This is a genomic window from Allobosea sp. CCNWLY174 (genome assembly GCF_037120455.1).
GTDB lineage: Bacteria > Pseudomonadota > Alphaproteobacteria > Rhizobiales > Beijerinckiaceae > Allobosea > Allobosea lupini.
Map to the genome: position 1 here is coordinate 108296 of NZ_JBBBBQ010000001.1, position 55532 is coordinate 163827.

At 67.0% G+C, this 55532-nt stretch carries 55 protein-coding genes (2 of these 55 running past the window's edge); 30 read left to right on the forward strand and 25 right to left on the reverse strand.

All coding sequences use genetic code 11. From position 1 onward, the window contains the following. Together V7S63_RS00590 and V7S63_RS00595 are read right to left on the reverse strand one after the other, a co-directional pair. A protein-coding gene (locus V7S63_RS00590) for an HpcH/HpaI aldolase/citrate lyase family protein (RefSeq protein ID WP_336528840.1) crosses the window boundary here: on the reverse strand, window positions 1-213 show its 5' portion. Its footprint begins 666 nt before the window's first position; 213 of the gene's 879 nt are visible here — the first part of the coding sequence; its start codon is at window positions 211-213; its stop codon lies beyond the left edge, outside the window. Continuing rightward, on the reverse strand, window positions 213-704 hold the full coding sequence (locus V7S63_RS00595) for a MaoC family dehydratase (protein WP_336528841.1): 492 nt from the start codon (window positions 702-704) through the stop codon (window positions 213-215). The genes V7S63_RS00590 and V7S63_RS00595 overlap by 1 nt, the downstream gene beginning before the upstream one ends. A gap of 137 nt (window positions 705-841) precedes the next feature. Here V7S63_RS00595 and V7S63_RS00600 point away from each other — a divergent pair, with 137 nt between their 5' ends. From V7S63_RS00600 to V7S63_RS00610, 3 genes are all read left to right on the forward strand, one after another. Continuing rightward, complete coding sequence (locus V7S63_RS00600; RefSeq protein WP_336528842.1) at window positions 842-1978, forward strand: transglycosylase SLT domain-containing protein; 1137 nt, start codon at window positions 842-844, stop codon at window positions 1976-1978. After that, complete coding sequence (locus V7S63_RS00605; RefSeq protein WP_336528843.1) at window positions 1975-3186, forward strand: DUF2336 domain-containing protein; 1212 nt, start codon at window positions 1975-1977, stop codon at window positions 3184-3186. Before V7S63_RS00600 ends, V7S63_RS00605 begins: the two co-directional genes overlap by 4 nt. Window positions 3187-3306: 120 nt before the next feature. Beyond that, window positions 3307-4893: an ABC transporter substrate-binding protein gene (locus tag V7S63_RS00610; RefSeq protein WP_336528844.1), complete on the forward strand. Its 1587-nt coding sequence runs from the start codon at window positions 3307-3309 to the stop codon at window positions 4891-4893. Here V7S63_RS00610 and V7S63_RS00615 read toward each other — a convergent pair. Further along, window positions 4880-5143 carry a hypothetical protein gene (locus V7S63_RS00615; protein ID WP_143079618.1) on the reverse strand — a complete coding sequence of 88 codons (264 nt, stop codon included), beginning with the start codon at window positions 5141-5143 and terminating at the stop codon, window positions 4880-4882. The two genes, V7S63_RS00610 and V7S63_RS00615, sit on opposite strands and share 14 nt — an antisense overlap. A 180-nt stretch (window positions 5144-5323) precedes the next feature. Here V7S63_RS00615 and V7S63_RS00620 point away from each other — a divergent pair, with 180 nt between their 5' ends. Then, window positions 5324-6439 carry a M20 family metallopeptidase gene (locus V7S63_RS00620; protein WP_336528845.1) on the forward strand — a complete coding sequence of 372 codons (1116 nt, stop codon included), beginning with the start codon at window positions 5324-5326 and terminating at the stop codon, window positions 6437-6439. Between the two features lie 207 nt (window positions 6440-6646). Next, window positions 6647-7825, forward strand: a complete 1179-nt coding sequence (locus tag V7S63_RS00625; RefSeq protein WP_336528846.1) for an E22 family MetX-like putative esterase — start codon at window positions 6647-6649, stop codon at window positions 7823-7825. Window positions 7826-7838: 13 nt separating this feature from the next. On the opposite strand, the gene V7S63_RS00630 is transcribed toward V7S63_RS00625, so the two are convergent. Next, window positions 7839-8792, reverse strand: coding sequence for a GlxA family transcriptional regulator (locus V7S63_RS00630; RefSeq protein WP_336528847.1), 954 nt, complete (start codon window positions 8790-8792; stop codon window positions 7839-7841). A gap of 84 nt (window positions 8793-8876) precedes the next feature. Here V7S63_RS00630 and V7S63_RS00635 point away from each other — a divergent pair, with 84 nt between their 5' ends. Together V7S63_RS00635 and V7S63_RS00640 are read left to right on the forward strand one after the other, a co-directional pair. Beyond that, window positions 8877-9542 carry a DJ-1/PfpI family protein gene (locus tag V7S63_RS00635; protein WP_336528848.1) on the forward strand — a complete coding sequence of 222 codons (666 nt, stop codon included), beginning with the start codon at window positions 8877-8879 and terminating at the stop codon, window positions 9540-9542. A gap of 23 nt (window positions 9543-9565) precedes the next feature. Beyond that, complete coding sequence (locus V7S63_RS00640) at window positions 9566-9913, forward strand: gamma-glutamylcyclotransferase family protein (RefSeq protein WP_336528849.1); 348 nt, start codon at window positions 9566-9568, stop codon at window positions 9911-9913. A 24-nt stretch (window positions 9914-9937) separates the two neighbouring features. Here V7S63_RS00640 and V7S63_RS00645 read toward each other — a convergent pair whose 3' ends face one another. Then, window positions 9938-10510 carry a hypothetical protein gene (locus tag V7S63_RS00645; RefSeq protein ID WP_336528850.1) on the reverse strand — a complete coding sequence of 191 codons (573 nt, stop codon included), beginning with the start codon at window positions 10508-10510 and terminating at the stop codon, window positions 9938-9940. A gap of 2 nt (window positions 10511-10512) precedes the next feature. Further along, complete coding sequence (locus V7S63_RS00650; RefSeq protein WP_336528851.1) at window positions 10513-10938, reverse strand: hypothetical protein; 426 nt, start codon at window positions 10936-10938, stop codon at window positions 10513-10515. A 186-nt stretch (window positions 10939-11124) separates the two neighbouring features. Between V7S63_RS00650 and V7S63_RS00655 the strand changes: the two genes are divergently transcribed. Together V7S63_RS00655 and V7S63_RS00660 are read left to right on the forward strand one after the other, a co-directional pair. Beyond that, on the forward strand, window positions 11125-11514 hold the full coding sequence (locus tag V7S63_RS00655) for a hypothetical protein (RefSeq protein WP_336528852.1): 390 nt from the start codon (window positions 11125-11127) through the stop codon (window positions 11512-11514). 104 nt (window positions 11515-11618) lie between these two features. Further along, a complete protein-coding gene (locus V7S63_RS00660) occupies window positions 11619-13004 on the forward strand; it encodes a PepSY-associated TM helix domain-containing protein (RefSeq protein ID WP_336528853.1) in 1386 nt (461 codons plus the stop codon). A gap of 23 nt (window positions 13005-13027) precedes the next feature. On the opposite strand, the gene V7S63_RS00665 is transcribed toward V7S63_RS00660, so the two are convergent. Beyond that, the gene (locus V7S63_RS00665; protein WP_336528854.1) at window positions 13028-13660 is read right to left on the reverse strand and encodes a MarC family protein; all 633 of its coding nucleotides are present in this window, start codon (window positions 13658-13660) and stop codon (window positions 13028-13030) included. A 315-nt stretch (window positions 13661-13975) separates the two neighbouring features. Between V7S63_RS00665 and gyrA the strand changes: the two genes are divergently transcribed. Then, entirely contained in the window at window positions 13976-16765 is a 2790-nt protein-coding gene (gene gyrA / locus V7S63_RS00670) for a DNA gyrase subunit A (protein ID WP_336528855.1), read from the forward strand. A 182-nt stretch (window positions 16766-16947) separates the two neighbouring features. Here gyrA and V7S63_RS00675 read toward each other — a convergent pair whose 3' ends face one another. From V7S63_RS00675 to V7S63_RS00685, 3 genes are all read right to left on the reverse strand, one after another. Beyond that, window positions 16948-18699, reverse strand: coding sequence for an AsmA family protein (locus V7S63_RS00675; RefSeq protein WP_336528856.1), 1752 nt, complete (start codon window positions 18697-18699; stop codon window positions 16948-16950). A gap of 173 nt (window positions 18700-18872) precedes the next feature. Then, on the reverse strand, window positions 18873-20567 hold the full coding sequence (locus tag V7S63_RS00680; protein ID WP_336528857.1) for an ABC transporter permease: 1695 nt from the start codon (window positions 20565-20567) through the stop codon (window positions 18873-18875). Further along, the gene (locus V7S63_RS00685) at window positions 20564-21577 is read right to left on the reverse strand and encodes an extracellular solute-binding protein (RefSeq protein WP_091828571.1); all 1014 of its coding nucleotides are present in this window, start codon (window positions 21575-21577) and stop codon (window positions 20564-20566) included. The genes V7S63_RS00680 and V7S63_RS00685 overlap by 4 nt, the downstream gene beginning before the upstream one ends. Before the next feature lie 658 nt (window positions 21578-22235). On the opposite strand from V7S63_RS00685, the gene ilvD reads away from it, so the two are divergent. The 3 genes from ilvD (at window position 22236) to V7S63_RS00700 (ending at window position 25333) form a co-directional block, all read left to right on the forward strand. Then, entirely contained in the window at window positions 22236-23966 is a 1731-nt protein-coding gene (gene ilvD / locus V7S63_RS00690; protein ID WP_100960704.1) for a dihydroxy-acid dehydratase, read from the forward strand. 148 nt (window positions 23967-24114) lie between these two features. Further along, the gene (locus V7S63_RS00695) at window positions 24115-24900 is read left to right on the forward strand and encodes a tetratricopeptide repeat protein (RefSeq protein ID WP_425285405.1); all 786 of its coding nucleotides are present in this window, start codon (window positions 24115-24117) and stop codon (window positions 24898-24900) included. A 64-nt stretch (window positions 24901-24964) separates the two neighbouring features. Continuing rightward, window positions 24965-25333, forward strand: coding sequence for a hypothetical protein (locus V7S63_RS00700; RefSeq protein WP_336528858.1), 369 nt, complete (start codon window positions 24965-24967; stop codon window positions 25331-25333). Window positions 25334-25419: 86 nt separating this feature from the next. Here V7S63_RS00700 and xth read toward each other — a convergent pair whose 3' ends face one another. Both xth and V7S63_RS00710 read right to left on the reverse strand, forming a co-directional pair. Continuing rightward, the gene (gene xth, locus V7S63_RS00705; protein WP_336528859.1) at window positions 25420-26199 is read right to left on the reverse strand and encodes an exodeoxyribonuclease III; all 780 of its coding nucleotides are present in this window, start codon (window positions 26197-26199) and stop codon (window positions 25420-25422) included. A 129-nt stretch (window positions 26200-26328) separates the two neighbouring features. Further along, window positions 26329-26769 (reverse strand): BA14K family protein, encoded by a 441-nt coding sequence (locus V7S63_RS00710; protein WP_091828580.1) that lies wholly within the window; start codon window positions 26767-26769, stop codon window positions 26329-26331. A gap of 211 nt (window positions 26770-26980) precedes the next feature. Between V7S63_RS00710 and V7S63_RS00715 the strand changes: the two genes are divergently transcribed. After that, window positions 26981-27550 (forward strand): TIGR00645 family protein, encoded by a 570-nt coding sequence (locus V7S63_RS00715; protein WP_091828581.1) that lies wholly within the window; start codon window positions 26981-26983, stop codon window positions 27548-27550. A 207-nt stretch (window positions 27551-27757) separates the two neighbouring features. On the opposite strand, the gene V7S63_RS00720 is transcribed toward V7S63_RS00715, so the two are convergent. The 4 genes from V7S63_RS00720 to V7S63_RS00735 form a co-directional block, all read right to left on the reverse strand. Beyond that, on the reverse strand, window positions 27758-29263 hold the full coding sequence (locus V7S63_RS00720; protein WP_091828583.1) for a helicase HerA domain-containing protein: 1506 nt from the start codon (window positions 29261-29263) through the stop codon (window positions 27758-27760). Window positions 29264-29391: 128 nt separating this feature from the next. Next, window positions 29392-29754 carry an Atu4866 domain-containing protein gene (locus tag V7S63_RS00725; protein WP_442896391.1) on the reverse strand — a complete coding sequence of 121 codons (363 nt, stop codon included), beginning with the start codon at window positions 29752-29754 and terminating at the stop codon, window positions 29392-29394. A gap of 11 nt (window positions 29755-29765) precedes the next feature. Beyond that, window positions 29766-30227, reverse strand: a complete 462-nt coding sequence (locus tag V7S63_RS00730) for a carboxymuconolactone decarboxylase family protein (protein WP_442896392.1) — start codon at window positions 30225-30227, stop codon at window positions 29766-29768. Between the two features lie 10 nt (window positions 30228-30237). Then, complete coding sequence (locus V7S63_RS00735) at window positions 30238-30960, reverse strand: SDR family oxidoreductase (protein WP_336528860.1); 723 nt, start codon at window positions 30958-30960, stop codon at window positions 30238-30240. A gap of 119 nt (window positions 30961-31079) precedes the next feature. Between V7S63_RS00735 and V7S63_RS00740 the strand changes: the two genes are divergently transcribed. Both V7S63_RS00740 and V7S63_RS00745 read left to right on the forward strand, forming a co-directional pair. After that, window positions 31080-31994: a LysR substrate-binding domain-containing protein gene (locus V7S63_RS00740; RefSeq protein WP_336528861.1), complete on the forward strand. Its 915-nt coding sequence runs from the start codon at window positions 31080-31082 to the stop codon at window positions 31992-31994. Window positions 31995-32153: 159 nt separating this feature from the next. Beyond that, entirely contained in the window at window positions 32154-32867 is a 714-nt protein-coding gene (locus V7S63_RS00745; protein WP_336528862.1) for a DNA helicase, read from the forward strand. Window positions 32868-32931: 64 nt separating this feature from the next. Here the strand turns inward: V7S63_RS00745 and V7S63_RS00750 are convergent, their stop codons facing one another. Further along, on the reverse strand, window positions 32932-33213 hold the full coding sequence (locus V7S63_RS00750; protein ID WP_100960683.1) for a YARHG domain-containing protein: 282 nt from the start codon (window positions 33211-33213) through the stop codon (window positions 32932-32934). 334 nt (window positions 33214-33547) lie between these two features. Here V7S63_RS00750 and V7S63_RS00755 point away from each other — a divergent pair, with 334 nt between their 5' ends. From V7S63_RS00755 to aat, 4 genes are all read left to right on the forward strand, one after another. Next, a complete protein-coding gene (locus V7S63_RS00755) occupies window positions 33548-34330 on the forward strand; it encodes a DsbA family protein (protein ID WP_336528863.1) in 783 nt (260 codons plus the stop codon). A gap of 248 nt (window positions 34331-34578) precedes the next feature. Then, window positions 34579-35043, forward strand: a complete 465-nt coding sequence (gene accB / locus V7S63_RS00760) for an acetyl-CoA carboxylase biotin carboxyl carrier protein (protein WP_091828598.1) — start codon at window positions 34579-34581, stop codon at window positions 35041-35043. 29 nt (window positions 35044-35072) lie between these two features. Then, window positions 35073-36437 carry an acetyl-CoA carboxylase biotin carboxylase subunit gene (accC, locus tag V7S63_RS00765; RefSeq protein WP_091828600.1) on the forward strand — a complete coding sequence of 455 codons (1365 nt, stop codon included), beginning with the start codon at window positions 35073-35075 and terminating at the stop codon, window positions 36435-36437. Between the two features lie 162 nt (window positions 36438-36599). After that, window positions 36600-37277 carry a leucyl/phenylalanyl-tRNA--protein transferase gene (gene aat / locus V7S63_RS00770; RefSeq protein WP_091828601.1) on the forward strand — a complete coding sequence of 226 codons (678 nt, stop codon included), beginning with the start codon at window positions 36600-36602 and terminating at the stop codon, window positions 37275-37277. 7 nt (window positions 37278-37284) lie between these two features. Here the strand turns inward: aat and V7S63_RS00775 are convergent, their stop codons facing one another. Continuing rightward, the gene (locus V7S63_RS00775) at window positions 37285-37665 is read right to left on the reverse strand and encodes a VOC family protein (RefSeq protein ID WP_336528864.1); all 381 of its coding nucleotides are present in this window, start codon (window positions 37663-37665) and stop codon (window positions 37285-37287) included. Window positions 37666-37667: 2 nt separating this feature from the next. After that, window positions 37668-38276 carry a DUF2155 domain-containing protein gene (locus V7S63_RS00780; protein ID WP_336528865.1) on the reverse strand — a complete coding sequence of 203 codons (609 nt, stop codon included), beginning with the start codon at window positions 38274-38276 and terminating at the stop codon, window positions 37668-37670. A gap of 257 nt (window positions 38277-38533) precedes the next feature. Between V7S63_RS00780 and V7S63_RS00785 the strand changes: the two genes are divergently transcribed. Then, window positions 38534-39880, forward strand: coding sequence for an Nramp family divalent metal transporter (locus V7S63_RS00785; protein ID WP_091828606.1), 1347 nt, complete (start codon window positions 38534-38536; stop codon window positions 39878-39880). A 1-nt stretch (window position 39881) separates the two neighbouring features. On the opposite strand, the gene V7S63_RS00790 is transcribed toward V7S63_RS00785, so the two are convergent. Beyond that, window positions 39882-40466: a CGNR zinc finger domain-containing protein gene (locus V7S63_RS00790; protein ID WP_336528866.1), complete on the reverse strand. Its 585-nt coding sequence runs from the start codon at window positions 40464-40466 to the stop codon at window positions 39882-39884. A 166-nt stretch (window positions 40467-40632) separates the two neighbouring features. Here V7S63_RS00790 and V7S63_RS00795 point away from each other — a divergent pair, with 166 nt between their 5' ends. Then, window positions 40633-41526, forward strand: coding sequence for an alpha/beta fold hydrolase (locus V7S63_RS00795; RefSeq protein ID WP_336528867.1), 894 nt, complete (start codon window positions 40633-40635; stop codon window positions 41524-41526). Here the strand turns inward: V7S63_RS00795 and V7S63_RS00800 are convergent. Both V7S63_RS00800 and V7S63_RS00805 read right to left on the reverse strand, forming a co-directional pair. Next, window positions 41501-42736 (reverse strand): MFS transporter, encoded by a 1236-nt coding sequence (locus V7S63_RS00800; RefSeq protein ID WP_336528868.1) that lies wholly within the window; start codon window positions 42734-42736, stop codon window positions 41501-41503. The two genes, V7S63_RS00795 and V7S63_RS00800, sit on opposite strands and share 26 nt — an antisense overlap. Before the next feature lie 127 nt (window positions 42737-42863). Beyond that, window positions 42864-43274: an NADH:ubiquinone oxidoreductase subunit NDUFA12 gene (locus V7S63_RS00805; protein WP_091828610.1), complete on the reverse strand. Its 411-nt coding sequence runs from the start codon at window positions 43272-43274 to the stop codon at window positions 42864-42866. Between the two features lie 897 nt (window positions 43275-44171). Here V7S63_RS00805 and V7S63_RS00810 point away from each other — a divergent pair. Next, window positions 44172-47897 carry a vitamin B12-dependent ribonucleotide reductase gene (locus V7S63_RS00810; protein ID WP_336528869.1) on the forward strand — a complete coding sequence of 1242 codons (3726 nt, stop codon included), beginning with the start codon at window positions 44172-44174 and terminating at the stop codon, window positions 47895-47897. Between the two features lie 75 nt (window positions 47898-47972). On the opposite strand, the gene V7S63_RS00815 is transcribed toward V7S63_RS00810, so the two are convergent. Together V7S63_RS00815 and V7S63_RS00820 are read right to left on the reverse strand one after the other, a co-directional pair. Beyond that, entirely contained in the window at window positions 47973-48284 is a 312-nt protein-coding gene (locus tag V7S63_RS00815; RefSeq protein ID WP_158673336.1) for a CcdB family protein, read from the reverse strand. A gap of 4 nt (window positions 48285-48288) precedes the next feature. Further along, complete coding sequence (locus V7S63_RS00820; protein ID WP_199777385.1) at window positions 48289-48519, reverse strand: type II toxin-antitoxin system CcdA family antitoxin; 231 nt, start codon at window positions 48517-48519, stop codon at window positions 48289-48291. A 210-nt stretch (window positions 48520-48729) separates the two neighbouring features. On the opposite strand from V7S63_RS00820, the gene V7S63_RS00825 reads away from it, so the two are divergent. Together V7S63_RS00825 and V7S63_RS00830 are read left to right on the forward strand one after the other, a co-directional pair. Next, window positions 48730-50223 (forward strand): amidohydrolase family protein, encoded by a 1494-nt coding sequence (locus V7S63_RS00825; protein WP_336528870.1) that lies wholly within the window; start codon window positions 48730-48732, stop codon window positions 50221-50223. Between the two features lie 4 nt (window positions 50224-50227). Then, a complete protein-coding gene (locus V7S63_RS00830; RefSeq protein WP_336528871.1) occupies window positions 50228-51154 on the forward strand; it encodes a CobW family GTP-binding protein in 927 nt (308 codons plus the stop codon). Between the two features lie 33 nt (window positions 51155-51187). Here the strand turns inward: V7S63_RS00830 and tenA are convergent, their stop codons facing one another. Then, window positions 51188-51856 (reverse strand): thiaminase II, encoded by a 669-nt coding sequence (tenA, locus tag V7S63_RS00835; RefSeq protein ID WP_336528872.1) that lies wholly within the window; start codon window positions 51854-51856, stop codon window positions 51188-51190. 163 nt (window positions 51857-52019) lie between these two features. Here tenA and V7S63_RS00840 point away from each other — a divergent pair, with 163 nt between their 5' ends. The 5 genes from V7S63_RS00840 to V7S63_RS00860 all read left to right on the forward strand — a co-directional run. After that, entirely contained in the window at window positions 52020-52409 is a 390-nt protein-coding gene (locus V7S63_RS00840; RefSeq protein WP_336528873.1) for a DUF6152 family protein, read from the forward strand. Window positions 52410-52415: 6 nt separating this feature from the next. Then, window positions 52416-52883: a DUF2214 domain-containing protein gene (locus tag V7S63_RS00845; RefSeq protein ID WP_336528874.1), complete on the forward strand. Its 468-nt coding sequence runs from the start codon at window positions 52416-52418 to the stop codon at window positions 52881-52883. A gap of 283 nt (window positions 52884-53166) precedes the next feature. Beyond that, window positions 53167-54321: a GGDEF domain-containing protein gene (locus tag V7S63_RS00850; protein WP_336528875.1), complete on the forward strand. Its 1155-nt coding sequence runs from the start codon at window positions 53167-53169 to the stop codon at window positions 54319-54321. 58 nt (window positions 54322-54379) lie between these two features. Further along, window positions 54380-55342 (forward strand): Gfo/Idh/MocA family protein, encoded by a 963-nt coding sequence (locus V7S63_RS00855; RefSeq protein WP_336528876.1) that lies wholly within the window; start codon window positions 54380-54382, stop codon window positions 55340-55342. Between the two features lie 61 nt (window positions 55343-55403). Continuing rightward, on the forward strand, window positions 55404-55532 hold the 5' end (the start) of the coding sequence (locus V7S63_RS00860) for an ImmA/IrrE family metallo-endopeptidase (RefSeq protein ID WP_336528877.1). 438 nt of this gene lie beyond the right edge of the window; the window shows 129 of its 567 coding nt (coding positions 1-129); it begins with the start codon at window positions 55404-55406; its stop codon lies beyond the right edge, outside the window.

Here is a 55532-nt window from a genome sequence, read left to right on the forward strand (position 1 = left end):
CGTCGTGAGTGCGTTGACGCGCACGATCAGGCGGGGGCGCTTGGCCCGGCCATTCACCTCCTTGAGGACATCGCGGGCGAGTTCGCGCGCAGCCGGCTTGGCATCGAGCGCGACGGAATCCTCGAGGTCGAGGATCAGCGCGTCGGCGCCGCTGTCCAGGCCCTTCTGCAGTTTCTTCTGGTTGTCGGCGGGGACGAAGAGGAGCGAGCGCATCAGGCCTGTCCTCCGACGGGGCGCTTCTTCATGAAGGCCTGCCGGCGGCACTGCGCCACCAATGTGCCGTCCTGCTTGTAGGCGCGGTGGTGGAAGTCGACGATCCCGGCGTCCGGCCGCGACTTCGATTCGCGCTTGGCGACGATCTGCGTGACGCAGTTCACCGTGTCGCCCTCGAAGAGCGGGGCCGGGAAGGTGACGTCGGTCATGCCGAGATTGCCGATGGTGGTGCCGACCGTCGTGTCGTTGACCGAGATGCCGATCATCAGGCCGAGCGTGAACAGCGAGTTCATCAGAGGCTTGCCCCATTCGGTTTCGGTCGCGCAGAAATGCGCGTCGATGTGCAGGGGCTGCGGATTCAGCGTCATATTGGAGAACAGCATGTTGTCCATCTGGGTGACCGTGCGGGTCAGCCGATGCTCGATCGAGACGCCGATCTCGAAATCCTCGAAATAGAGCCCACCCCGCTTATGCCGCGCCGCTTCCGCCATCGTCTTGCTCCTGTGGCTCTTTTTCGGTTTCGGGCCGGGGTCGGCAAACGGCCGTTTTAACGGTTCGCTTACCATAATCGGTCCAGTCTCTGCGGGTGCTCCGGTCCGCCTGGAACGGCAGCGGCCCGAGTGACCCAATGTTCCTTTTCAGCACGCCGAGCGCCCGCGAGACAACGCCCGCCAATCCTGTGGTCAGCGCGATCAAGCAGGGCGCAGACAAGACCGGCGTCGGCTTCGACTATCTCCTCAAGACCGCGCAACGCGAATCCTCGCTGGAGCCGGATGCGAAAGCGCGCACCTCGAGCGCGACCGGCCTGTTCCAGTTCATAGAGCAGACCTGGCTGTCGATCATGCGTCAGGAAGGGCCGAAGCAGGGCATGGCGAATTATGCCGGCGCGATCAGCGAGGACGGCAGCGGCCGCTTGACCGTGTCGGATCCGGCGCTGCGCGAGAAGATCCTGCAGTTGCGAACCGATCCGCAGGTCGCAACCGTGATGGCCGGAGCGCTGACGCAGAAGAATGCCGAGCAGCTCGGCCAGGCGCTCGGGCGCCAACCGCAGGCCGGCGAGCTCTACATGGCGCATGTTCTGGGTGCGCGTGGCGCCACCGACCTGATCCGCACGGCCGGGAATGACCCGACGCGTGCCGCAGCTCGCGATTTCCCGGAGGCGGCCGCGGCGAATCGCTCGATCTTCTACGATAAGGCCGGCCGGGCCCGCAGCGCCCAGGAGGTCTACGGATTGCTCGCCGCCAGCCATGCCAACACCCAGGTTGCAGCGACCACCGGCGCCATGCTGGCGCAAGCCAAGCCTACGGGTACTGCTATGACCGCGACCGCTTACGCGTCCGAGCCGCCGGTCGCACCGATCGCCGCGGCGCTGGCGCCAGATCGGGCGAGGGGGCTGATCGGCCTGTTCTCGACCGAAGGATCGCGTGCGCCGGTTTCGAAGGCCGTCGCCAATCTCTGGACCACGCCGCGCAGCAACAGCACGTCCCGTACGACCGGCGACGATCCGGCGACCCGCTATTTCCCGCGTGTAAGCACCACGACGAGCGAAGGCGAAGCCTCATCCGCCGGCAAGACCGCCAAGACGGACAGCGCGAGCGCAGCGACCGCTTCGGCCACCGTCAGCGCGCCGTTGCCGCCGTCGCGGCCGCGTGATCTCGCCGTGGCGGATACGCAGACGGCGTCCAGCGAGACCGTCGCCACCCGGCGCCAGCGGCGCGGGCCGCTCGATCTCAGCCAGTTCATGCTCCATGGGAGGCGCGGATGATCGTCCGTCGCTTCCTGCTCTGGGCCCGTACTGCGCCGGCTGAGGCACGGGCGAAAGGGGCTGCCGCATTGGCGGGCGCCTATCTGCGCTCGGCGATGTCGCCCGAGGATAAGCGCGAGGCGCAGACGGCCCTCATATCACTGGTCGACGACCCCTCGCCATTGGTCCGCCGAGCGTTGGCCGAGGAACTCGCCGCCGCGCCACAGGCGCCGCGCAATCTGGTGCTGGGGCTGATCGCCGAGCAGAGCGACATCGCTGCCCTGTTGCTGGCGCAGTCGCCGGTGCTGACCGAGGCCGATCTCGTCGATGCCGCAGCCGTTGGAGACGGCCTCGCGCAGCGGGCGATCGCGCAGCGGTCCTGGCTGTCGCCCGGCATCTGCGCTGCCTTGGCCGAGGTCGGCTGCGAGGAGGCGCTGGTCGTCCTGCTCGCCAATCCGACCGCCGAGATTCCCGATTTCTCGCTGGAGCGCATCTTCGAGCGCGAGGGCGAGGCAGGAGCGGTGCGCGAGGCCATGCTGGCGCGCGACGACCTGCCGCCGGGCTTGCGCCAGGCGATCGCCGCCAAGGTTTCCGATGCGCTCGCCGCCTTCGTCTCGGGTTGCGGCTGGCTGACCGAGGAGCGCAGCGCCCGGCTCGCCCGCGAATCGACCGAGCGGGTCGCGGTCGCGCTCGCGGCCGGCGGCGAGGCGAGCGATGCACCGGCGATCGTCGATTGCCTGCGCGAGAATGGCCGCCTGACGCCGGGCGTGATCCTGCGCTCGCTGCTGAGCGGCGAGCCGGCCCTCGCCGAATCCGCCTTCGCGGCGCTCTCCGACCTGCCGCTGAAGCGCGTGCAGGCACTGCTCTGGGATCGGCGCGGGGCCGGCCTCAGGGCGCTCTATCGCAAGGCAGCAATGCCGGAGGCCCTGCTGCCGGCCTTCGCCGCCGCCGTGGAAGCGCTGAAGCAAGCGGGCCCCGGCTTCCACGGCAGGGGCGGCATTGACCGTAACCTTCTGGCGGAGGTCCTGATCGCCTGCGAGAGCCTGGAAGGTCCTGGGGCCAATGCGCTGATGGCGCTGTTGCGCAGGCTCGATGCGGAGGCGGCCCGCGACGAAGCACGGGCACTGGCGGATTCGCTCGCCGACGATGCGGCCCTGGCATTGCTGGTCGAAGCCGATCCGAACTTCCTCATCGAGCTCGATCTCGGCGACCTGCGCGACGCGGCCTGAACGATCCGGGTGATTCCGCCGCCGGCTTGACCGGCTGCTGGCATGCTGGTTGCCTGACGGCCGCCGTATCGCCAGGGCTTCACCATCCCGGATCGACGCCCTGTTGCCAGGGAGCTTGAAATGCCGACACGTCGCGCTTTCATCGCAGGCACGGCTGCCGCAATGGCGGTCAGCAAACCCAATATCGGCCGTGGCGCCGACAAGAACGTCATCAAGTTCGTGCCGCAGGGCGACCTTGCCGTTGTCGATCCGATCTGGACGACGGCGACCGTCACGCGCAATCACGCCTTCCTCGCCTATGATACGCTGTTCGGCCAGGACGAGAGCTACAAGGCGCAGCCGCAAATGGCCGAAGGCGCGCTCGCCGAGGCCGATGGCAAGAGCTGGACGATCAAGCTGCGCGAGGGCCTCAAGTTCCACGACGATACGCCGGTGCTGGCCAGGGATTGCGTCGCCAGCCTGAATCGCTGGGCCAAGCGCGATTCCTTCGGCCAGACGCTGATGGCGCAGACCGACGAACTGGTCGCTGTCGACGACAAGACCTTGCGTTTCAGATTGAAGAAGCCGTTCCCGCTGCTGCCCGACGCGCTCGCCAAGATGACGGCCTCGGTGCCGGTGATCATGCCGGAGCGCTTGGCGAAGACCGAGGCCACGACGCAGATCACCGAGGTGATCGGCAGCGGACCGTTCCGTTTCATCGCGAGTGAGCGCCAGCCCGGCAACCGGTCGGTCTACGAGAAGTTCACCGGTTACGTGCCGCGCGGCGACGGCAAGCCCGGCCGCACCGCCGGGCCGAAGATCGTCCATGTCGAGCGGATCGAATGGCACACGCTGCCGGACCCGGCGACCGCGGCGGCGGCGCTGCAGAGCGGCGAGATCGACTGGGTCGAGCAGCCCCTGCCGGACATCCTGCCGCTGCTGGCCAAGGATCCGAAGCTCGAGGTCGCGATCAAGGAGACGACCGGCTCGATCGCGATCATGCGGATGAACCATCTGCATCCGCCCTTCGACAATCCGGCGATCCGCCGCGCCGTGCTGATGGCGATCGACCAGGCCGAGTTCATGGAGGCGGTCGGTGGCCCCGACAAGACGCTGTGGCGCACCGGCGTCGGGCTGTTCCCGCCGGGCACGCCGATGGCGAACGATGCCGGCATGGCGGTGCTGAACGGGCCGCGCGACATCGGCAAGGTCAAGCAGGCGCTGGCGGCGGCCGGCTACAAGGGCGAGAAGGTGGTGCTGCTTGGCGTCACCGACCTCGCCAATCTCAAGGCCGAATGCGAGGTCGGCGCCGAGATGCTGAAGCGCATCGGCATGGATGTCGACTACCAGGTGATGGACTGGGGCGCCGTGGTGACGCGCCGCGCCAACAAGGAGCCGCCGGGCAATGGCGGCTGGAACTGCTTCTTCACCGGCTGGAACGGCATCGATATTCTCGATCCGGTCGGCCACATCTCGTTGCGCGGCAATGGCATGGCCGCCTGGCCGGGTTGGCCGGTGGCGCCGAAGATCGAGGCGCTGCGCGAGGCCTGGATGGAGGCCTCCGACCTTGCTGGGAAGCAGAAAATCGCGGCCGAACTTCAGAAGCAGGCCTTCGAGGACGTGCCTTACGCGCCGCTGGGCCAGTATTTCCAGCCGACGGCCTTCAGTCGCAAGCTCACTGGTGTGCTGCCGAGCTTCCCGACCTTCTGGAACGTCAAGCGCGCCTAGCGAGCGCGGCCCTGGCGAGGAGGCCGCCGAGCAACAGGCAGCCTGCCCGCAGCCAGGCTGCAAGTGCCTGGCGGCCGAGTTCCGGTGTGAGCTGGGCCGCCGGCGGCGGCAGACCGAGCGAGCGCAGGAGCTGATCGGCCAGGAGCGCGAGCACGAGGACCGCGACGAAGCCGGCCAGCGCTGCCATGACGCTGCGCAGCCAATACAAGGCCGGCACTATGGCAATGGTGGGAGCGGCGGGCGGGCGCATCGTCTGGTCCTCGGCGGGTCTGCGTCGAGGACGGACGAGGATCGGCGCTGCCGACACCACGTCGAAAAAATTCTGAAACGCCGCCCCGCAAGGCTGCCAGGCGCGTTTCGACATGGACAACGCCGGCAAATCGGCCAATGTCCTGTTATCGCCACGCTTTCCTGCGAAAACCTCCCCATCATGACCATTCACGATCCCGCCGTCCCCGCGCTGACCGTCTGGGTTGCGCTGGAGAGCCCCACCCATCACGTGCCCGGCGTCAACGGCATGATGGACCTTGTCGCCAGGGAGGTCGAAGGCCTGCCGATCGCGGTCGAGCGCGTTCCCGGCCGTGACGGGCTTGGCGACACCCTGATCCTGCGTGCCGGTGTCCGGAACGGCGAGAAGGCGATCGCATTGATGTCGCATCTCGACACGGTCCATCCGGTCGGGACCAGCGCCAAGAACCTGGCCGTCCGCGTCGAGGGCGACCGGCTCTACGGCCCCGGCGTCTACGACATGAAGGGCGGCGCCTGGCTCGCGCTGCAGGCCTTCAAGGACGCCGCCAAGGCCGGCACGGCGCGGCGGCCGATGGTATTCCTGTTCACGCCGGACGAGGAGATCGGCTCCCCGACCTCGCGCGAGCTGATCGAGGATATCGGCCGCGAGGCGAAGGCTGTGCTGGTGACCGAGCCGGCGCGCGAAGGCGGCAAGATCGTCACGGCGCGCAAGGGCGTCGGCCGCTTCGAGGTCAAGCTGGAAGGGCGGCCGGCGCATTCCGGTTCGCGCCATGCCGATGGCCGCAACGCCATCCGCGAGGCGGCGCACCAGATCCTCGCGATCGAGGGCATGACCGACTATTCGCGCGGCATCACCACGACGGTCGCGCTGGTCGGCGGCGGCACCGCGGCCAACGTCATTCCGCAGCATGCCTGGTTCAGCGTCGATTGCCGCGTCACCACCGTTGCTGATGGTGTCGCGATGGAGCAACGCATCCTCGGCCTGAAGGCTCATGATCCCGATGTGAAGCTCTCGATCACCGGCGGCATGAACCGGCCGCCCTACGAGAAATCTCCGGAAGTCGCAGCGCTTTTCGTGCAGGCGCGGGCGGTTGCCGCCGAGGACGGCTTCGACCTGCAGGACTGCCCGATGACCGGCGGCGGCTCGGACGGCAACTTCACCGCGGCGCTGGGCATCCCGACGCTGGACGGGCTCGGCATCGACGGCGATGGTGCCCACACCTTGCAGGAATACGCGCTGATCTCCTCGATCGCGCCGCGCCGGGCGCTGATCAAAGGGCTGCTGGAGACGCTGTAGGCTTCCTTCTCCCTTCGGGGAGAAGGTGGCAGCGCGAAGCGCTGACGGATGAGGGAAGGGTGGCTCATCCGGTCAAGGCGCTCTCATCCCCCTGCCGGGACCTTCTCCCCCGAGGGGAGACGGAAGCGAGCCCCCTTCCGTTAGCCGGACAAATCCGCTCTGATCCCGTTCAAGGCCGAGAACCCGGCCGGAGCGGAGGAGTGCGGCATGAAGGGCTGGATCGCAGGTGTGCTCGGCGTGGCAGGCGTGATGGTGGCGGGAATGGCTGAGGCGCAGGATCTGATCGTCGAGAAGAAGGTCTTCGAGCTGCCGAGCTACACCACGCAGGGCGGCAGGACGCTGAAGAACGTCAAGGTCGGGTGGGAGAGTTACGGCACGCTCAACGCCGACAAGTCCAATGCGATCCTGATCTGCCATTTCTTCTCAGCCAATTCGCACGCCGCCGGCAAATATGCGGCCGCCGACGCGGCGCCCGGCTACTGGGACGCGATCATCGGGCCGGGTAAGGCGATCGACACCAACAAGTATTTCGTCCTGTCCTCCGACACGCTGGTGAATCTCAACACCGGCGACCCGAAGGTGACGACCACCGGCCCGGCCTCGATCGACCCGGATACCAGCAAGCCCTACGCGCTCGATTTCCCGGTCGTGACCATCGGCGATTTCGTCAACGTCCAGAAGGCCCTGGTCGAGAGTCTTGGCATCAAGAAGCTGGTCATGGTCGCCGGCCCCTCGATGGGGGCGCTACAGACCTATGAATGGGCGGCAAGCTATCCCGACATGGTCGGCAAGGCGATGGCGGTGATCGGAGCGGCTGAGGCCGACGCCCAGCTGATCGCCTGGCTCGATGTCTGGGCGGCGCCGATCCTGGTCGATCCGAACTGGAACAAGGGCGACTATTACGGCAAGACGCCGCCCAATGCCGGCCTCGCCAAGGCGCTGACGGTGGTGACGCTGCAGGCCAATCATGGCGACTGGACCAACGGCACCTTTGGCCGCCGCCCAGCCAAAGAGGGCGAGGACCCGGGGAAAGCGCTCGGCAACAAGTTTCAGGTCCAGAGCATCCTCGACAATGCCGGCGAGGCGCGCGCCAAGGTCTCGGACGCCAACCATTTCCTCTATCTGGTCAAGGCGAACCAGCTCTATGCCGCCGGCGGCAAGTCGCTCGCGGACGCGATGAGCCGGATCAAGGCGCCGCTGCTGATCGTCAACCAGCCCAAAGACCTGGTCTTCCCCGACGAGATGATCGAGCGCACCGTCGCCGAAGCGAAGAAGGCCGGGCGTGACGTGACCCATGTGACCATCCAGGGCACGCGCGGCCATCTCGACGGCGTAATCTCGATGAAGCAGGCGGAAGGGGCAGTGAAGGCGTTCCTGGAGAAGTAGCCGCCGACCGACGCTATCCGGCAAAGCGCTCGCGATAGGCTTGCGGGCTCGCGCCGAGCCGGCGCAGGAAGGCGCGGCGCAAGGTCTCTTCAGAACCGAAGCCGCAGCGCCGGCCGGCCTGGGCGACGGACAGGCCCTGTTCGAGCAGGCGGCGCGCCGTTTCGATCCTGATTTCCTCGACGGCGCGGGCCGGCGTGCGGCCGGTCGCCTCGCGGTAGTGCCTCGCGAAGCTGCGCAGGCTCATATTGGCCTGTCCGGCCAGCCGCTCCAGCGAGAGATCGCCGCGCAGGTTCTCGACGATCCAGCCATGCAGCCGGTCGAAGCGCTCGTCCTTCTCCTGCAAGGTCAGCGCTGCGCTGAACTGGGCCTGGCCGCCGGGGCGCTTGAGGAAGACGACGAGCTGGCGGGCGATGGCGAGCGCCGGCTCGCGGCCGAGATCGGCCTCGACCAGAGCGAGCGCGAGGTCGATGCCGGCGGTGACGCCGGCCGAGGTCCAGACCTCGCCGTCGCGAATATAGATCGGATCGGGCTCCAGCTTCACCGCCGGGAACATCGCCCGGAATTCGGCGCAGCGGCCCCAATGCGTCACGGCGCGCCTGCCATCGAGCAGGCCTGCCGACGCCAGCAGGAAGGCGCCGCTGCAGACCGAGGCGACACGCTGCGCCGCCGCTGCACGTTGCCGAACCCAAGCGACCAGCGCCGCATCGCGACAGGCGACGTTGACGCCGTAGCCGCCCGCGACGACCAGCGTGTGCAGCGGCGCGGCCGGCTCGGGAAGTGGGGCCGCGCCAAGCTCGAGCCGCGCGCTCGTGATCACGCGACCTTCGCCAGCGACGACCGCCGTCTCATAGGGCAGGGGTCGAGCGGCGAGATGAGCGAGGTCGTTGGCGGTGGCGAAGACCTGCAAGGGCCCGGCGACGTCGAGCAGTTGCCCGCCGGGAAAGGTCAGGATCTCGATGCGACGCATGGTTTGGCATGAAGCGAGGGGTGCTTGGCAGTTCGGCCAGAGCTTTGCCTGCTAGGCTGCTCCCGTCAATCAGGAGTTCCGCCCATGTCCCTCAGCTTCGGCATCCTCGTCTTTCCGCAGGTCCAGCAGCTCGATCTGACCGGCCCCTATGAGGTCTTCGCGTCGGCAAGGGATGCGCAGGTGCATCTGATCTGGAAGGATAAGGCGCCGCTGAAAGCCGCGACCGGGCTGACACTGACGCCGACCACGACCTTCGCCGAGTGCCCGCCGCTCGATGTGCTCTGCGTGCCGGGCGGGGCCGGGGTCAATCCGCTGCTGAATGACGAGACCGTCCTCGCCTTCCTGCGCGAGCGGGCCGGGCAGGTGCGCTATCTCACCTCGGTCTGCACGGGATCGCTGGTGCTGGGGATGGCCGGGCTGCTGAAAGGGAAGCGCGCGACCAGCCACTGGAACGCCCATGACCTGCTGGCGCGCTTCGGCGCGATCCCGACCGAGGGGCGCGTGGTGCGCGACGGCAATCTGATCACGGCGGGCGGTGTCACCTCCGGTATCGATTTCGGGCTCACCGTGATCGCCGAACTGCTCGGCGAGGAGGAGGCGCAACTGATCCAGCTCTCGCTCGAATATGCGCCTGAGCCGCCGTTCCGGGCCGGCACGCCGCAGGAGGCGCCGGAGGCGATCCTGGCTGCGGCAAGGCAGCGCCTTGCCGGCTCGCGCGCGGCGCGCGAGAAGCTGCTGGCGGCGTTGTAGGCCGCGGTTGAAGCGGGGCGAGCATGGCCGAGGACCGCAGCATTCTCCTGTTCTCCTACGGCACGCTGCAGCAGGAGGACGTTCAGCTCGCTTCGTTTGGGCGCCTGCTCGACGGCCATGACGATGCCATGCCGGGCTTTGCCCAGACGATGCTGGAGATCACTGATCCCGAGGTCATCCGCACCAGCGGCAAGCGCTTCCATCCGGTGGTCGCGCCAAGCGACGATCCCAGCGACAGCGTGCCCGGCAAGGTCTTCAGCATCACGGCCGAAGAGCTCGCTGCCGCCGACCGCTACGAGGTCGCTGACTACAAGCGGATCAGCGTCCGGCTGGCCTCGGGCAAGGAGGCGTGGGTCTACGTCAAGGCGTGAACGCCACGCATTCGTCCGCGGGCCTTAGAGCGGGCGCTCCCGCAGTGCCTTGAGCGCAGCGTCCTTGGCGCCCTGCGCGAGCGCTTCCGTCGGGTAGTCCTGGCTGCGGAAGCGCCATTTGTCGCGCAGCAACCCGGCTTTAGCGACCGGTTCGGCGGTGAGCCGGGCCAGCTCGCCTTGCCGCTGCTCTCGCTTTGCTTCCAGCGCGGCCGCAGCTTCCACCGCCTGGCGCTGCGCCCTCTCCCGGTCACGCTCGGCCTGCTGCGCCTCGGTGATCTCGACCCAGCGCTGGGCCATCACCACGAGGCCTTCGGTATAGGGCGCGCCGTAGCCGACGCCGTAGCCGCCCCAGTTGGTGCGATCGAGCGAAACCGAGTACTGGCTGGCTGCATAGTAATAGCTGGCGGTGAGCGGCGTTACGGACTTGATCTCCCAGCCGCCCTCGGTCAGCTCGGCGATCAGCCCCGACAACTGCTCGTCCAGCGTCGACCGGTCGGGGGCGATGTGGCCCCAAACGGCATCGCCCTTGCTGCCCGTGTCTTCGTTCCGGTAACCGCAGTGGAGCCGGCGGGTACAGCTCTCGATCAACCTCGGCATGGTCAGATGTCGCCCGCCTCTTCGAAGACCAGCCGCGAATGGGCGCCGGTGCTGCCGATGATCGCGCAGGAGGCCTTGTCGCGCTTCGGCGCCGGCCCGGTCAGGACGATCCGCGAGCCGAAGCCGTTTGGATTGTCCTCCATCATCCCCGAGACCGGGTAGGCGGCCGGCTCGCAGCCCTTCTTGAAGACATAGGCGGTCCCACTGATCCGCTTGCCGTTGAAGCGTCCCTCGAACAGCAAGGTTCCGGAGCGGACCGTGCCGGCAATCGCGGCCTTGGGCTCGTCATAGACGATCCTGCCACGAGCCTCGTCGACGAGGACGGTCGAACCATTATGGTTCCAGAGCGAGCCGTCGAGCCCCGCGGCCGAGGCTTGTGCTATTGTTGTTGCGAAGGCGATGGCGGCCAGGCTGGTGATGCGCTGCATGATGCTCCTCTCTGCTTGCAAGCTGCATAGCAGCGACGTGTAAGCAATCGGTCCGCTTGCGGCGCGCAAGTCGAGCGAGCGAATTCATCGATGATTAGGATGGCACGGCACGTGCCCGGCTGCGGCGGTTCGGCTGATGGACAGCGGCCAGGCAGGTCGCTATCGACGGTGCCGGGGAGCCGGTCCTTGAGCGCAGCCAAGTCCATCAGCGCAAGATCCTGGATCGCGATCGTCGCGGCCTATGTGCTCGTGCTGCAGGGGCTTTTCGGCGCGCTTGTCTCCGGGCAGAGTCTCGCGCCGGCGCTGCTCGATCGCGCCGCGCATCTGACGCTGTGCGCGCCGGGTGGCGAGGGCGTATCGCTGCCGGGCGAGGAGCCCGCGCCGCATCTGCCGGCCTGCTGCCTGCTCGGCTGCGCCTGGGCCGGCGCGGCCTATGCGCCGCCTGAACGGCCGGGACTCCTTCAAAGCGTCGCACCGCACGCGACTATCGTCGGATTCGACGACCTTGCCGAGCAGCCATTGCCGGGGCAAGAGCGGCTTGCCGCCCGCCCGAGAGGACCGCCTGTCCTGGCCTGACGCCGCAGCGGCCTTTAAGGGCCGCTTTCCGTCGCAATGGCCGAATGTCCTGCTGCGCCAGCGCGCCAGCGGCATTCGGCAGGTCCACCTTGGGAAATCCAGCCATGACCGCTCACGCGGATATCCGCACGCGCGCCGATGCCGGCCGCGCCTTCGCATTATCGTCCGAATTCAAAGCCTTCATCGCGAGGCTGCACTTCTATGCCGGGCTGTTCGTCGGCCCGTTCATCCTGGTCGCGGCGCTGACCGGCACGCTCTATGTGCTGACGCCGCAGATCGAGAGTTTCATCTACCGCGAGCAACTGACGGCGACGGCTACGGGCGAGCCGGCCTCGCTCGCTGCGCAGGTTGCCGCCGCACGAACGCATATCGGCGAGGGGCCGCGCTTCTTCGCCATCCGTCCCGCGCCAGCCGCGGGCCAGACTACGCGCGTGATGTTCGCTCAAGCCGGTCTCGGCGATTCCGAAAGCCGGGCGATCTTCGTCGACCCGGTCTCGCTGGCGATGAAAGGCGACCTCATCGTCTACGGCACCAGCGGCATCCTGCCGTTCCGGACGCAACTCGACTATCTGCATCGCAACCTGCTGCTCGGCGAGTTCGGCCGCAACTACAGCGAGCTCGCCGCATCCTGGCTCTGGGCGGTGGTTCTGGGCGGCGTCCTGATGTGGTTCTGGCGGCGCCATCCGCGAGCCGCCGAGCGGGCGCGGACGAACCCTGCGCTCCGCGACCGGCGCTGGCACGGGCTGATCGGGCTGACGCTGTCGCTCGGCCTCGTCTTCCTGTCGATCACCGGGCTGACCTGGTCGAAATACGCAGGCGACCGGATCGATACGCTCCGGGCCAATCTCGGCTGGGTGACCCCTTCGGTCTCGCTGAAGCTCGGCGCGGCGCCTGCCGTGAGCGAGCATGCCCATCACGGCGATCATGGCTCGGCCGTGGGTTCGGCCGCGCCTGGGAGCTTTCAACAGCTCGATGCGGCCTTTTCCGCCGCAAGGGCGGCCGGCATCGATTCTCCGCATGTCGAGATGCGCCCGCCCCGGGCCGAGGGCCAGGCCTGGCTCGTGCGCGAATACGATCGGAGCTGGCCGACGCAGGTCGACACGGTCGCGCTTGATCCGCGCGATCTCTCCGTCATCAGCCGGGCCGACTTCGAGACCTTTCCGCTGATCGCCAAGCTGATCCGCTGGGGCATCGACGCCCATATGGGCATCCTGTTCGGCTGGCCGAACCAATTGCTGATTGCGGGCCTCGGCCTCGCGCTCGTCGTGACGACATTGCTCGGCTACCGGATCTGGTGGCGCCAGCGGCCGGCGCCGGGCTCGCTGCCGCGCACGCTGGTCCAGGCCTGGCTGCGGCTCGGCTGGGCGGGCAGGGCGATTGCGGCCGTCGTTGCCGCGGGATTGGGCTGGGCGCTGCCGCTGGTGGGCGTGAGTCTTGTGGCCTTCCTGCTCGTCGACATCGCCCGCTGGCGGCGGGCGCGAACGGCCTGAGCACAAGCTCGATCCGGGGCGGCTCAGCCGCTCCGGATCACCGCCCTGATGCCGTCGATGACGAACTGTACCGCCAGCGCGGCGAGGATGACGCCGAGCAGGCGAGTCAGCACGACATTGCCGGTGACGCCGAGCAGGCGCGCGATCGGTACCGCCATCAGGAAGACGACGAGGCAGGAGAGGATCACCAGCCCGCAGATCGCGGCGAGCGAGGACAGCATTACGATGTCGCCGTTGGCGCGGCCGGCGAGCAGCATCATCGCGGTCAGGGCGCCGGGGCCGGCCATCAGCGGGATCGCCAACGGGAAGGCGGCGACGTTGCGGATATGGTCTTGGGTGATCGCGGTGTCGGCCGTCTGCTGCTTGCGCTCGTTGCGGCGCTCGAACACCATCTCGAACGAGATCCAGAACAGCAGGAAGCCGCCGGCGATGCGGAAGGCCGGCAGCGAAACGCCGAGCGCCTTCAGCACGACATCGCCGGCGAGGCCGAAGAAGGCCATGATGCAGAAGGCGATGATGCAGGCGCGCACCGCGACCTGCCGCCGCTCGCTCGCCGACATGCCGCGCGTCAGCGACAGGAAGATCGGCGCCAGCCCCGGCGGGTCGAGCGTCACCAGCAAGGTGACGAGGGCGGAGGAGAGATATTCGGCGAACATGTCTCACCCCGAGCTTATTGCACTGCTCTTGTTGTCCTCTCGCCACTCCGGTGCTGCGCCGCGAGGCGGCTTGTCCGGAACGATGGCGCGATTCCGCGCTTGCCGGAGCACTCTAGGCTCGGCCCGCAGCACCCGTCACGCAGGAAACATGGCGAGATTGGGGAGCCGACGCGAAAGCGAATCAAAAATCGCCTGTAACCTGCTGCGATAAAACGGTTTTATTTTCTCTGAATAGAATCGCGTTTCGCTGGCTTCGCTCGCTGGAATCGGGTAGCCAGAGCGTTGAAAAACCAGCGGTAAACGGGACTTTTTCCCTTGAGCGAAGACAACGACGACAAGCGCGACGACGGCCCGCAGCCGGGTGGCGACATCAAGCCGATCGCGATCACCGACGAGATGAAGAAGAGCTATCTCGATTACGCCATGAGCGTGATCGTGAGCCGCGCTCTCCCGGACGTCCGCGACGGCCTCAAGCCCGTGCACCGGCGCATCCTGTTCTCGATGCACGAGAACAAGAACCTGCCCGACCGGCCCTATACGAAATGCGCGCGCATCGTCGGCGACACGATGGGTAAATACCATCCGCACGGCAATCTCGCGGTCTATGACGCGCTGGTGCGCATGGCGCAGGACTTCTCGCTGCGCCTGCCGCTGATCGACGGTCAGGGCAATTTCGGCTCGATGGACGGCGACAGCCCGGCGGCCGATCGCTACACCGAGGCGCGCCTCGACAAGGCGGCGATGCCGCTGCTGGAAGATCTCGACCTCGACACCGTCAACTTCCAGCCGAACTATGACGGCAAGGAGCACGAGCCGACGGTCCTGCCGGCGCGCTATCCGAACCTGCTCGTCAACGGCGCCGGCGGCATCGCCGTCGGCATGGCGACCAACATTCCGCCGCACAATCTCGGCGAGGTCATCGATGCCTGCATCGCGCTGATCGACGAGCCCGAGCTTTCGATCGACGACCTGATCGCGATCGTGCCCGGCCCGGACTTCCCGACCGGCGCCCAGATCATGGGCCGCAGCGGCATCCATTCGGCCTATCACACCGGCCGCGGCTCGATCGTGATGCGGGCCAAGACGCATATCGAGGAGCTGCGCAAGGAGCGCGAGGCGATCATCGTCACCGAGGTTCCCTATCAGGTGAACAAGGCGACGATGGTCGAGAAGATCGCCGATCTCGTCCGCGAGAAGCGGATCGAGGGCATCTCCGACCTGCGCGACGAATCGAACCGCGAGGGCGTGCGCGTCGTCATCGAGATCAAGCGCGACGCCGTCGCCGATGTGGTGCTGAACCAGCTCTACCGCTTCACGCCGCTGCAGACCTCGTTCGGCGCCAATATGGTGGCGCTGACCGGCGGGCGGCCGGAAGTCCTGAACCTCAAGGACTTCATCTCGGCCTTCGTCGAGTTCCGCGAGGAAGTGGTCTCGCGGCGTACCCGCTACCTGCTCAACAAGGCGCGCGAGCGCGCCCATGTCCTGTGCGGCCTCGCCACTGCCGTCGCCAATATCGACGAGGTCATCCGGCTGATCCGCACTGCGCCGACGCCGTCGGCCGCGCATGAGGCCCTGATGGCGCGCGACTGGCCGGCCGACGACATCGCGCCGCTGATCGCGCTGGTCGACGATCCGCGCCATCCGATGAATGCGGACGGCACCTACCGCCTCTCGGATGCGCAGGCCAAGGCCATCCTCGAGCTGCGCCTTGCCCGCCTGACCGCTCTCGGCCGCGACGAGATCGGCGACGAGTTGGAGAAGCTCGCCAAGGAGATCGCCAACTATCTCGACATCCTGCGCTCGCGGGTGCGCATCCAGGAGATCATCAAGACCGAGCTCCTGGAGGTGAAGACCGCCTTCGCGACGCCGCGCCGCACCGAGATCCACGATTGGGGCTCGGATCTCGACGACGAGGACCTGATCGCCCGCGAGGACATGGTCGTCACCGTCTCCCATGCCGGCTACATCAAGCGCGTGCCGCTCTCGACCTATCGGGCGCAGAAGCGCGGCGGCAAGGGCCGCTCCGGCATGTCGACCCGCGAGGAGGATTTCGTCACCCGCCTCTTCGTCGCCGACACGCATACGCCGATCATCTTCTTCTCCTCGCTGGGCCAGGCCTACAAGGAGAAGGTCTGGCGGCTGCCGCTTTCGGCGCCCAATGCGCGCGGAAAATTCCTCAACAACATGCTGCCGCTGGACAAGGACGAACGCATCACCACCGTGATGCCGCTGCCGGAGGACGAGGAGAGCTGGGGCCGGCTCGACGTGATGTTCGCCACCAAGACCGGCAATGTCCGGCGCAACAAGCTCTCCGACTTCGTCCAGGTCAACCGCAACGGCAAGATCGCGATGAAGCTCGACGAGGGCGATTCCATCGTCGACGTGCAGATCTGCTCCGAGCATGACGACGTCCTGCTGACCACGGCCGAGGGCCAGAGCATCCGCTTCGCGGTGCCGGAGGTGCGCGTCTTCAAGGGCCGCGACTCGACCGGTGTACGCGGCATCAACCTCGCCAAGGGCGACGAGGTGATTTCGCTCGCGATCCTGCACCATCTCGATGCGACGCCGGACGAGCGGGCCGCTTACCTGAAGCTCGCTTCGGCGGCGCGCCGCGCCGTGACCGGCGACGGTGACGAGGCGGCCGCGCCGGTCGCCGATGCGGAAGAGGCTGCCGGCGACATTGAACTCGGCCAGGACAAATACGCCGAGATGGGCGCGTCCGAACAGTTCATTCTGACGGTGTCGGAAAAGGGCTACGGCAAGCGCACCTCGTCGTTCGAGTACCGGGTCACAGGGCGCGGCGGCAAGGGCATCACCGCAATGGTCGTCAATGAGCGCAACGGCAAGCTGATCGCCTCGTTCCCGGTGACCGACACCGACCAGATCATGCTGGTCACCGATGGTGGCCAGGTCATCCGGATCCCGGTCGAAGGGCCCAAGCCGATCCGCATCGCCGGGCGCTCGACCCAGGGCGTCACCATTTTCGACACCGCCGAAGGCGAGAAGGTCGTGTCGGTCGAGCGTATCGGCGAAGAGTCCGAGGAAGAGGGCGAGGGCGGCGAGACCGAAAATGGCGCGGGTGAGGAGCCGGCCGGGGAGGCGTGAGCCTCCCTATCGGCTTCTCCTAACATTCTCCCGTTCTTGAAAGTGCGGGTCGTCCCGGGCGAAGCGGAGCGAAGAGCCGGGACCATTCCGGAACCTCTTCGGACGGGCTACGGAATGGAGCCCGGATCGGCGCGGCTTCGCCGCTGGTCCGGGATGACTCGGATGTGGAGAGTGATAGGCGCTCAGCGCAGCAGCGGGATCGCCTGGCCAATCGGCCGCAAGGCCGCATCGATCTCGGGCGTGAAGGCGGCGCCGAAGAACGGGCCGCGCAGGTCGAAGGGCACGCGCGTCGAGGTCGTCGTCGAATTCAACGCGCCGTTGAGGTCGAGCCAGCGCCGGGTGAGATCGGCAGTGCCGTTGAGGACCACAGTGTAGCCGGAGCCGGCGATCTGCGTGTCGGTGATGTAGAGCACGCCGAGATTGGCGAGCGCCGAGAGCTGCAGGGTCTCGAAGGTGCTCTTTCCCTGGCGCCAGTCGCGCGCGGAGGTCGGCGGCTTTTCCGCCTTGCGCAGCAGGTCTGGGAAGGCGATGCCGCGGAACTCGCCCTGCCGGATCGTCAGTCCGGCGCGGCCCGTCAGCGAACTCACCACCTGTTCCAGGCTGTTGCCGACGCCATCGAAGGCGAGTTGCCCGGTCGCGGTGCCGCTGAGGCGGGCGAGCGTCGGCAGGTCATCGGCGACCAGAGCGAGATTCACCTTTTCGAGGCCGAGCTGCAGCTTGACGTCGGCGCCGGCGGCGGCCGGTGTGGCGAGGACGCGGGCGCGAGCCGAGCCGCCATAGGCCGAGGCGCGCAGGAGCGACGCCTCGAAGCGGCCCTTGCGGATCAGGAGCTGGGCCGCGAGATCCCCGACCCGAGCCGTGCCGATCCGGGCGGAATCGAGGGACAGTCGCAAGTCGACATCATTGGTGGTCCAGCCGTCGAACTCGAGCGGTGTGCCGGCGTTGTCACCGTTGCCGGTCGGGGCCTGCGGTTCGGCCTGGCGCAGCAGGCGCCCGAGATCGAACTCGGCGCCGGCGAGCGTGCCGGAGAGCGCCCAGTTCGGCATGGCGCCGTCGAGCTTGAGAGCGCCCTCGAGCTGGTCGCCGTCGACCATGGCGACGACCGAGTCCAGCGCGACGCTGCTCTGGTTGATCTGGGCCTGCGCGGTCAGCTCGACCTGCCGGACGAGCGAAGCGATGCGCGGACGCGGGCCGATCCAGGCCAGGGCATCGGACAGCGATTTCGTGCTGAACTCGATCTGGCCGCTGGTCGCATTCTGGGCGGCCGAGCGCGTGCCGTTGAGACGCAGGTTCAGCAGGCGCGATCCGAGCGAAAAGGCGGTGCGGGCCCGCTCGCCGGCTACCGGCCAGAGGATGTCGACCTTGGTGGCTTCGCCGCGCCAGGTGAAGGAGCCGGCGAGCGCGACCGGAGCCTGCGCCGTTCGTTCCTCGATCACCAGGTTGACGTCGCGCAGCGTCGTCAGGACCGTGCGGTCGGCGCGCATCATGACGCTGCCGGAGCTCAGGATGAGCCTGGTCTGGCCATCGAGCCGCGCGAGATAGCCGAGGACGCGATCGAGCCAGCCGGCATATCCGCCGCCGGATTCGTCGGATGCGACGTCGATCTCGGGGGCGACAAGATCGATGCGGTCAAAGTCGAGCTGGCCTGTGAGCAAAGGGAGAAGGCGGGCGCGGGCGCGCAGGCGCGCCGCCTTGCCGGCGAGCACGCCCTGCGGATCGGCGAAGGTCACGTCGGACAGGCTGATCCGAGGCAGCGGGAGGATCGCGATCTCTGCCCGGCGCAGCCCCGTCACCTTGAGGCCGGTACGGGTCTCGATGCCGGCGACGACGGAGCGCTCGACCTGCGACACCGCAACATTCCACGACCGCAGCCCGAGGGTGAGCAGCAGCGCAGCGGCCGCGGCGAGGCCGATCAGGAGTGCGCGTCGTGACATGGCCTGGTGTGTGGCCTTCATCTGCATAACGGCGGGGCCCCGTCGTCAGGCAATCCGATAACGCGAGCGATTCGACCGGCGGCCGGCATATCGTCGCGGCAAGGGTTTAGTCCTCCGGCCGGGGAATGTCGAGTTCGCGCCCCCTCAGGAGGTCGAAAAGGCGGGGAAACATCTCAGTTTTCGCGTGAAACCGACGTTTGCTCGCCTGCGCGGGCGAGTCTCAGCGCCGGATAGATGCCGATCACCACGATCAGCAGTGCCGCCAGCGCGCCGTCCTCGAAGACGCCGCGGGCGGCGTGGCCGTAGACCACCGTGGCGAGTGTGTCGAAGTTGAGCGGGCGCAGCAGCAGCGTCGCCGGCAGTTCCTTCATGCAGTCGACGAAGACGAGCAGGGCGGCGGCGGCGACGGCCGGGCGCATCAGCGGCCAATGCAGCCGGCGCAGCAATTCGCGCCTGTCGGCGCCGAGCGAGCGCGCGGCATCGTCGATGCGCGGCGAGATGCGGGCATAGCCGCTCTCGACCCCGTTCACGGCAATGGTCAGGAAGCGCACGAGATAGGCGATGACCAACGCAGCACCCGAGCCGAGCAGCAGCAGGCCAGGGCTCGCGCCGAAGAGCGCGCGGCTCGCATCGGCGACGAGATTGTCGAAGGCGGCGAGTGGCACCAGCAAGCCTAGCGCCAGAACCGTGCCGGGTAGCGCATAGCCGAGCGAGGCGATGCGGGCGAGCAGCGGCAGGGCGCGCTCGCGCCCGAGCCGCAGCGCGGCGGCGATGCCGATGCCGATCGCGACGATCAGCGCAGCGGCGAGCGCCGAGATCGCGACGGTGTTGGCGAGTGCGCGCCAGAGCGTCGGATCGGCCTGGGCGACGAGGTCGCGGCGCCACAACTCGCCGAGCAGGTAATAGAGCGGCAGCACCGCCCCGAGCAGCGCTGGCAGGAAGCAGGCGAGCGACGCGATCCAGCCGCGAGCGCCGGAGAGCCGGATACGGCCGACCGGCCGCGGCCGCTTCACGGGGAGTGCGAAGCGTCGTGCTCCGCGCGTGCGCGCCTCGGCGGCCATCAGTCCGACCACGACAAGCAGCATGACACAGGCGATCTGGGTGGCGCCCGCCAGCGAGCCGCGATTGATCCAGGTGGTATAGACCGAGATCGTCAGCGAGCGGACGCCAAGATATTCGCTGGCGCCGATGTCGTTCAGCGTCTCGAGCAGAGCGAGCGTCAGCCCGGCGGCAAGGGCGGGGCGAGCCATCGGAAGGCCGATGCGCCAAAACAGCGGCCAGCGCCTTGTGCCGAGCGTGCGGGCGGATTCGATCAGCGCGGCGCTCTGCATCGAAAAGAGCGCGCGCACGCTGAGATAGACATAAGGGTAGAGCACGATCCCGAGGATGAAGACCGCACCCGGCAGGTTGCGCGGATCGGGAAACCAGTAGTCGCGCAGAGAGCGCCAGCCGGTCAGCGCCCTCAGCGCGCTCTGGAACGGTCCCTGGAAGCCGAGGATTTCGACGTAGACGTAAGCGGTGATGTAGGTCGGCAGCGCCAGCGGCATCACGAGCAGCCATTCGAGGCTGCGGCGGCCGGGAAATTCATATTGCGTCACCAGCCAAGCCGCGCCGGTGCCTACGGCTCCGCAGAAGAGTGCGACGCCGGCGAGGAGCAGCGCAGTGTTCCAGAGCGCGACGGGCAGGACGTTGGCAGCCAGGTGCGGCCAGACCGTCAGCGCCTCGCGCGACAATGCGGTGAAGGCGAGCGCCAGCACCGGCAGCGCGACCAGGCAGGCGGCGGCGGCCGTCAGATAGACCAGACGCGTCGACGGCCGCCAGCGAGCTGGCGGCCGTTCTGGATGTGCTGCGGATGCGCTCAGGCTCAATTGTCGAAGCCGGCCTTGTCGACCAGCTCGGAGGCGGCCTTGCGGTTCTTGGCGATGTCGGCGAGCGGCAGCTTGTCCGGGGTGACGGCGCCGAGCAGCTTCACGGCCGCGGCTTCCTTGACGTCGGCATTGACCGGGAACTCGAAATTGCCGTCGGCATAGATGTGCTGCGCCTTCTCGCCGAGCATGTACTCGATCAGCTTGACGGCGTTCTCCTTGTTCGGCGCGTGCTTGGCGATCGCGGCGGCCGAGACGTTCACATGGGTGCCGCCATTGGCGAAGGTGGTCTTGAGCGGCTTGATCGCCTCGTACCAGCCCTTCTGCTCGTTCGTCGCCTTGCTCATCAGCCCGATATAGTAGGTGTTGATGATGGCGATGTCGCACTGGCCCGAGAGGATGTCGCGGGCGACGTCGCGGTCGCCGCCGCCGGGCTTGCGGGCGGTGTTGGCCTTGAGCGCCTTGAGATAGGCTTCCGTCTTCTCCGCGCCGTGATGGCCGAGATAGGCCGAGAACAGCGCCGTGTTGTAGGGGTGCTGGCCCGAGCGGATGCAGAACTTGCCCTTCCACTTGGGATCGGCGAGGTCCTCATAGGTGATCGCGTCCTGCTTGACCCGGTCCTTGGAGACGATGACGATGCGGGCGCGCTTGGTCAGCGTGATCCAGTTGTCGCCGGCGCCGCGCAGCTGGGCCGGCACGATCTTGTCGACCAGCGCCGACTTGACCGGCTGGGTGACGCCGGCATCGGCCGCCGCCTGGATCTCGCCGACATCGACGACGAGCATCACGTCGGCCGGGCTGTTGGCGCCCTCGGCCTGGATGCGCTGCTGCAGGCCGTCCTTGAGAAAGACCGCGTTGACCTTGATGCCGGTGTCCTTGGTGAAGGCCTCGATCACCGGGTTGAGCAGAGCCGGCTCACGCGTCGTGTAGAGGTTGACGCTCTGCGCAAGGGCAGGGGCGGCCAGCAGGCAGGACGCCAGGGCTGTCGCGGCGAGCGCTGTGCGGATGGTCATGGTTCGCTCCTTCGGGCGGGGGCTGTGCAAATCGGCCATTCGGGAGGGAGCGGTAGTGCGGCAAATCCAGGCGGTCAAGGGAATATCCCTTTCATTTCAATGTGTTATATAGGTTCTAAACTGGTTTCTTATTTGATGAATTCTAATCTATGGAGCCTCAAAAGCACGGCAGCGCTGCACTTGGTATCGGCCCGACGGTTCAAAAGTCACAGCACTTCAATGATTTGGCGGGAAGGGGCGCTGTTCCTGAGGCAGTTCGGGTCGGCGCCTGCCGAGCTCGCGATATTCGCTTGGTCCGTGCAACATCCGGCGTGGTGGCGGGATCGTGAGCACCGAGCGACGGGCGGCTGCACGTTTGGGTTGCGGGTGACGGCGCTTTCGATGCCGTGGCGAGCCCTGGGGACGTGACTTTTCTACAACATCGGCAGCTATTGCAGCGTTGCGGCGGCGGGCTGCCACGATTGCCGCGAAGCCGCCACAAAGCGGCCCCAGCTGCAAACTTCAGTAACTATCTGAGATACGGAAGAATTAAGCCCCCTCAGGCAGGATGTGGAGCAGAAAAATGCTCGCGGCCGGCTCGGGGGCGGATGATTGCACCAGCGGGCGGCGGCGTGGCACATCTGGCGCCCGCCAGGTGGGGTGGCGGGACAGAGTTTGAATGGACGCGCGCGTATTCGATAAGTCGAAGCTGCCCAGCCGGCACGTCAGTGTCGGGCCGGCCCGTGCGCCGCATCGCTCCTATTATTACGCGATGGGCATGACCGCGAAGCAGATCGCGCAGCCCTTCGTCGGCGTCGCCTCCTGCTGGAACGAGGCTGCTCCCTGCAACATCGCCCTGATGCGCCAGGCCCAGGCCGTGAAGAAGGGCGTTGCCGCGGCCGCCGGCACGCCGCGCGAGTTCTGCACGATCACCGTGACCGACGGCATCGCCATGGGCCACCAGGGCATGAAGTCGTCGCTGGCCTCGCGCGAGGTCATCGCCGACTCGGTCGAGCTCACCATGCGTGGCCATTGCTACGACGCGCTGGTCGGCCTCGCCGGCTGCGACAAGTCGCTGCCCGGCATGATGATGGCGATGGTGCGCCTCAACGTGCCCTCGATCTTCATCTATGGCGGCTCGATCCTGCCGGGCAATTTCAAAGGCCAGCCGGTCACCATCCAGGACGTGTTCGAAGCCGTCGGCAAGCACTCGGTCGGTGCTATGTCTGACGAGGACCTGAAGGAACTCGAGGAGGTCGCCTGCCCGTCCTCCGGCTCCTGCGGCGCCCAGTTCACCGCCAACACCATGGCGACCGTGGCCGAGGCGATCGGCCTGGCGCTGCCCTATAGCTGCGGCGCGCCGGCGCCCTACGATGTCCGCGACACCTTCTGCTACACCGCCGGCGAGATGGTGATGGACCTGATCGCCCGGAACATCCGTCCGCGCGACATCGTCACCCGCAAGGCGCTGGAGAATGCCGCGATGGTCGTCGCTGCCTCGGGCGGCTCGACCAATGCGGCGCTGCACCTGCCGGCGATCGCGCATGAATGCGGCATCGATTTCGACCTGTTCGCCGTCGCCGAGATCTTCAAGAAGACGCCCTACGTCGCCGATCTGAAGCCGGGCGGCAAATACGTCGCCAAGGACATGTTCGAGGTCGGCGGCATTCCGCTCCTGATGAAGACGCTGCTCGACAACGGCTATCTGCACGGCGACTGCATGACCGTGACCGGCCGCACGATCGCCGAGAACCTCGCTTCGGTGAAGTGGAACGACAAGCAGGACGTCGTCCATCCCGCGAACAAGCCGATCACGCAGACCGGCGGCGTCGTCGGCCTCAAGGGCAATCTCGCCCCGGAGGGCGCGATCGTGAAGATCGCCGGCATGCCGACCGAGAGCCTCGTCTTCGCCGGCCCGGCGCGCTGCTTCGACTGCGAGGAGGATGCCTTCAAGGCCGTCACCAACCGCGACTACCAGGTCGGCGACGTGCTGGTGATCCGCTATGAGGGCCCCAAGGGCGGCCCGGGCATGCGCGAGATGCTGTCGACCACCGCGGCGCTCTACGGCCAGGGCATGGGCGACAAGGTCGCGCTGATCACAGACGGGCGCTTCTCGGGTGCGACCCGCGGTTTCTGCGTCGGTCATGTCGGTCCGGAAGCCGCCGTCGGCGGGCCGATCGGCCTGATCCGCGACGGCGACATCATCGAACTCGACGCCATCACAGGAAAGCTCGCAGTCCGCCTTTCTGATGCCGAACTTGAAGCGCGTCGTAAGGACTGGACGCCGCGCCAGACGGATTATCGGTCGGGTGCGCTTTGGAAATACGCGCAGACGGTCGGATCCGCCAAGGGCGGCGCCGTCACCCATCCGGGAGGCGCAGCCGAGATACAGTGCTATGCGGATATCTGAGGCCATCATTGCAGGAGCATTGCTTGCTCTGGGCTGCCAGTCGGCAGCCTGGGCGCAGAATGCGTCCGTGGAGCGCGTGCCGCTGCCGCCGCTCCCGATTCCAGGCGCCGCCCTGCCGGAGCCGGAGGTGGAGAGCCGCGCTGCCCCCGTGCCGCTCAGCCGCGGCGTGATCGCGCCGGCGCCGAGCGGGCCGGCCGCCCACACCGCCTTGCCGATCGCCCCGTTCAGCAGCGCCCGCGACGCGCTGAAGGCGTGGATGCGCGATTCGACCGCCGGCGATCAGGCCGGTGCCGTCAAGGCGCTCGAATATGCGGCTGCTCAGGGCCATCTCGCCGCGCAGTTCAAGCTCGGCCGGGTCTATGCCAGCGGCGATGGCGTTCCGACCAATGATCTCAAGGCGTTCGAGTATTTCTCGAAGATCGCGGACGAGAACGCCGACGAAATTCCCGGCACCTCGGACGGGCGCATCGTCGCGGCCGCCTTCGTCGCGCTCGGCGGCTATTTCCTCGACGGGGTCAAGGGCACCTATGTGAAGCCCAATCCTGACCGCGCCTTCGACATGTTCCACTACGCCGCCTCCTATTTCGGCGACCCGGACGGCCAGTACAATCTTGCTCGGCTCTATCTCAACGGCACCGGCGTGGCGCGCGATCCGCGCCAGGCGGCGCGCTGGATGAAGCTCGCGGCCGAGAAGGGCCATGCCCCGGCGCGCGCCGTCTTCGGCGACATGCTGCTGCGCGGTGGCGACGGCGTGCCGCGCCATCCGATCATGGGCCTGATGTGGCTGGCGCTGGCCCGGGAGGGCGCCGACACTGCCCGCGAGGGCTGGATCGTCGAGCGCTACGATGCGGCCTTCGCCAATGCGAGCGCAGGCGACCGGACGGCTGCGCTTGCCCTGGCCGAGCGCCAGCACGGTCGCGCTGAGCGGCGCTGACGATCTCTGCATCCATTCCGTGCCGGGCGACGTAGCCGAGATATCGCATCTCGGAGTCTTCGCCATGCGCGACGCGGCATTCTTCAGCTTCCTCGGGGTCTGCGCCGCACTCGCCTTTCACGGGGCTGGGGCGCAGGAGCGCTTCGAAGACTGGCCGGTGCTGACGAATCCTTTCCCCAGCACGGGTGGCGGCGGCATCATGATCCATGACTACGATCCGGTCGTCGCCGGCGGCCGGTGCACGACGAAGTTCCGCGCCGTCGAGCCGAACGGGACGACCTATCACAACCTGATCGAGTTCGAGGCGGCCGAGACGCAGGGTGGCGTGCTCTGCAGCAACGGCCAATGGCGCTCCGCTGACGGCACTGCCAGCGGCACGACGCCTTTTCGGGTGTTCATCAAGGACGGTGTCAAGCGCGGCTCGCCACAATAGCGCCGGCATTCATTCCGGGCGAGCTGCGAGCCCCGCGGAGACCCTGGATGACAGCCTGATAGATGGGTGAGATCGCCGATCGCGACTCAGTTCAGCTCGATCAGCACCGGGACATGATCCGAGGCCTTCTCCCAGCCGCGGACATGCTTGGCGATGGAGACCGCGCCGAGCCTGTCGGCGGCTTGCGGCGAGAGCAGGAGATGGTCGATGCGGATGCCGTTGTTCCGCTGCCAGGCGCCGGCCTGATAATCCCAGAAGGTGTAGAGGCCAGGTGCATCGGTGGTGGCGCGCAGCGCCTCGGTGAAGCCAAGGCTCTGCAGCTTGCGGAAGGCGGTGCGGGTCGGCGGCAGGAAGAGCGCGTCGCCGGTCCAGGCGGCGGGGTCGCGTGCGTCGCGCGGTTCGGGAATAACATTGTAGTCGCCGGCCAGCACCAGTGGCTCCTCATGGGCCAGCAAGCCCTTGGCATGCACCGCAAGCCGCTCCATCCAGGCAAGCTTGTAGGGATACTTCTCGGTGTTCGGCGGATTGCCGTTGGGTAGGTAGATCGAGGCGAGGCGCACCACGCCGTCGCCAAGCGGCAGCACGCCTTCGAGATAGCGCGCCTGCTCGTCGCTCTCATCCCCCGGCAGGCCGCGCCTGACATCCTCGAGCGCATGGCGCGAGATGATGGCGACGCCGTTGAAGCCTTTCTGGCCGTGGGTCGTGACCTGCCAGCCGGCGTCCTCGATCTCGGCGCGCGGAAAGTCGGCGTCGACGCATTTCAGCTCCTGCAGGCAGAGCGCATCGGGCTCGGCCTCCTTCAGGAAAGCGAGGACATGGGTCAGCCGCTGACGGATCGAGTTGACGTTCCAGGTGGCGATGCGCACGGGCCGGCTCCGATTCAGACGAGCGGAGACTAAGAGCCGGCCAAGCCGTCAATGCAAGTCAGCAGCGGTCATAAAAAACCTCCCGACCTGGGCCGGGAGGTTCTGATCATTCGGCGTATCGGCCGTGCCTTACGGGCAGGCGCGAACCACGCCGCCGGAGGCGATATAGGTACCGGTCTGCGGGTCGTAGCTGCGGAAGCGGCGCGAGCAATAGGCGATCGCGTCGGCATCCGGTTCCACGTAGACAGGTCGGGGCGCAGCATAGACCGGCGGCGGGACCGGCTCGGCATAGACCGGCCCGGGCGCGAGCAGGGCGCCTGCGGCAAGAGCGCCGAGCGCGCCCGCTGCAATGCCGGCGCCGACGGCTGCGCCGCGGTTATAGCGATAGCCGCGCCCGTAATAGCCATAGCGCGGGCCATAGTAGCGGCGGTACTGTACCTGCTCGACGAGATTGGTCGAGCCGGCGGTCGCTATGGCGGCGGAGGCCGGCGCGAGCGGCGCGGCCGTCGCCGGTGTCGCGAGGGCGAAACCGCCAGCGAGGGCGGCGGCGATCATCGTCGTCCTGATCATCTCGAACTCCTTGTCCCTCCGAACGGGAGGATTCACGGGCGAACCTACCGGCATTGCCCGAACTCTGTCACCTTACCTTAGGAAGTAGACGCAAAACGCGGCTAAATTTCAACGACTTCCGGCTTCCATCTGTATTTTTCGGCTTGCGCACGGCCGCGTGAGGCCCCATCTGGCGGACGTTTCCGCAGCGCACAATCCATCTGGGAGCCCCATGTCGCAGCCAGCCGATCCCGCAGACCAGCCTGCCCAAGGCCTGAAGCCGCTGCCGATGGTGATCTTCGCCTCGCGCTGGCTGCAGGTGCCGCTCTATCTCGGCCTGATCGTGGCGCAGTGCGTCTACGTCTTCCTATTCCTCAAGGAGCTCTGGCACCTCGTCAGCCACGCCTTCGATTTCAGCGAGCAGCAGATCATGCTGGTCGTGCTCGGCCTGATCGACGTGGTGATGATCTCGAACCTGCTGATCATGGTGATCGTCGGCGGCTACGAGACCTTCGTCTCGCGTCTGCGCCTGCAGGGGCATCCCGACCAGCCGGAGTGGCTGAGCCATGTCAACGCCTCGATCCTGAAGATCAAGCTCGCCATGGCGATCATCGGCATCTCCTCGATCCACCTGCTGCGGACCTTCATCGAGGCCGGCAACATTGGCGGGCCGACGGCAACGAACTACACCGCGACCGGCGTGCTGCTGCAGACGCTGATCCACACCATCTTCATCTTCTCGGCGATCGGCATCGCCTGGGTCGATCGGATGACGCTCGGCGGCACCGGCAAGGGGCATTGAAGGTAGCCGTGGGCGCCACGTAAGCGGCGAGCCTGGCTAGAGTCGCGACGGTTCGTCATGCTCGCCCTTGTGGCGAGCATCCACGTCTTAAGCACCGCGCTCGATCAGCAAGGCGAAGGCGTGGATGGTCGGGACAAGCCCGCCCATGACGGGGAAGGGCGTCGATTCCGGATTCCGGGCTCAGGCCTGTCCCTGAAAGACGAGAGTTTACCCCCGTGCCCGCCTCGGCGGCAGGCCCTTGACCAACGGCGAAGCCAGGCCCGGCGCGGTCTCGACGCCGAGCGCGGGCAGGGCGAGCGTACGCTGGCCGCGGAAGTCGACATGGCAGACGAGCAGGCCGCGCTCCTCGATATAGCCGATGAGGCGGCGCGCCCGGCTCGGCGAATGGCTGCCATAGGCTTCGGCCAGCTCGGCGTCGGACGGGCAGGGCGCACCCTCGATCGCGCTGCGGGCGATGAACAGGAAGAGCCCGTGCAGGTCTTCCGGCAGGGTCTCTGCGGCGGTCAGCGCCTTTTCCCAGGCCTCCGACGACAAGACTGCTTCGCTCGCCCCGGCACGGGCGACGGCGAGGCGCTTGCGGAAGGCATCCAGGCTGGTCTCCGGCCCGCTGACGCGGCGCATCCGGCAGCGCACGGTGAAATCCTGGTAGAGCACCGCGACCGGGCGGTCGCGCGCCTCGGGATCGTCGAGCAATTCGTTGAGGATCTCGACCAGCGCCGCGGCGCGCTCGGCCGGATCCATCTCGATCTCGGGCTCTGGCGGCGGCACCGGCTGGTGCGTCTCAATCCGGCGGATGATCTCGGGCGCCACCATCGGCCGCGGGCGCGGCTGCTTCGGCCAGGGCGCCGGCGCGACCTCGTCCTCTCCCGCGGTGAAGATCAGCTTGCTGGCGTCTTCCGGCGCCTGGTCGGGCAAAGGCAGCAGGCCAGGCGCGCCGCCGCGATCGATCGAAGCGACCGGACCGATCCGCACCGGCAGCGGCTTCTTCGAGAGGGCCGGCCCGAGCGCGACGAACTGGCCGCGTTCGAGATCGCGGAACATCTCGGCCTGGCGCCGGTCCATGCCGAGCAGATCGGCGGCGCGCTGCATGTCGATGTCGAGAAAGGTGCGGCCCATCAGGAAGTTGGAGGCCTCGGCCGCGACGTTCTTGGCGAGCTTGGCGAGGCGCTGCGTCGCGATCACGCCGGCAAGGCCGCGCTTGCGGCCGCGGCACATCAGGTTGGTCATTGCGCCGAGGGACAGGCGTCGCGCCTCGTCGGAGGCCTCGCCCGCCATCACCGGGGCGAAAAGCTGGGCCTCGTCGACCACGACCAGCATTGGGTACCAATGAGCGCGGTCGATGTCGAAGAGCCCGCCGAGGAAGGCGGCGGTGGCGCGCAATTGCTCGTCGGCGTCGAGTTCCTCGAGGTTGAGCACCACCGAGACCCGGTGCTGGCGCACGCGCAGCGCGATCTTCTGCAATTCGACCGGGCTCGCCGTGCCGTCGACCACGACATGGCCGAACTGGTCGGCCAGCGAGACGAAGTCGCCCTCGGGATCGACGATGGCCTGCTGCACGAGGGGCGCGCTCTGTTCGAGCAGGCGGCGCAGCAGATGCGACTTGCCCGAGCCGGAATTGCCCTGGACCAGCAGGCGCGTTGCCAGCAATTCGGCAAGGTCGAGCTCGGCGGGCTCGCCGCCGCGCGTCGACCCCATGTCGATGCCAGTCTTCATGCCGGAATCCAGGCCGCTCCTTGCCATGGCGGGAAACGCAAGGCGGCGCTTCTAGCACGCCCGCCGGCAAGTGAGGCAAGGCCCGGCCCGCATTCCACAGCTTTGCGCGATGGAGGTGACGGCCCCTGTCAGGGGCGGCGGCGCAGGATCATGCCGCCATGGTGGAGTGTGTCCGCGTCGACGAAGGTGCCGTCGGCGGTGAAGCCGGTGTCGTCCCAGTACTCGATATAGTTGCCTGTCACTTTGTAGCGGCCGCGATAGGCGCTTTCGCGACTGCCGCGGGCTTCGTCATAGCGATCATTCGGTAGAAGATTGTGCCGGACATGATTGTCGGCGGTGACCCACATGCCGACATAGGGGTGGCTCTCGGCAGCGGCTGCCTTGGTGATGGTCATGCGGGTGGATCCTTCCGGTCCCTTTTGAATGGTCGTGGTGGCGAGGCCGATGCCGGCGGCCAGCAAAAGCGAGGTGTTTACGAGCAAGCTGTTCATGATCGTTGCCCTCACTGCCTGCGGCGTTCGGCGAAGACCTCCGACAATGCCTGCGACGCCGCGATCGCCCGCGAGATCCCGGCAGGGACGGTGATCAGGTAGACGATCTCCTTCAGCTCTTCCTCGGGCACGCCGATGTTCAGCGCGTAGCCGGCATGAACCTTCATGAAGGCGGTCTGGCCGGTCGCGGCGAAGGCCGCCACCGCTGCGAGCTGGCGCGTCCGATTGTCGAGGCCGGTCCGCGACCAGACATCGCCGAGCGCATAGGCCTCGGTCGCCTCGGCGAGGAAGGGAAACTCCTGCCGCATGCGCTCCAGCGCCGGCTGGGCTTCGCCCTTGTTCAGGCTGCGGATGACAGCTTCACCGCGCTTGCGCCGTTCGTCGCTCGACTCGGCGATGACGGGTGCGGGCATCGCCGCGATGGCGAAGGCGGCTGCGGCGGCGCGCAGGGGAGATGGGATTGATTTGCTCATGGCTTCATCCTCAGCGGGTTGCGGTGGGGCGGACGACGATCTCGTTGACGTCGACATCGTCAGGCTGCTCGATCGCGAAGCGCACGGCGCGGCCGATCGCGTCGGGCTGGAGCGCGATGGCGCGATAGCTCTTCATCAGCTCGGCAGCGGCCGGGTCGGTGATCGTGCTGGCGAGCTCGCTCTCGACCACGCCGGGATGGATGCAGGTGACGCGCAGGTTGGCGTGCTCCTGGCGCAGACCGTCCGAGATCGCGCGCACCGCGTATTTCGTCGCGCAGTAGACGGCCGCCGTCGGCGAGACGGCGAGCGCGCCGATCGAGGCGATGTTGACGATCTGGCCGGAGCCGCGCGCCAGCATCTGCGGCAGCACGGCGGCAATGCCGTAGAGCACGCCCTTGATGTTGACGTCGACCATCCGGTCCCACTCGTCGACCTTGAGCGAGGCCATCAGCGAGAGGGGCATGACACCGGCATTGTTGACGATGACGTCGACGCGGCCGAAGGCCTCGCGCGCCGCTTCGGCACAGGCGGCGACGTCGGCGCGATCGGTGACGTCGAGCCGGCGGGTGCGGACATCGCCACCTTTCGCGTTGAGCTCGTCGGCGAGCGAATCGAGGCGGTCGGTGCGACGCGCGCCGAGCATGAGCTTTGCTCCGGCGGCCGAGAGTTCGCGGGCGATGCCGGCTCCGATCCCGCTGGAGGCACCGGTGATGAGGACGACCTTGTTGGCCATGTCTGCTCCGTCTGGTTGTTTCGGGGCACCGCGCTACTGCGGTTGCCCGAAAGCTAGGAGCAGGTCATTGTCGCGATAAGTCGTTCATTCCTTCCCAGATTGGAGAGCTAATCTAACCAATGGAGATGGACCTCAATGCGCTTGCCGTGTTCGCGCTCGTCGCCGAGGAGAGGAGCTTTCGCGGCGCAGCCGACCGCATCGGCGTGACGCGTTCGGCGGTGAGCCAATCGATCCGGAAGCTGGAGGAGCGGCTTGGGATCGCGCTGGTGCAGCGGACCACGCGCAGCGTCAGCCTGACCGAAGCGGGCGAGCGTCTCCTCGCCGATCTCGATCCAGCCCTGGCTGATCTGCGGGCCGCCGTCGAGGCGACGCGGGATCTGCGCGCCGGCGCGCGCGGGCGCCTGCGTCTAGCTGTCTCGTCGATCGCCGAGCGCTTCCTGTCGGGGCCATTCCTGTCGAGCTTCGTCGCGGGCCATCCCGAGGTCGAGCTCGACATCACCGTGACAGACGAGGAGTTTGACATCGTCGCCGCCGGTTACGATGCCGGCGTCAGGCTCGGCGAGGTCATCGAGCAGGACATGATCGCGGTCTCGATCGGCGGCGAGGAGCGCCAGCTCGCCGTCTGTGCGCCGGCCTATCGCCAGCGCTTCGGCATCCCTTCACATCCGCGCGAGCTGGCGACGCATCGCTGCATCGGCTGGCGGCCGGGCCCGAAGCTGCCGCCCTATCGCTGGGAGTTCGCCGAGGATGGCAGGGAATTCAGCGTCGCTGTCGCGCCGGAGATCACGACCAGCGACATGGCGCTCATGATCAAGCTCGCGGTTTCGGGTGCCGGCATCACCTTCGGCATGGAAGAGAGCTTCCGCCCGGCGATCGCGCGTGGCGAGCTGGTGCCGTTGCTGGAGGAATACAGCCCGTATTTCGCGGGCTTCTATCTCTATTATCCCAGCCGCCGCGCCATGGCGCCGAAGCTGCGTGCCCTGGTCGACCATCTGCGCGGTTTCGAGTGGGACAGGCACAGGGCGACGGCCTGAACGGGATCGGCTATGCTCTGATTCCAGGCGCGGCCCGCGCCTCCGCCCTCCATCAGGGAAGCACGTTGCCGTGCAGGGTATTTCCGTCATCGAACCGACTGTTCGAGCGCTGCGCATAAGGAGGGGTTGCGGATCTGGCTCGCATCAGGAGGTCCATCGATGAAGCTTTCCGCCCCCATCTATCGCCTGAAGCGCAAGGCCAAGGAGCTGGCGCGCAAGGACGACATCCCGCTCCATCTCGCGCTAGACCGCGTCGCCATTGGCGAAGGCTTCGGCGCCTGGAGCCTGCTCGCGGCCAGATCCGCCGAGAGCCTGTCTGCCGAGGGGCTGCTGGCCTGGCTGGAGCCAGGCGACCTGCTGCTGATCGGCGCGCGGCCCGGGCATGGCAAGACGCTGCTCAGCCTCCAGCTCGCGGTCGAGGCGATGAAGGCCGGCCGCCGCGCGGTGTTCTTCACGCTGGAATACACGGCCCGGGATGTGGTTGGCCGCTTTCGCGCACTTGGTGTCGATCCCGCCCAATTCGAGGCGCTGTTTTCCTTCGACGATTCGGAGGCGATCAGCGCCGATCACATCATGCGGGCGCTGGCGGAGGCGCCGCGCGGCACGCTGGCGATCGTCGACTATCTGCAACTGCTCGACCAGAAGCGCGGCAATGCGGAGCTGGCGGACCAGATCCGCGATCTCAAGGCGTTCGCGCTGGCGAGGGGCGTAATCCTCGCCTTCATCTCGCAGATCGACCGGTCCTACGATCCGGCGGCGAAACCCTGTCCCGATCTTGGGGATGTTCGCCTGCCGAACCCGCTCGACCTCTCGCTGTTCAGCAAGACCTGCTTCCTGAACGAGGGCGAAGTCCGGTTTCAGGCGGCGGGGTAGCGGCTTTGAAATAGTCCGTCATCCCGGCGCTGCGGCCGGAATGATGCCAAATGACAATCGTCGTTCAGCGAGGGCAGCGGCTCGTGCGTTCGGCGCGCTGGATGTCGGCGATGATGCGGCGCTGCGTCGGCGAGAGCGGCACGTCCTCGACATTGTCGTACTGGCAGCCGGCATTGCCGAAGGCGCTGATGCCGCGCTGGGTGCGGAAGCAATAGCCCTGCGCCTTGTAGATCTCGTTGCGCTGGTACCACAGGTCCTCGCAGCTCTGGGCGGCCGCGGGCGTCACAGTCCCGAAGAGCGGCAGGGCGACGCCGAGAGCGAGGACGGGGGTGAGCAGCTTCGACATGACGACCTCGTGCGGTGCGAACGTTATGTTGTCGCCCTTTGCGGACGCGACAAGTCTTTTCGCTCGCTGCCATGGCAGGATCACGATCTTGTTGCACGAGGGCGCGATCGCCCCGCTGGCAAAGCTGTGAATTGACGCAGCCTTGCCTGCGGAGGACAAGAATTGAGGGATTTTTCAGCCTTTCGCCTCCCAGATCGAGGCGAGCCGGGTTCCGGCCAAAAAAATAGCCGCAGGGATCGCCGGCGGCACTGCGCGCAGGTGCCGTCATCAGGTATGTTCCTCCCGACAGACAATGATAGTGCGCGCGAATCGCGCCCTGGAAAGGACCGTCGTCATGATCTTCTCTTCGCTGCACCGTCTGGCGCTCGCCGGCTTCGCCGCCTGTGCGCTTGGCGTCGCCGTCGCGCCGGCCCAGGCCCAGTCGCTCTCGGCCGAGCAACGCAGCGCCGTGGTCGAGCTGATCAAGGAGACGCTGCTGAAGAATCCGGAGCTGATCCAGGAGGCGCTGGTCGAGCTCGAGAAGCGCAACCAGGTCGCGCAGGTCGAGGCGCAGCGCAATGCGCTCTCGGCCGAGAAGGCGAGCCTGACCGACCCCGCGACCTCGGTGATCGCCGGCAACCCGCAGGGTGACGTCACCCTCGTCGAGTTCATGGATTACAATTGCGGCTTCTGCAAAAGGGCGATGGAAGACGTTCGCGCCCTCGCCAAGGACGATGCCAAGCTCAAGGTCGTGATCAAGGACTTCCCGATCCTCGGCCCCGACTCGGTCGAGGCCAGCCGCGTCGCCATCGCCGTGAAGAACCAGCTCCAGGGCCAGAAATACTGGGATTTCCATCTCAAGCTGATGGCGACCAAGGGCCGGATCAATGGCGCCAAGGCGCTGGAGATCGCCAAGGAAGCCGGCGCCGATATCGAACGCGTCAAGAAGGAGATCGATGCTCCGGCGACGCGCGCCGTGATCGAGCAGACGGTCGCGCTCGGCGACCGGCTCGGCCTCACCGGCACGCCGGCCTTCATCATCGGCGACGAGGTGGTGTTCGGCGCGGTCGGCCAGGCGGCGCTGAAGCAGAAGATCGAAGCCGTCCGCAAATGCGGCAAGGCGACCTGCAGCGGCTGAACCGATACGGCCTTCAAGCTGGCTCGCGGCGTCGTTTGCTGTGGACCAACGCGCGGGATGGCGGCGATTTGCATAGGCAAGGTGCCCACAGGGCGCCTTCGCCCTTTTCCTGACCCGCCGTTCCGGGTAAAGACGCGCGACATCGCGAGGCTGCCGGCTTGATCCGGCGCCATTCATTCGCATATGCGCATCCTCTTCGGGACCTGCCGTCCCGCCCAACCGAGCTCACGAAGACGGTGAAATCCGCCATGGCGACCAAGAGCCCCATCGATCCCGAACTCGTGCGCGAGATGGCGCAACTGATCAACGAGACCGATCTGACCGAGATCGAGGTGCAGAAGGGCGACCTGCGCATCCGCGTCGCCCGTACGATCACTGCGACGGTGATGGCTCCGGTTGCGCCTGCGCCGGCCTTCGCGCCTGCACCTGTGGCGGCCGCCGCTGCCGCTCCGGCCGAAGCCAAGGCCGCAGCTGCCCATCCCGGCACGGTCAACTCGCCGATGGTCGGCACCGCCTATCGCCGGCCCTCGCCGGATGCCAAGCCGTTCATCGAGATCGGCCAGGAGGTGAAGGCCGGCGAGCGCGTGCTGCTCGTCGAAGCCATGAAGACCTTCAATGACATCGTCGCCCCGCGTGCCGGCAAGGTCGTCGCGATTCTCGTCGAGGACGGCCAGCCGGTCGAATACGGCGAGCCCCTGCTGGTGATCGAGTGAGGATTCATCCGGGCGGGAGCGGGCTCAAGATGTTCGACAAGATCCTGATCGCCAATCGCGGCGAGATCGCGCTGCGGGTGCTGCGAGCTGCCAAGGAACTCGGCATCGCGACGGTTGCGGTGCATTCGACCGCAGACGCCAACGCCATGCATGTGCGCCTCGCCGACGAGAGCGTCTGCATCGGCCCGCCGCCGGCGCGCGAGAGCTATCTCAACATCCCGGCCCTGATCGCCGCCTGCGAGATCACCGGTGCCGACGCGGTCCACCCCGGCTACGGCTTCCTCTCGGAGAACGCCCGCTTCGCCGAGATCCTCGAACGGCACAACATCGCCTTCATCGGCCCCAAGGCCGAGCATATCCGCAGCATGGGCGACAAGATCGAGGCCAAGCGCACGGCCAAGCGTCTCGGCATCCCCTGCGTGCCGGGCTCCGAGGGCGGGGTCGCCGATGACGATGAGGCGCTGCGCATCATCAGAGAGATCGGGCTGCCCGTCATCATCAAGGCGGCGTCCGGCGGCGGCGGCAAGGGCATGAAAGTCGTGCGCAGCGAGGACGAAGTGTCCGTCGCGCTTGCCACGGCCCGCAGCGAGGCCAAGGCCAATTTCGGCGACGACGCCGTCTATATCGAGAAATACCTCGAGAAGCCGCGCCATATCGAGATCCAGGTGCTCGGCGACGGCAAGGGCCGGGCGATCCATCTCGGCGAGCGCGACTGCTCGCTGCAGCGCCGCCACCAGAAGGTCTGGGAGGAGGGGCCGTCGCCGGCCCTCAATGCCGGCGAACGCGACCGGATCGGCAACATCTGCGCCAAGGCGATGGCCGATATGGGCTATCTCGGCGCCGGCACGATCGAGTTCCTCTACGAGGACGGCGAGTTTTACTTCATCGAGATGAACACCCGCATCCAGGTCGAGCATCCGGTCACCGAGATGATCACCGGGATCGACCTCGTCAACGAGCAGATCCGGATCGCTGCCGGGGCGCCGCTCTCGATCAGCCAGAAGGACGTCGTCATCGAGGGCCATGCCATCGAATGCCGCGTCAATGCCGAGCACCCCGCGACCTTCCGGCCCTCGCCAGGCAAGATCGCCTCGTTCCATACGCCTGGCGGGCTCGGCGTGCGCGTCGATTCGGCGGCCTATCAGGGCTATGTCATCCCGCCGCATTACGACTCGCTGGTCGGCAAGCTGATCGTGCACGGCCGCAACCGGGCTGAATGCCTGATGCGCCTGCGCCGTTCGCTCGACGAGTTCGTCGTCGACGGCGTCGATACCACGCTGCCGCTGTTCCGGACGCTGGTGCGCAATCCGGACATCCTGAACGGCGACTACAACATCCACTGGCTGGAGAAATTCCTCGCCAATGGCGGCATGGATCAGCCGGGCGAGGTGTGAGATCCGGGGCATGCCGTCAAGCTCGGGCCTGACCCGAGCCTCTCAGGCGGGAAGGGCTCGGTAACGCCTTCTCGTCACGAGATTCCCGGGTCGGCGCTTCGCGCCGCCCGAGAACGACGCTTCGGGTTTGACTCAACCGCCGACCCGCGCTCCCATCGCCGCATGAAGGCCCGTTCCACACCCGCGCGCACGCCGGCGATCACGCCGGAGATCCTGCTGCGCGCCTATGCGGCCGGTGTCTTCCCGATGGCGGAGAGCGCCGACGATCCCGGCCTGTTCTGGGTCGAGCCGGAAATTCGCGGCATCATCCCGCTCGACGCCTTCCATCTGCCGGGCCGGTTGGCGCGCACTGTCCGGTCCGATCGTTTCGAGATCCGGATCGATCACGACTTCGCCCGCGTGATCGCGGCCTGCGCCGAAAGCCGGCCTGACCGGACCGAGACCTGGATCAACGGCCGCATCCGGGCGCTCTATGGCGAGCTCTTCCATCTCGGCTATGTTCACACCGTCGAATGCTGGCGCGAGGACAGGCTGGTCGGCGGGCTCTATGGCCTGTCGCTGGGCGGCGCCTTTTTCGGCGAGAGCATGTTCCACCGTGAGACCGACGCCTCGAAGGTGGCGCTTGTCCATCTCATCGCCCGGCTCCGGCGCGGCGGCTACCGCTTGCTCGATACCCAGTTCCAGACCGCGCATCTCTCACAGTTCGGCACGCGCGAGGTCCCGCGCGAGGCCTATCGCGAACTGCTCGACGCGGCGGTCGCGGCCGATGGCGACTGGTGGGCCTGGCCTGCCGGGCAGGCGGTCACCGGGGGCGAGGCGCTTGCCGAGCTGTCCGGCTGAGAGCCGGTCAGGTCGCCTGTCCGCCGCTTGCCATCGGCGAGGGCTCCCAGAGCTCGATCGGATTGCCCTCGGGATCGTGGATGCGGCAGAAGCGGCCGACTTCCGAATCCCATTCCGGTCGGGTCTCGACCGCGATGCCGGCAGCGCGGAGCGAAGCCATCATCGCATCGAGATCGTCGACGCGGAAATTGACCATCCATTGCTGGTCCGGCCTGCCGAAATAGTCCGTCGTTGCAGCGAAGGGGCCGAAGATGGTCGGCCCGGCCTCCTGGCTCCAGACCGCCTTGTTCATGTCGGCGATGCCGAGGTGAAGCTCGTACCAGGCCGATAGAGCCTGTGGATCGCGGCCGCGGAAGAACAGGCCACCAATGCCGGTGACCCGCGCCATGGTCAGTTGTTGCCGGCCGGGTCGCGGCCCTGCACCGGATTGGTCGGGAAGAAGCGCTGCGAGGGCGTCTGGCGCGGCTGCACCGGTACGCCCTGCGGCGGGGCGACATCGATGCGCTGATTGCCCGGTGGCGGCGTTTGCTGGGCCGGACGGGCCGGGCGACGCTGCTCGGGAGTGAGAGGCGGAGGCGCGGTCTCCGGCTCCTTCGGATCGACCACCAGCTCGGTGCCGCCTTTGCAGTCGGTCAGCCAGACATCATAGATCGCGTGCTCGACGCCATGCAGGCCCGGGCTGGACGCATACATCCAGCCGGTGAAGATGCGCCGGTACTCGTTGTTGAAGGTGACCTCGTCGACCTCGGTGAAGGAGGTCGTCTGCGGCGCCTCCGTCGGTGGACGGGTCCAGCAGATGCGCGGCGTGATCTGCAGCGCGCCAAACTGCACGGTCTCGTCGATCGCCACCTCGAAGGAGATGATCCGGCCGGTGATCTTGTCGAGCCCGGCGAAGACCGCCGTCGGATTGCGGATACGGTCGGCCTTGGCGGGGACGGCCAGTGCGAGCGCTGCGCCGGAGACGGCGGCGAGGGCGAGGATCCTGCGGAGCGAAGGCATGCCGGTATGCGATTCTCTTCAAGCGGGCCCGAGCCGCGATGGGGCGCAGTAGCACGGCAATCGCAGCGGAAAAAGGGCGAGAGGCCGGTGAATGGCCGGGCTCGCACCGAAAGCGCGACGACGCTCCGTCGCCGGTCATGCGTTTCCTCGGATAGAGCCGGCATCGAGACGCATGCCGACCAGCGCTTTCGCTCTTGCGAACCGTTTGCATGTCTTTATCTTGCGAATGCACTGCAAGAGCAGAATTGGGATCAGGCATGGACGCTCGGGTCGAGAAGGTGCCCGCAGGCTGGCGCAGCGAGCGGGGCGAGGCTTCGCTGGCCGATGTCCATCGCTCGATCGCGGTGCGCAACTCGGGACCGGGCTGGCGCCGTGCCGCGGCCTTCGCCGGGCCGGGCTATCTCGTTGCCGTCGGCTATATGGATCCCGGCAACTGGGCGACCTCGATCGCAGGTGGCTCCAAATTCGGCTACACGCTGCTGGTTGTCGCGCTGGTCTCCAACATCATGGCGATCGTGCTGCAGTCGCTCTGCGCGCGGCTCGCCATCGCGTCGGGGCGCGACCTCGCCCAGGCCTGCCGCGACGCCTTCCCCCGGCCCGTCGCCTATGTGCTGTGGTTCCTCGCCGAAACCGCGATCATCGCCACCGACATCGCCGAGGTGATCGGCACCGCGATCGGCCTCAACCTGATCTTCGGCATTCCGCTCGAGCTCGGCGTCATCATCACCGCGCTCGACGTCTTCCTGATCCTCTATCTGCAGCGGCTCGGGTTCCGCTGGGTCGAGGCGCTGATCATCACTCTGCTCGGCGTGATCGCGGTATGCTTCGCCATCCAGATCGCGCTCGCCGATCCGAACTGGGGGCAGGTGATCCGCGGCTTTGCGCCGACCACCGAGATCGTCACCAATCCGGAGATGCTGTACCTCGCGCTCGGCATCCTCGGTGCGACGGTGATGCCGCACAATCTCTATCTGCATTCGGGCATCGTGCAGACGCGCGCCTATGGCGAAACCCTGCCGGAGAAGCGTCAGGCGCTGAAATTCGCCACGATCGATTCGACGGTCGCGCTGATGTTCGCGCTGCTGATCAACGCCTCGATCCTCATCCTGGCGGCGGCGACCTTCTACAAGACCGGCCAGACCGAGGTCGCCGAGCTCGGCGACGCGCACAAGCTGCTCGGCCCGCTGCTGGGGGTGGCGATCGCGCCGACCCTGTTCGGCATCGCGCTGCTCTGCTGCGGCATCAACTCGACGGTGACGGCGACGCTCGCCGGCCAGATCGTAATGGAGGGGTTTCTCAAGATCAGGCTGGCGCCTTGGCTGCGCCGGCTGATCACCCGAGGCATCGCCATCATACCGGCGGCAGCGGTGACGATCTGGTACGGCGATTCCGGCACGGCGCGCCTCCTGATCCTGACCCAGGTCGTCCTCTCGCTGCAGCTCTCCTTCGCGGTCTTCCCGCTGGTGATGTTCACTGCCGACAAGGCCAAGATGGGCGAGCTCGTCGCGCCGCGCTGGCTCATCGCCTTCGCCTATCTGATCGCGGTGGTGATCGCGGCGCTCAACGTCAAGCTGCTGGTCGACTTTATCGGCGTGGCAGGTTGAGTCAGCGCGCAGCGCGCCTGGCGCGAAAGCGGGCGACCTTGTCGCGGTTGCCACAGAGGCTCATCGTGCACCAGCGCCGGGTGTTGTTGCGGCCGCGATCGTAGAAGACGAGCGTGCAATGATCGGCGGCGCAGCGCTTCAGCCGCGCCGGCTCGGCCTCGCAGACGAAACGGGCGAGATCGAGCGATATCTGGGCGGCGGGCCCGGCGGGATCGAACGCGAATCCGAGCGCGGGTCCATTGTCCCCGCGCTGCAAGACATGGTGGCCGTTGAGGCCGGCCAACCGCCGATTGACCGACGCCAAGACTGCATCGGGCAGCGGCTGGCCTGCCTCAAGCGTCTCAAAGACCGGCCGCAGCTCCGCGCGCAGAGTGCGCAGATCGGTCATTGCCTCGCTTCCATCTCCGGCAGCATCGCCGAGCCCGGCTGCTCTCAGCCAGGCCAATGCCCGCTCGGGACCATCGATCAGCTCCTGGGGACCGGTTTCGCCGGCGGGCGTGGTGTTGAGCAGATCCAGCCAGGTCGAGCCGCCGACGAAGGGAAAACCGTCGCGGAATTCGCTGGAAGCCTCTGTCGCAGACGTCATCTCGGATCTCGGAGGGATATGTCGATATGTAACCGCTTATTTATCGATTGACAGGTGTCAAATCAAGTGACACCGTTGAAGAAGATAAACAGAGGTTACATCACTTGCGATGCCCCGTTCCCTCAGCCGCTTTGCCGCCATCACCCTCGCCGCAGGAGTTCTTGCCATGACGTCCGTTGCCGTCGCCGAGCCCGGCCCAACTCAGTTCCGCACGACCGAGATCGCCGGCACCGAGATCTTCTATCGCGAGGCCGGGCCGCAGGACGCGCCGGCGCTCTTGCTGCTGCACGGTTTTCCGTCCTCGTCGCACATGTTCCGCGACCTGATTCCGCGCCTTTCGGGGCAGTACCGGGTGATCGCGCCGGACTATCCCGGCTTCGGCCATAGCGGCGCGCCGTCGCCCGCCGCGTTCGATTATCGCTTCGACCGCCTCGCCGATGTGGTGGAAGCGCTGGTCGATCGGCTCGGGCTGAAGAGCTATGTGCTCTATCTGCAAGACTATGGCGGCCCGGTGGGCTTCCGCCTGGCGCTACGCCGGCCGGAGCGGGTGCGCGGGCTGATCGTTCAGAACGCCGTCGCCAATGCCGAGGGCTGGAACCCCGAGATCACCGCGTCGATGGGGCCGTTCTGGCGCGAGCGCAACGCCGAGACCGAGAAGCCCTTCGCCGACCTGCTGAAGCCGGAAACGACGCGCTTCCAGTACGTCCATGGCGCCACGCGGGCCGAACGGCTCTCGCCCGATGCGTGGACGATGGATCAGGCCGGGCTGGACCGACCGGGCAATCGCGAGATCCAGCTAAGATTGCTGCACGATTATCAGAGCAATTTCGCAGCCTATCCGGCCTGGCAGCGCTACCTCACCGAACGCCAGCCGCCGATGCTGATCGTCTGGGGCAAGAACGACCCGTTCTTCACGCTCCAGGGGGTCGACTATCTGAAGCAGCAGGTGCCGGGCGCCGAGGTGCATCTGTTCGACGCCGGCCATTTCGCGCTGGAGACGCATGCTGGCGAGATCGCCGAACGCATCCGGACGTTCATGGCGCGGTTGCCTGCGCGGTAGTCCGTGTGCTGGGCTCCGGCATGAGCAGAAGCAGCAGCGCCAGCGCGATGCCAGCGGCGATGCCGAGCGTGATGAAGGCCGCGCCATAGCCGTAGCCGACGACGATCGCCCCGGCGACAGAGGTGCTCAGGGCGCCGCCGATGCCTTGCGCAGTCGCGATGGCGCCCTGGGCGACGTTGAAATGGCCGGTGCCGGCCGTGAGATCGGCGACGATAAGCGGAAAGAGAGCGCCGAAGATGCCCGCGCCGACGCCGTCCAGCAACTGGACGCTGATCAGCCAGGGCGTCGCATCCGAGAGCGGGTAGAGCAGGCCGCGCAGGCACAGGACCGCCAGCGCCACCGCGAAGATCCGCTTGCGGCCCCAGCGATCGGCCTTGGCGCCCACGACGAGGGCGACCGGGACCATCACCAATTGGGCTGCGACGATGCAGGCCGACATCAAGGTGGTGGCCAGCTCCGGATTGGCCAACGCCAGCTTCTGGCCGACGAGCGGCAGCATCGCCGCATTGGCGAAATGAAAGAGCGTGGTCGACGCAGCGAAGACCAGCAGAGGCGGGTTGGCGAGAAGCACGCTGAAGCCCGACGGGCGTGCCTCGCCGGAGCCCGTGGACGCGCTGTCGAGGCCGCGGGCGACGTCGTGATCGATTGCCGCCGCGGGCACGCTCAGCGTGGCGGCGATGCTGGCCACCGCCATCGCCGCCATCAGCCAGAAGACCGCGCCGGGGCCGAGCCAATAGGCCAGCGCCCCGGCGAGCAAAGCGGCGACGGCGTTGCCGGCATGATTGAACGCCTCATTGCGGCCGATCCGGGCTGCGAACGCCTTCGGCCCGACGATGCCGAGCGTGATCGCGGCGATCGCCGGAGGGAACACGGCGCCGGCGACCCCCGAGATCGCCTGCAGGATCGTGACCGGCACCAGGCCGGGAAAGAGCGGAATGGCGAGCGAGGCGGCCGTGATCGCGAGCGCAGCGGCGACGAGAATGGCGCGTTTCGCCCGTACGACATCGATCAGCGCACCCGCCGGCGTCTGCGCGACGATTCCGGCGATCCCCGCCGCCGAGAGCGTGAAGCCGATCGAGGCCTCGTCCCAGTGCTGAACCGTCAGCAGGTAGATCGCGAGATAGGGGCCGAGGCCGTCGCGGACATCGGCGAGGAAGAAGTTCAGCGCGTCGAGCGGCCCGCGAGCCGATGAGGTGCGATCAGGGGCCATATCGATCTCGCGGCTAGAACGGCGCGCCGATCAACGGGCGAGGACGAGCCTGGTTCCCGTGCGTCCAGGCACAAAGAACCGGCGGTGCGTGGCACCGCCGGCGTGAGCTCGCATCTTCGTCCGCCTGTCAGCGGCCGGGCGTCCAGGCCTGATAGTCGCCGGTCGCGGCCGGGGTCTTGTTCTCGCCGAGGGTCGAGCCAGGCGGGTGATAGGCCATGGCAGTGCCGGTGTAGTTCGGCTGGTGCGGTTTCTGCCATTCGCGCGGGGTATACTTTTCCTCGGAGGGAGCGACATCGACGGTGTGATGGAGCCAGCCGTTCCAGCCGGGCGGGATGATCGAGGCTTCGATCGGGCCGTTGTAGACCACCCAACGGCGCTGGATGCCGAGCGCCTTGTCCTTCACGCCGCCTTTGGTGCGGTAGTAGACGTTGCCGAACTCGTCCTCGCCGACCTTCTCGCCGAAGCGCCAGGTGTGGAACCGCGTGCCGATCGTCTGGCCGTTCCACCAGGTGAAGAGCTGGAGCAGGGTCTTGGTCATCGCTTTGCGTCCGCGCAGGCCTTGGAGCCGTCGCCCGACTTATGAAGAGCGAGGCGAGGGATGTCCAGTGCGGCCCGGCGCAGCAGCGTCGTCGGGTTCGAGTTGATGAATGGCCACGAGGTAATGATGGCCATTCTCGATATCGCCTGTGCCTGGCGGCAGCCGCTCGCGGCCCCTTGCATCTAAGCCCGGTCAGGAGCTGTCGCTGTCCAGCATGGCGGAACGCCGGTGCGACCGATCTCGCCTGCCACGTCGCGGCGTCCCCGCCACGATTCGGTCATGATTCGGAGCGCCTTCGATGAGCCTCGTTGACGCGCCAGCCGCCCAAGCTTCGCGCGGATTCAAGCACTTGTGGCTGCCGCTGCAGAGAGGACTTCCACTAGTAGGGTTCGCGAGGTCCTGTTGATGCCCTGTTAACCATGGTCCGGCGGATTTTAGTGATTTCACACCGGCAAGGATCGTTGCAAGCTCGCAACGGCGCCGCGATTCCACATGTGATTCCTTGAGCTTAGCAGGTGCCTTGAAACTTATCCCCATGATCCACATCTCCCTACAAGATGTCGTATCCACACCTATCGCCTCGCACTAATCCTTGACGGCGCGACCCAATCGGGACTAAATTTTGACGGTCGCGTGACGGTTGGCGGAGACGCCTTTTTCGACCCGCGAAACGAGTTCCCAGACGGGTCAAGGCGATCACCGCGGCGCGCCAGAGATGGCGACGGCGAACGGCGACGTGCGTGCTCCGGCTGGCCGCATCAGGAAACCGATGACGGGGGCACACCGTCGCGGGATCCGGGAGCATCAAACCGAGTTGGTCTGACATCAGGAGCCGGTGAGCAACCGGCCGCGCGGGGCGCCATGATGCGTCCGCGGCAAGCATTGGGGACGAAGCTTATGCGCATCGAGCGCCGCCATACCACCGCCGGCCAGTCGCCCTATGCGGCGATCCCGTTCCGCTCGGCGGTAAGCGAGATCCGCAATCCCGATGGTTCGATCGTCTTCCGGCTCGAAGGCATCGAGGTGCCGGAGGCCTGGTCGCAGGTGGCGAGCGACGTGCTCGCGCAGAAGTACTTCCGCAAGGCCGGCGTTCCGGCCGCGTCCAAGAAGGTCGAGGAGAACGACGTCCCGTCCTTCCTCTGGCGTTCGATTCCCGACGAGGCTGCGCTCGCCAAGCTGCCGGAAGACAAGCGTTTCGGCTCCGAGATCTCGTCCAAGCAAGTCTTCGACCGGCTCGCCGGCTGCTGGACCTATTGGGGCTGGAAGGGTGGCTATTTCTCCTCGGAGGAGGATGCCCACGCTTTCCATGACGAGCTGCGTTTCATGCTGGCCTCGCAGATGGTCGCGCCGAACTCGCCGCAATGGTTCAACACCGGCCTGCACTGGGCCTATGGCATCGACGGGCCGAGCCAGGGCCATTTCTACGTCGACTTCAAGACCGGCAAGCTGGTGAAGTCGAAGTCGAGCTACGAGCACCCGCAGCCGCATGCCTGCTTCATCCAGGGCGTGCAGGACGACCTCGTCAACGAGGGCGGCATCATGGACCTCTGGGTCCGTGAGGCCCGCCTGTTCAAGTATGGCTCGGGCACCGGCTCGAACTTCTCGATGCTGCGCGGCGAGGGCGAGAAGCTCGCCGGCGGCGGCCGTTCCTCCGGCCTGATGTCCTTCCTCAAGATCGGCGATCGTGCCGCCGGCGCGATCAAGTCGGGCGGCACCACCCGCCGCGCCGCCAAGATGGTCGTCGTCGACGTCGATCACCCGGACATCGAGACCTATATCGACTGGAAGGTGAAGGAGGAGCAGAAGGTCGCGGCGCTCGTCGCCGGCTCCAAGATCGTCCAGAAGGCGATGAAGGCGGTGATGAAGGCCTGCGTCAACTGCGAGGCCGCCGACGATGCCTGCTTCGATCCCGAGAAGAACCCGGCGCTGAAGCGAGAGATCAAGCTCGCCCGCAAGGCGATGGTGCCTGACAACTACATCAAGCGCGTCATCCAGTTCGCCAGGCAGGGCTACACCGAGATCCAGTTCGACACCTACGACACCGACTGGGATTCGGAGGCCTATCTCACCGTTTCCGGCCAGAACTCGAACAACTCCGTCTCGCTGACCGACGACTTCCTGCGCGCGGTCGAGAATGACGGCGACTGGAACCTGATCGGTCGCACCACGGGCAAGGTCACCAAGACCCTGAAGGCGCGCGACCTCTGGGAGAAGATCGGCTACGCCGCCTGGGCTTCGGCCGATCCCGGCCTGCACTTCAACACCACGATGAACGACTGGCACACCAGCCCGGCCTCGGGACGCATCCGCGCCTCGAACCCGTGCTCGGAGTACATGTTCCTCGACGATACCGCCTGCAACCTGGCCTCGGCCAACCTGCTGCAGTTCTACGACCGGCAGACCAAGGCTTTCGACGTCGCCGGCTACGAGCATCTCTGCCGGCTCTGGACCATCGTGCTCGAGATCTCGGTGACGATGGCGCAGTTCCCGAGCCGCGAGATCGCCGAGCTCTCCTATGAGTACCGCACGCTCGGCCTCGGCTACGCCAATATCGGCGGCCTGCTGATGACCATGGGCCTCGGCTACGACAGCGACGAGGGCAGGGCGCTCGCCGGCGGCCTGACCGCGATCATGACCGGCGTCGCCTATGCGACCTCGGCCGAGATGGCGGGCGAGCTCGGCCCGTTCCCGGGCTACAAGAAGAACGCCCAGCACATGCTGCGCGTCATCCGCAACCACCGCGTCGCGGCGCATGGCCAGGCCTCCGGCTATGAGGGCCTGCAGGTCACGCCGGTGCCGCTCGACCATGCCACGCTGGAGCGCCTCGGCGGCTCCTCGGCGACGGTGTCGGAGCGGGCCAAGGCGAGCTGGGACGAGGCGCTGGCGCTGGGCGAGAAGCACGGCTACCGCAACGCCCAGTCGACCGTGATCGCGCCGACGGGCACGATCGGCCTCGTCATGGATTGCGACACCACCGGCATCGAGCCCGACTTCGCGCTGGTGAAGTTCAAGAAGCTCGCCGGCGGCGGCTACTTCAAGATCATCAACGGCGCGGTTCCCGATGCGCTGCGTGCGCTGGGCTATCGCGAGGCGGATATCGCCGAGATCGAGGCCTATGCCGTCGGCCATGGCTCGATGAAGCAGGCGCCCGGCATCAACCCCGGCTCGCTCCGGGCCAAGGGTTTCAGCGACGAGAAGATCGAGGCGGTCGAGAAGGGGCTGAAGAGCGCTTTCGACATCAAGTTCGTCTTCAACAAGTGGACCCTGGGCGAGGATTTCCTCACCGGCACTCTCAAGGTTCCGGCCGAGAAGCTGAACGACATGTCGTTCGAGCTCTTGCCCTTCCTCGGCTTCAGCAAGGCCGAGATCGAGGCCGCCAACGTCCATGTCTGCGGGGCGATGACACTGGAAGGCGCGCCGCACCTGAAGAAGGAGCATTACAACGTCTTCGACTGCGCCAACCCCTGCGGGCGCATCGGCAAGCGCTATCTCTCGGTCGAGAGCCATATCCGCATGATGGCGGCGGCGCAGCCCTTCATCTCGGGCGCGATCTCCAAGACCATCAACATGCCGAACGACGCCACCGTCGAGGATTGCAAGAGCGCCTATCTGCTCTCCTGGAAGCTGGCGCTGAAGGCGAACGCGCTCTACCGCGACGGCTCGAAGCTGTCGCAGCCGCTGAACTCGGCCCTGATCGCCGACGAGGACGACGACGCGGATGAGGCGACCGAGGCGCTCTACCAGCAGCCGCTGGCGGCGCGCGCTACCCAGATCGCGGAAAAGATCGTCGAGCGCGTCGTCGAACGCGTGGAACGTGTCCGCGAGCGTGAGAAGATGCCGGCGCGGCGCACCGGCTACATCCAGAAGGCGGTGGTCGGCGGCCACAAGGTCTATGTCCACACCGGCGAATATGCCGATGGCCGCCTCGGCGAGATCTTCATCGACATGCACAAGGAAGGCGCTGCCTTCCGGGCGATGATGAACAACTTCGCCATCGCGGTCTCTCTCGGCCTGCAATACGGCGTGCCGCTGGAGGAGTATGTCGAGGCCTTCACCTTCACCCGCTTCGAGCCCTCGGGCTTCGTGCAGGGCAACCAGTCGATCAAGAACGCGACCTCGATCCTCGACTACGTCTTCCGCGAGCTGGCGATCTCCTATCTCGGCCGGCACGACCTCGCCCATGTCGATCCCTCCGAGATCGGCCATGACGTGATGGGCAGCGGCGTCGAGCAGGGCAAGGCGCCGGATGCGGCCGGGCCGATCACCTCGACCCCGCTGGCCTCCTCGGGCTTCCGCCGCGGCAAGCCGATCAACCTGCTCGCCATCCAGGGCGGCGCTGCGGCCAACGACGCGGTCGCTCGCGGTGGCGCCAGCGTGACCGGCATCTCGACGCTCGGCGCCACCGCGCTGAAGGAAGAGCCGGAGGCTTATGGCGAAGAGCAGATGAGCAAGCTCGGCTTCGCCGCGCCGGCCGCCCAGCCGACCGCTTCCGAGCGCCGGGCCGAGGCGATCATGAAGGGCTATGTCGGCGACTCGTGCGGCGAATGCGGCAACTTCACGCTGGTGCGGAATGGCACGTGTTTGAAGTGCAACACCTGCGGTTCGACGACCGGGTGCTCGTGAGGCTCGATCTCAGTCGATAGATGGATGCGATGACGGCCGGAGCTTGCTCCGGCCGTTTTTGCGTGAACCTGCGGCTTAGATTCCGGTCAGCATCAGATCGAGCGCCGCCGTGATGGCGAAATGCTCCTTTGCCAGTGATGCGACGGGCGGCCCCAGCAGGCTGCGACGGATTGCGACGATCTCGGTCGGCACCAGAACGACCTTCGCGCCGTTGATCGTGAAACCGGGGTTCAGGCGCTTGATCGCCGGCAACAATTCGGCTCGGCGCAGCGGCGCAATTACGCGAGTGTCGAGCGAAGAAAGCAAATCGGCCTGAAGGTCGATGACGAACGGATATTCTGCTCGCAGACGCTCGCCGGGGTGCTCGTAGACGTCGTATTGCGCCACGCGCTCACCAGCCGCGGAATTCGTCGGAGAACAGGCCGCGCTCGGCCGTCCAGGCATTCTGGGCAGTTATCGCTTCGCCATTCTCCGCGAGCCAGCGCCGAGCATCTTCTTCCGCGATCCGCTTCCGCAGAGCGTCCTCGGTGATGGCCGAGAGGTTGAGCCCGTGCGCTCGCGCCGCCTCGATCAGGTCGGCATCCAGCGAAAGATTGATCGGTCTCTTGGCAGCACGGTTCATGCGCATGGATTATGCACATCAGGCAGGTGCTGTCACGCGACACGCTTGCTCAGGCGAGATCAAGGCTGCGCTCAGCCCCAATCCGACATGCGTCATCCGCCAAGGCGCTTCACCGGCAACGCGCTTGTCTCGGCAATTCCCGATCGGCCAACATCGGGTGCTTCGCGGTCACTGGTCGCGGGCCAACCGCGGCATGAGGGGCAAGCGCAGATGAGCGGACTGTTGATTTCGGGTGGCCGTGTCGTCGATCCGGAAAGCGGCCATGACGGCATCGCCGATGTCGCGATCGCGGACGGAAAGATCGTCGCGATCGGCTCCAATCTCGGCAGCGCCGAGCGTGTGATCGACGCGAAGGGGCTGATCGTGGCTCCCGGCTTCATCGACCTTCATGCCCATGGCCAGTCGATTCCGGCCGACCGCATGCAGGCCTTCGACGGCGTCACCACGACGCTGGACCTCGAGGCCGGCGTGCTGCCGGTCGCCTCCTGGTATCGCCGCCAGGCGGAGCAGGGCCGCATCCTGAACTACGGCGCCGCCACGAACTGGGCCTTCGCCCGGATCGGCGCGATGATCGGGATCAACGAGGAATCGTCGCTGGAAGCGTTCGGACGCGCGATGCGCGATCCGCGCTGGATGGATGAGATCTCCTCGCCATCCGAGCAGCAGAACATCCTCGAGCGCATCGCGGCGGGGCTCGACGAGGGTGGCATCGGCATCGGCATCCTGAACGCCTATGCGCCCGGCGCCGGCGTGCAGGAGCTGACCGCGCTCTGCCAGCTCGCCGCCGAGCGCGGCGTGCCGACCTTCACCCATATCGCCTATATGGCGAACACCGACCCGAAGAGCGCGGCGGAGGCCTATATCCGCCTGATCGGCTATGCCGGCGCCACCGGCGCGCATATGCACATCTGCCACTTCAACAGCTCAAGCAAGACCGATGTCGAGCGGTGCGAGCGATTGATCCGGAAGGCACAGGCGCAGGGGCTGCCGATCACGGTGGAGGCCTATCCCTATGGCACCGGCTCCACGGTGATCGCGGCCGCATTCTTCAGCGATCCCGAATTCGAGCGCCGCAACGACACCCGGTATGAACAGATCCAGCTCGTCACCAGCGGCCGCCGGATCCAGGACCGCGAGGACCTGCTGTCCGCGCAGTCGGAGGACCCGTCGCAGCTCGTTCTCTGGCATGTGCTCGACACCGAGAACAATGCCCGCCATCGCGACATGCTCGACCTCTCGGTGCTGTATCCCGGCGGCGCGATCGCCTCCGACGCCATGCCGTGGTCGATGCCGGACGGATCGACCTATACCGGCGATGCCTGGCCGCTGCCGGATGAAGCGACCTCGCATCCGCGCTCGTCCGGCACCTTCACGCGCTTCCTGCGGCACTGGGTGCGCGAGCGGCAGGCGGTCAGCCTGCAGGAGGGGATCGCGAAATGCACCCTGATCCCGGCCGAGATCCTGGCATCGAGCACGCCCGCCATGCGTGACAAGGGCCGGCTGAAGGCCGGAGCCGATGCCGATGTCGTGGTGTTCGACCTCGACACGCTGACCGATCGGGCGGAGTTTTCGGCAATGAACCGCCCGGCGGAAGGCGTCCGGCATCTCATCGTCAGCGGGGAGCCGGTCATCGCCGACGGAGTCATGGACGTCGCGGCACGGCCGGGCCGGCCTGTGCGCCGACCGCTCAGTGCGGCGGCCTGACGCCATGCCGGTTCCGATCCTGCTGGTGACGGGCTTTCTCGGAGCCGGCAAGACGACGCTGGTCAACCGCATCCTGCAACAGGCCGACGGGCGCCGCATCGCCGCCGTCGTCAATGATTTCGGCGCGATCAACATCGATGCGGAGCTGATCGCCGGCGCGGAGGACGGGGTCGTCAGCCTCGCCAATGGCTGCATCTGCTGCTCGCTGGAAGGTGACCTGCTGCGGACGCTCTCCAACCTGCTGCGGCGAACCCCGCGCCCTGAAGCCATCGTGATCGAGACCAGCGGCGTCGCCGATCCCGAAGACATCATCCGCAACCTGATGGACCCGGTGATCTGGCGCGAAGCGCCGTTGGAGACGGTGCTGTGCGTCGTCGATGTGTCGTCACCGGAGGCGCTGCTCGACGACCCGCTGTTCCTGAGCCAGCTGCGAGCCGCCGATCTTCTCGCCGTCAGCAAGGGCGATCTCGTCGACAAGGCCTCGCTCGACGAGCGTTGCCGCTCCCTGTCGCAGATCAACCGCAGGGCCACCCTCGTCGAGGCGACCGGCGGCGATATTTCGCTCGATCTTGTCTTTCCTGAAGTCGGGACGGCTCGCGAGCGGACGACACGCCCGAAAAGGCCGAGCATCGATCGGTTCGAGACCTTCAACTGGACATCCGGCACGCCGATCTCGCTCGCCGGGTTTCAGCAGGTCGTCGGCCGGCTTGCGCCGCGGCTCGTCCGTGCGAAGGGATTTCTCGACACGATCGAGAAGCCCGATGGCCGATATCTCTTTCAGCTCGCGGGTGGGAGAGCCACGCTGGCGCCTCTCGATCGGGACGAGCCGGCGCGAGGCACCAGAATCGTCTTCATCGCGGAGATCGGCAGGATCACTCAGGTGGATATCGATGACGCGATGATCCGGGCGAGCGGGCATCAGGGCCAATAGCCCGGAACTCACAGACGTTCCTGACCTGACGGTTCAGGCACGCGGCGTGTCGAGCCCCATCTGCCAGAAATCGGCCTCCAGCTTCGAAGCCTGGCCGAACAGGGCGGCGAGCTCGGAAAAGCGCGCTTCGGTCATCGCCCGCGCCGCGAGCGCGTCGAGATGGCGGCGGGCGTCGCGGGCGACCTGCTGATAGGCTTGCCCGGCATATTCGCCGATCCAGTTGCGATAGGGATGGTCGTCGAGCGCAGGTCCGAGCTCTCCGGCGAGCCTAGCGCCGATCTCGGCATAGCCGATGATGCAGGGGCTGAGCGCGACATGCAGGTCGAGCAGGTCGCCCGAGACGCCGCAATCGAGCACGAAGCGGGTATAGGCGACCGTTGCCTGATGCTCGGGCGCGGCTTCAAGCTGCTCGGGCGAGAGACCCCAGCGGCCGCAGAGCCGGACATGCAGGTCCATTTCGAGGTCGAGGATCGCCGACAGGCCGGCCTTGGCGGCGCGCATGTCGGCGAGGGTTCGGCTCTTATACGCCGCCAGCGCATAGGCGCGGGCGAACTGGATCAGGAAGAGATAGTCCTGCACGAGATAGGCCCGGAAGGCGGCCTGCGGCAGCGAGCCGTCGCCCATTTGCCGGACGAAATCATGTTCGACATAGGACGCCCAATCGGCGGCTGCGGTGGCTTTCAACCTGTCGAAGATGTCCACGGCCTGAGACTCCTTCCGGATCGGATTCGCGCGGCAGTCATAGCGCAAACCGCCGCTGCGCGGCGTGCCGCGGATGACGCAGGTTTGATCCGCGCCGGCGGCGACAGGGTGCAGATGCCGCGTTAGCCTTCCACCGTGTCTGGACAATCAGGAGGGTGCGACCATGACCAGTTTCGCGATCGGCCGGCGGGCGCTTCTCTGCGCAGCGGCCGTTTCCATTCTTGCCTTGCCGGCCCTGGCGCATCATGGCTGGGGCTGGGCGGTCGACGAACAGAGCGAGCTCAAGGGCACGATCCGCTCGATCTCGATGGCGCCGCCGCATCCGACGCTGCAGGTCGCGGCGACCGATGGCGTCCTCTGGCAGATCGATCTCGGCAATCCCAGCCAGACCGCACGGGCCAATTTTACCGGCGACACAGCGAAGGTCGGCGACGCCATCACCGTGCTCGGCAACCGGCATCAGGACGCCAGCAAAAGGCAGATGAAGGCGGTACGCATCACCATCGCTGGCAAGAACTACGACATGTATCCGGAGCGGATCAAAACGAACTGAGCGCCTGTGGCGACAGTGATCGACTGGCTCGGTAACTGGCCGGGAGCGTTGCTGCTGCAACGCTCCGGCACCGCATATCTCTTGGTCAACGCCGCGCATATCCTCGGCATCGGCCTGCTGCTCGGCGCGATCCTGCCGCTCGATCTCCGGCTGGCCGGCGTCTTGCGCGCCTCGGCGCTGCCGCTGATCGGCCCGATCCTGATCCGCACGGCCGCATTCGGGCTGGCGCTGGCGCTTACGACCGGGCTCTGGCTGTTCACAGTAAAGCCGGGCGAATATCTCGGGAACACCGCCTTCCTGAGCAAGCTCGGCCTGCTGGTCCTGGCGCTCGGCAACATCGCGCTACAGCATCATGGCTTGAAGCCGGCACTGGCGGGCGGTGTGATCGGCCTGCGCGTTCGGGTGCTGGCCATGGTTTCCGCCTTGCTCTGGCTCTGCGTGTTGATCGCCGGGCGCTGGATCGGCTTCGTCTGACCAGGCCGAGACCTCGGCGACGGTGTCGCGCTGGTCGGTCATGGACATGGCAACCCGGGAGCACCTCCGCCTGATGGAAGGTCAAGCGCCACCGAAATCGATCGAATGCAAGCCATCGCGGCAAGCCGGGCGAAACCCTGCCGGGCGAAAGCTGTGTGCCCAGCACCCGCCGTCAAAGCGGCGTTAGCCAGTTCCCGCCATTGTCCTGCGCGTGCACGCCCCACGCCACGATCCGATCTCCAGGCATGCCGAGCCGGCGGGCGAACCGCCGAGCGCTGGGGCGGTGGCGCGTCGCCTCGACGGCCTCGGCTTCGAGCCGGTGCTGGAACGCGAGTATCGGCAGCACATGCGCGCCGACCAGCGCCGCAGCACGCTGGTCTGCCTGATCACGGCGCTCGGCATCTGGCTGACCTTCATCGGGCTCGACCTGACGCGCCTCGACAATCTCATCGCGATCGGGAGCCAGGACAGCTTCGTCGAACTCGCGATCGTGCTGAGGCTGGGGACGCTCGCCGTGATCCTGCGCCTGCTCTGGATCGTGCGCCGCAACCGCCAGGCCCATGCCTATCACCACCTCACCATGCTTGCGCTGGCGCTGATCGGGGTGACCTGCGCCTTCATCGCCAACATGTACAAGCTGCGCGGCCTGCCGCAGGCCGACATCGCCCAGCTCGTGATCATTGCTGCTGTCTTCCTGCCGGTCGGGCTGACCTTCCTGCAGAGCCTGGGCATCGCTTTGCTGATCGCGGTGTTCACCACTGTGCTCGGCGTGCTGATGCTCGAACCGGCGCAACTGGCCGAGCATGGGCGGCTGTCGATCCTGCTGTTCTTCGCAGTCTTCGTCAGTGCCGTCGGTGCCTGGCTGCGCGAGAGAGCCGAGCGCGACCAGTTCCTGCTGCGCCGCATGCTGCACAGCCGGGCAATGTCGGATGCGCTCACTGGCATCGCCAACCGGCGCGGCTTCGAGGAACATGTTGCGATGGCATTGCTGCAGGCGCGGCGGGAGCGGGTGCCGGTCGTCTTCGCGGTGCTCGATGTCGACCATTTCAAGCGCTACAACGACCGCTATGGCCACCAGGCCGGTGACATCGCGCTGGCCCTGATCGCCCGCGCGATCGACAGCAAGCTGCGTCCGCCGATGGACATGGTCGGGCGACTCGGCGGCGAGGAATTCGGCCTGCTGCTCTACGACACCACGCCGCAGAGGGCTCAGGAGCGGCTGGAACGGGTCGCGCAGGCGATCGCCGAGCTCAGGATCGAGCACGCAGCGTCGCCGACGGCGTCATACATCACCGTCAGCATGGGGGCGGTCGGGTTCGACGGGCAGGAGACGGCGGTCGATCTCTACCGGCGCGCCGACGCGGCGCTCTATGCCGGCAAGGCTTCGGGCCGGAACCGGGTCGAGCTGATCAAGGGCGGCGAACGCCGGGCGGGGTAGCCTGCTGCATTGCCGAGCTGCTATGCGGCCTGCGTCCTGACGCGATGAGAGATTTGCCATGTCCGCACCCGTTTCCATCGGCCTGATCGGCGCCGGCATCATGGGCGAGCGCATGCTGCGCGCGATCCTGGCGCAATCGCCGGAGCTGGTGCGCGCTGCCGGCATCTGGGACCCGTCCGGCGAGGCTCTGGCGCGGATCGCCAGCGAGCTGCCGGATGTCGCGCAGAAGCCCGACGCGGCCGCCGTGATCGCGGCGAGCGACTGCGTCTACATCGCCTCGCCGCCGGCCTCGCATCTCGGCCATGCCCGCGCCGCGCTCGCGGCCGGCAGAACCGTCTTATGCGAGAAGCCGCTCGCGATCGACGTCGCCGATTCCCGTGCCTTCGTCGCCGAGGCGGGTGTGCGCGGAGCAGTCAATTTCCCCTTCGCCTCCTCGCCGGCGGTCGCGCAATTGCAGGACTGGGCCGGCGGCGTCGGTGGCAACCGGCGGATCTCAATCGAGGTCGCCTTCGCAACCTGGCCACGCTCCTGGCAGGCCGATGCGGCAGGCTGGCTCGACCGGCGCGAACAGGGCGGCTTCACCCGCGAGGTCGTCTCGCATTTCCTCTTCCTGAGCCGGCGGCTCGGCGGGGTGCTCCACGGCCTGCAGGCCAGTGTCTCCTTCCCGGAGGAGGGCAAGTCTGAACGCCGGATCGAGGCGCGCCTGATGGCGGGCGACATCCCGGTGACGCTGACCGGCAGCGTCGGCACGACGCCAAAGGACGATCACAACATCTGGATGCTGGAGGGCGAGGGCAGCGCGATCAGACTCTGCGACTGGTCGCTGGCCGAGCAGCGCCAGCCGGACGGCTCCTGGCAGCGGGCTCCGGATGCGCTGACGCAGCTCGAAGCGCGGCCGGTCGCGCTGAAGCGGCAGCTCGAAGGCGTCGCCAAGCTGGCGCGCGGCGAGGCGCACCAGCTGGCGACGCTGGAAGAAGCACTGAATGTCCAGGAGATCGTCGAGGCGATCCTGGAGAGCTGACCGCCTTCGTTGAGATGGCATGGCAAGGGCACTATGATCGGCGGGCTCAGGAGGCCCGCCGATGCGCCATGCCTTCCTCACCGATGCGCAGATCGACGCTCGCGCCCTGGCGCATCGGCGCGGGCTCGGCTTTCGCGACGACGAGGCCGTAGAGGTCGCTGTGCTGCTGGTGAGGCTCAAGGCGCGCTAC

Excerpts from the sequence above, each read along its gene's own strand:
- V7S63_RS00595 (WP_336528841.1), bottom strand. The coding sequence starts at position 704 with ATGGCGGAAGCGGCGCGGCATAAGCGGGGTGGGCTCTATTTCGAGGAT.
- V7S63_RS00600 (WP_336528842.1), top strand. The coding sequence starts at position 842 with ATGTTCCTTTTCAGCACGCCGAGCGCCCGCGAGACAACGCCCGCCAAT.
- V7S63_RS00605 (WP_336528843.1), top strand. The coding sequence starts at position 1,975 with ATGATCGTCCGTCGCTTCCTGCTCTGGGCCCGTACTGCGCCGGCTGAG.
- V7S63_RS00610 (WP_336528844.1), top strand. The coding sequence starts at position 3,307 with ATGCCGACACGTCGCGCTTTCATCGCAGGCACGGCTGCCGCAATGGCG.
- V7S63_RS00615 (WP_143079618.1), bottom strand. The coding sequence starts at position 5,143 with ATGCGCCCGCCCGCCGCTCCCACCATTGCCATAGTGCCGGCCTTGTAT.
- V7S63_RS00620 (WP_336528845.1), top strand. The coding sequence starts at position 5,324 with ATGACCATTCACGATCCCGCCGTCCCCGCGCTGACCGTCTGGGTTGCG.
- V7S63_RS00625 (WP_336528846.1), top strand. The coding sequence starts at position 6,647 with ATGAAGGGCTGGATCGCAGGTGTGCTCGGCGTGGCAGGCGTGATGGTG.
- V7S63_RS00630 (WP_336528847.1), bottom strand. The coding sequence starts at position 8,792 with ATGCGTCGCATCGAGATCCTGACCTTTCCCGGCGGGCAACTGCTCGAC.
- V7S63_RS00635 (WP_336528848.1), top strand. The coding sequence starts at position 8,877 with ATGTCCCTCAGCTTCGGCATCCTCGTCTTTCCGCAGGTCCAGCAGCTC.
- V7S63_RS00640 (WP_336528849.1), top strand. The coding sequence starts at position 9,566 with ATGGCCGAGGACCGCAGCATTCTCCTGTTCTCCTACGGCACGCTGCAG.
- V7S63_RS00645 (WP_336528850.1), bottom strand. The coding sequence starts at position 10,510 with ATGCCGAGGTTGATCGAGAGCTGTACCCGCCGGCTCCACTGCGGTTAC.
- V7S63_RS00650 (WP_336528851.1), bottom strand. The coding sequence starts at position 10,938 with ATGCAGCGCATCACCAGCCTGGCCGCCATCGCCTTCGCAACAACAATA.
- V7S63_RS00660 (WP_336528853.1), top strand. The coding sequence starts at position 11,619 with ATGACCGCTCACGCGGATATCCGCACGCGCGCCGATGCCGGCCGCGCC.
- V7S63_RS00665 (WP_336528854.1), bottom strand. The coding sequence starts at position 13,660 with ATGTTCGCCGAATATCTCTCCTCCGCCCTCGTCACCTTGCTGGTGACG.
- V7S63_RS00675 (WP_336528856.1), bottom strand. The coding sequence starts at position 18,699 with ATGTCACGACGCGCACTCCTGATCGGCCTCGCCGCGGCCGCTGCGCTG.
- V7S63_RS00685 (WP_091828571.1), bottom strand. The coding sequence starts at position 21,577 with ATGACCATCCGCACAGCGCTCGCCGCGACAGCCCTGGCGTCCTGCCTG.
- ilvD (WP_100960704.1), top strand. The coding sequence starts at position 22,236 with ATGGACGCGCGCGTATTCGATAAGTCGAAGCTGCCCAGCCGGCACGTC.
- V7S63_RS00700 (WP_336528858.1), top strand. The coding sequence starts at position 24,965 with ATGCGCGACGCGGCATTCTTCAGCTTCCTCGGGGTCTGCGCCGCACTC.
- V7S63_RS00710 (WP_091828580.1), bottom strand. The coding sequence starts at position 26,769 with ATGATCAGGACGACGATGATCGCCGCCGCCCTCGCTGGCGGTTTCGCC.
- V7S63_RS00715 (WP_091828581.1), top strand. The coding sequence starts at position 26,981 with ATGTCGCAGCCAGCCGATCCCGCAGACCAGCCTGCCCAAGGCCTGAAG.
- V7S63_RS00720 (WP_091828583.1), bottom strand. The coding sequence starts at position 29,263 with ATGAAGACTGGCATCGACATGGGGTCGACGCGCGGCGGCGAGCCCGCC.
- V7S63_RS00725 (WP_442896391.1), bottom strand. The coding sequence starts at position 29,754 with ATGAACAGCTTGCTCGTAAACACCTCGCTTTTGCTGGCCGCCGGCATC.
- V7S63_RS00730 (WP_442896392.1), bottom strand. The coding sequence starts at position 30,227 with ATGAGCAAATCAATCCCATCTCCCCTGCGCGCCGCCGCAGCCGCCTTC.
- V7S63_RS00735 (WP_336528860.1), bottom strand. The coding sequence starts at position 30,960 with ATGGCCAACAAGGTCGTCCTCATCACCGGTGCCTCCAGCGGGATCGGA.
- V7S63_RS00740 (WP_336528861.1), top strand. The coding sequence starts at position 31,080 with ATGGAGATGGACCTCAATGCGCTTGCCGTGTTCGCGCTCGTCGCCGAG.
- V7S63_RS00745 (WP_336528862.1), top strand. The coding sequence starts at position 32,154 with ATGAAGCTTTCCGCCCCCATCTATCGCCTGAAGCGCAAGGCCAAGGAG.
- V7S63_RS00750 (WP_100960683.1), bottom strand. The coding sequence starts at position 33,213 with ATGTCGAAGCTGCTCACCCCCGTCCTCGCTCTCGGCGTCGCCCTGCCG.
- V7S63_RS00755 (WP_336528863.1), top strand. The coding sequence starts at position 33,548 with ATGATCTTCTCTTCGCTGCACCGTCTGGCGCTCGCCGGCTTCGCCGCC.
- accB (WP_091828598.1), top strand. The coding sequence starts at position 34,579 with ATGGCGACCAAGAGCCCCATCGATCCCGAACTCGTGCGCGAGATGGCG.
- accC (WP_091828600.1), top strand. The coding sequence starts at position 35,073 with ATGTTCGACAAGATCCTGATCGCCAATCGCGGCGAGATCGCGCTGCGG.
- aat (WP_091828601.1), top strand. The coding sequence starts at position 36,600 with ATGAAGGCCCGTTCCACACCCGCGCGCACGCCGGCGATCACGCCGGAG.
- V7S63_RS00775 (WP_336528864.1), bottom strand. The coding sequence starts at position 37,665 with ATGGCGCGGGTCACCGGCATTGGTGGCCTGTTCTTCCGCGGCCGCGAT.
- V7S63_RS00780 (WP_336528865.1), bottom strand. The coding sequence starts at position 38,276 with ATGCCTTCGCTCCGCAGGATCCTCGCCCTCGCCGCCGTCTCCGGCGCA.
- V7S63_RS00785 (WP_091828606.1), top strand. The coding sequence starts at position 38,534 with ATGGACGCTCGGGTCGAGAAGGTGCCCGCAGGCTGGCGCAGCGAGCGG.
- V7S63_RS00790 (WP_336528866.1), bottom strand. The coding sequence starts at position 40,466 with ATGACGTCTGCGACAGAGGCTTCCAGCGAATTCCGCGACGGTTTTCCC.
- V7S63_RS00795 (WP_336528867.1), top strand. The coding sequence starts at position 40,633 with ATGACGTCCGTTGCCGTCGCCGAGCCCGGCCCAACTCAGTTCCGCACG.
- V7S63_RS00800 (WP_336528868.1), bottom strand. The coding sequence starts at position 42,736 with ATGGCCCCTGATCGCACCTCATCGGCTCGCGGGCCGCTCGACGCGCTG.
- V7S63_RS00805 (WP_091828610.1), bottom strand. The coding sequence starts at position 43,274 with ATGACCAAGACCCTGCTCCAGCTCTTCACCTGGTGGAACGGCCAGACG.
- V7S63_RS00810 (WP_336528869.1), top strand. The coding sequence starts at position 44,172 with ATGCGCATCGAGCGCCGCCATACCACCGCCGGCCAGTCGCCCTATGCG.
- V7S63_RS00820 (WP_199777385.1), bottom strand. The coding sequence starts at position 48,519 with ATGAACCGTGCTGCCAAGAGACCGATCAATCTTTCGCTGGATGCCGAC.
- V7S63_RS00825 (WP_336528870.1), top strand. The coding sequence starts at position 48,730 with ATGAGCGGACTGTTGATTTCGGGTGGCCGTGTCGTCGATCCGGAAAGC.
- V7S63_RS00830 (WP_336528871.1), top strand. The coding sequence starts at position 50,228 with ATGCCGGTTCCGATCCTGCTGGTGACGGGCTTTCTCGGAGCCGGCAAG.
- V7S63_RS00840 (WP_336528873.1), top strand. The coding sequence starts at position 52,020 with ATGACCAGTTTCGCGATCGGCCGGCGGGCGCTTCTCTGCGCAGCGGCC.
- V7S63_RS00855 (WP_336528876.1), top strand. The coding sequence starts at position 54,380 with ATGTCCGCACCCGTTTCCATCGGCCTGATCGGCGCCGGCATCATGGGC.